Below are 57,671 nucleotides of genomic sequence, written 5' to 3'. Positions count from 1 at the left end.
GTACGCGGACCAGGGTCGAAGAGCGACAGCTCACCCACCATGTCCGACGGCCCCATCACCGCGATCAGGTTCTGCCGGCCGTCCGCCGCGCGGCGACCAACCTTGATCTTCCCGGACAGCAGGATATAGAGACTGTCGCCGGGCTCGCCCTCATTGAAGACGATCTCGCCCTTGCGGACCTCGATCGTCTCCATCTCCTTGGCGAGCGCCTCGGCAGCTTCCGGGTCGACACCCTGGAAGATCCCGCTGCGGGCCAGTACCTCGTCCATCGCGCACCTCCGGTTGCGCGTGCCGTCCGTCGGCCCGGGGTCGCCGTCCGCTGATCCCCTCGCGCGCCGCCAAGTCTAGGCGCACATGAGCATGAATCAGAGGTCGCCCCTGGAATCTTGATCGGTGGGCGTAACCTGCCCGACGTGCTGAGCGAGCCGACTCTGACCAGCCGCGCCGAGGACGGGCGGGACATCCCACTGCTCTTCTGGCGCGCCGCCGCACCCCTGCGGACCGTCAGCAGCGGTCCGCTGGGCGGTGGCATCGGGGTCCGGCGCTGGGTGCTGAACGCGACCGTACCCATGTCGTACGACCGTGGTGACCCCGCCGCGCACCTGGCGGCGCTCGCCGCCGACCTGGCCCTCGACGGACCCGGGGTCGGCCTGCTCACCGGGGTGCACGTCGGCGAGGTGGTCGCGCGAACCGACACCGGGGTCCGGGCCTGGGCGACGGTCGGGCTCGGCACGCCGGTGCCCGCGGCCGCGCCCACGCCGGCCGGGCTCGCCCAGCGGGTCGGCACGGTCAACATCGTGGTGTACGTGCCGGCCCGGCTCGCCGACTCGGCGCTCGTCAACGCGGTGGCCACCGCGACCGAGGCGAAGACCCAGGCGATCAGCGAGCTGGGACTCCCCGGGACCGGCACCCCGACCGACGCGGTCACCGTGCTCTGCCCGGTGGACGGCCCGGAGGCGGCGTACGGGGGGCCGCGCTCCAGTTGGGGTGCCCCGCTGGCCCGAGCGGTGCACGCGGCGGTGCTCGCCGGAGGCTCTCGGGCGGTAGTGCCCTGGTCAGAGCAGCTCAGCGACTGAAGATTCGACCGATCGGCTGTCGTCGGCGCGTTTATGGCCCGGTAGGGTCGCGGGCGATGTATGCTCCCGCCCCTCTCGCGTCCTCCCGCCCGCGTCGCCGCGTCGCTCTCGGCCTCGCCGCGCTCCTGGCCGCCCTGCTGGTCGCCGGCTGCTCCGACGCGGGTGGCGAGGCTCCGGTCTGGCAGCCCGGTGCCGGCGGCGGTGGCACCGGCGCTCCGGTGGCCACCGCCGAACCGGGCGCCACCGGGTCCGCGGCCTCCGGTGCGGGCGGCGCGATCTCGCTCTCCGCCACCGGCGACATCATCATGGGCAACGCACCGAGCCGGCTGCCCGCCGGCGGCGGGAAGGGCTTCTTCACCTCGGTCACCGAGGCGCTCAAGGCCGACCTGGTGATGGGCAACCTTGAGGAGCCGTTGACGGTGGACACCGGCACCGGCAAGTGCGGGGCCGACTCCACCCGTTGCTTCCAGTTCCGCGCCCCGCCGGAGTACGCCGCGCACCTCCGCGACGCCGGTTTCGACGTGCTCAACCAGGCCAACAACCACGGGTACGACTACGGGCCGAAGGGCTACCAGAACACCCAGAAGGCGTTGGAGAAGTACGACCTGAAGCACACCGGCGCCCCGGACCAGATCACCGTCGTCGACGTCAAGGGCGTGAACGTGGCGATCGCCGGCTTTTCGTCGTACGTCTGGTCCAACAGCCTGGTCGACATCGCCAAGGCGAAGACGGTCGTCGCCAAGGCCGCCACCATGGCCGACCTGGTCGTGGTGCAGGTGCACATGGGCGGTGAGGGAGCGGAGAAGACCCGGGTGAAGCCGGGCACCGAGATGTTCCTGGGCGAGAACCGGGGCGACCCGGTCAAGTTCTCCCACGCCATGATCGACGCCGGCGCCGACCTGATCGTCGGGCACGGGCCGCACGTGCTGCGCGGGATGGAGTTCTACCAGGGCCGTCTGATCGCGTACAGCCTGGGCAACTTCGCCGGCGGCGGGAACTCCCTGAACAACGACGGACGCCTCGGATGGGGCGGGGTGCTGAAGGTGTCGCTGAAGCCGGACGGCAGTTGGGCCGGCGGCTCGTTCACCTCGACGTACATGAACGACGCCGGCAAGCCGACGATGGACTCGAACAAACGGGGCCTGGGCCTGGTCACCGAATTGAGCCGTACGGACTTCCCGAAGGGCGGCGCCCGGTTCGACGGGCAGGGCAAGATCTCGCCGCCGACCGCCGGTTGACCCCGTCGGGAACGTCCGGGGCGCGACGTAGGCTGACCGTCGTGACCAGTAGTCCTCCCGCCGCCAGCGAGACCGACCTCGGGCGCACACGTCGTGCCCGCAAGATCGGCCGGGTGCTGACCGAGACACACCCCGACGCACATTGTGAGCTGGACCACTCCAATCCCCTGGAGTTGGCCGTCGCCACCATCCTCTCCGCGCAGTGCACGGACAAGAAGGTCAACGAGGTCACCCCCAAGCTCTTCGCCCGCTACCCGAGCGCCGCCGCCTACGCCGGCGCCGACCGGGGCGAGATGGAGGAGCTGATCCGGCCCACCGGCTTCTACCGCAACAAGACCGACTCCTTGCTCAAACTCGGTCAGGCCCTCGTCGACAGGTACGACGGGCAGGTCCCCGGTCGGCTCGTCGACCTGGTGACGTTGCCCGGCATCGGCCGCAAGACCGCCAACGTCATCCTCGGCAACGCCTTCGACGTCCCGGGCATCACCGTCGACACGCACTTCCAGCGGCTGGTGCACAGGTGGCGGCTGACCACCGAGACCGACCCGGTGAAGATCGAGCACGCGGTCGGGGCGCTGTACCCCAAGCGCGACTGGACCATGCTGTCGCACCGGATCATCTTCCACGGGCGACGGGTCTGCCACGCCCGCAAGCCGGCCTGTGGGGCGTGCACGCTCGCGAAGCTCTGCCCCTCGTACGGCACCGGGCCGACCGAGCCGGCCGCCGCCGCCAAGCTGCTCAAGGGTCCCCGGGCACGCGACCTCGCGGTGGCCGCCGGGGTCGACCCGGATCTGGTGCCCGCCCAGGCGGTCGCCGCGGAGGTGCCGTGAACCGCCGCCTCGCCCTGCTCGTCGTGCCGCTGCTGCTGGCCGCCGCGGGCTGCACCAGCGGCCCCGCCGACGAGGAGCCGGCCCCCCGACCCGCCGCCGCCGAGCGACCGTCACCGTTTCGGGACTGCGCCACGCTGGGCACGGCGCCCACGGCCGCGGCCCCCGGTTCCGGCACGGTGGCCCCCGGTTCCGGCACGGCGGCCCCCGGTTCCGGCACGGCGACCCTCGGCACGTCCGGTTCCGGCACGGCGGCCCCCGGCTCCGGGGCGCAGGCGCTGCCGGAGCTGACGCTGTCCTGCTTCACCGGCGGGGCTCCGATCGCGCTCCGGTCCGTCGCCGGGCCGGCGGTGATCAACGTCTGGGCGTCCTGGTGTCCGCCGTGCCGCAAGGAGCTACCCGCCTTCCAGCGGCTCAGCGAGCGGGCCGCCGGTCGGCTCCAGGTCGTCGGGGTCAACAGTCGGGACAGCCGCAGCGGCGCGCAGTCCATCGGTGAGGACTTCGGCGTCCGGTTCCCGATCCTGGTGGACCAGGGCGAGGCGTTGCAAAGGGAGCTGCAGCGCAACGCCATCCCGCTGACCCTCTTCGTCGACGCCGACGGCCGGATCCGGCACGTCGACGCCACCGGCGCGCTCGACGACGCCCAGCTCGTCAAGCTGGTCCGCCAGCACCTCGGCCTGACGGTGCCCGCGTGACCCGTCGACCACCGGAATGGATCGACCCGCTGCTGACCCGGCTGGGCACCGCCCGCGCCGAGGACTTCACCCGGTTGACCACCCCGGCCGAGGGTGGCCGGGAGAGCGCCGTGCTGGTGCTGCTCGGTGAGCAGCCCGACACCGGCCCCGACGTGCTGGTCCTGCAACGGGCCGCCACCCTGCGTACCCACGCCGGTCAGCCGGCCTTCCCCGGAGGTGCGGCCGACCCGGAGGACGCCGACGTGCGCGCCACCGCGCTGCGCGAGGCGAACGAGGAGGTCGGCCTCGACCCGGCCAGCGTGACAGTGCTCGCCGAGCTGCCGAAACTGTGGATCCCGGTCAGCGACTTCGTGGTCACCCCGGTGCTGGCCTGGTGGCACGACCCGCACCCGGTGTACCCCTGCGAGCCGGCCGAGGTGGCCCACGTCGCCCGGTTGCCGGTCAGCGAGCTGGTCGACCCGGCCAACCGGATGCGGGTCCGCCACCCGAGCGGCTGGATCGGCCCGGCGTTCTCGGCACGCGGGATGCTCGTCTGGGGCTTCACCGCCGGGGTGCTGGCCACCCTGTTGGAGATGGGCGGTTGGGCGCGTCCGTGGCCGCGGGACCGGGTGGTCGACCTGCCGCCGAGCGGGGCCACCCCGGCGCCGTCGGCGGGCACCGACCAGGCTGACGAGACAGCCCTACGTTGACCGCACGGTCACCTTCGGCAAGCGATGGTCATCTGGCGGGCGCACTGCCCGTACGCTTGACCCGTGTCCGTCGTGGATCTCGTCCTGCTGCTGCTCATGCTCGTGTTCGCGATCAGCGGATACCGCCAGGGTTTCGTCATCGGCATCACCTCGCTGTCCGGCTTCTTCCTCGGTCTGCTGCTGGGCCTCCAGCTCGGGCCGCTGTTCGCCAGACAGTTCGTGGACGCCGGCACCCGTGTGCTGATCTCGCTCGTGGCGATCTTCGGGCTGGCCGTGGTCGGGCAGGCGCTCGCCGGATGGCTCGGCTCGCACCTGCGTAAGACGATCACCAGCGACGTGGGCAAGCGGATCGACGACGTGGGTGGGGCACTGGTCTCGTTGCTCGCGGTGCTGCTGCTCGCCTGGCTGGTCGCGGTGCCGCTCGGCTCGTCCTCGGTGCCCTGGCTCGCCGCGTCGGTACGCAACAGCGCGTTGATCACCGTGGTCAACCGGATCGTGCCGGAACAGGCCCACCGGTTGTCCACCGCGCTGGAGGACACCGTCGACACCGACGGGTTCCCGGACGTCTTCGGTGACCTCGCGCCCACCCGGGCCCGGCAGGTCGACCCGCCCGACCCGGCGCTGGCGGGCTCGCAGGTGGTGGTCAACGGCCAACGGTCGGTCGTCAAGGTGCTCGGCTCGGCGCCCGGCTGCTCGCGCCGCATCGAGGGCTCCGGCTTCGTGTACGCCGACGACCGGGTGATGACGAACGCGCACGTCGTGGCCGGCACCCGCTCGGTCGCCGTGGAGTTGGGCGGTGAACGGTACGACGGCAAGGTGGTGGTCTACGACCCGGACCGGGACCTGGCGGTGCTGCTGGTGCCCGGGCTGCCCGGTCCGTCCCTGCGGTTCGCCGCCGGCAACGCGGGCAGCGGCTCGGACGCCATCGTGCTGGGCTTCCCACTGGACGGCCCCTACAACGCGCAGTCGGCGCGGATCCGCGACGTCGACAAGATCAAGGGGCCGGACATCTACTCCTCCGGTGACGTCACGCGGGAGATCTACACCATCCGGGCGCTGGTGCGCAGCGGCAACTCCGGCGGTCCGCTGCTGTCCGCCAACGGCCTCGTGCTCGGCGTGATCTTCGCGGCTGCTGCCGACGACCCGAACACCGGTTTCGCGGTGACCGCGGCCGAGGCGCGCCCGGTGGCGTTGGCCGGCGCCGAACGCAACCGGCAGGTGGCCACCGGCGAGTGCACCTGAGCGGCGCGCGGGTCAACTCCCGGCCGGCACCGCCGGTCGACGCCCGGTCGGCAGCGTCGCCCGGCCCCACCGCAGCCCTCGGTCCAGCACGGCACGAGCCATGATCGCCACACAGGTGCCGCCGTTGAGGAAGGACGCCACGACGTCGCTCGGGTGGTGCATCCCCCGGTACATGCGGGTCAGCGCCACCCCGAGCGGCACCATCAGCAGCAGCGTCCACCAGGCGACCTTCGCCCCGGTGCTGCGCGCCCGCAGCGCCATCAGCACGGCGATACCGACGTAGAGCGCCACCGCCGCCGAGGTGTGCCCGGACGGGAAGCTCGACGTGGGTGGCGAGACGTCCATGTGCTCCACCGCCGGCCGCCGCCGGTCGATCGCCAGCGTGGTCAGCAGGAACACCAGGGCCTGGGCGGTCACCGCCGCGCACAGGAACAGCGGCTCCCGCCAGCGCTTCAGCCAGAGCCGTAGCACCAGCGCCACCAACACGGTGACCACGACGATCATCTGGGTGCTGGCCAGCGTGCTGAACACCAGCGAGACGCTGTTCCAGCCGTCGGTACGGTCGGCTGCCAACTCCCGGTTCACCGCGTCCTCCACGGTGAACGGCCAGGTCCGGGCGAACACCCGGGTGACCAGCACCCCGAGCAGCACCATGAGGCCGAGGAGAAGGGACACCGGCAGCAGAACCCGCCGGACGATCAGGACCACGGTGTCGGACATGGGTCGGCCAGTACCCGGCCGACGTCGACGGCACGCCTCAGGCCGCTCCGGGGTGCCGCTCGACCTCGGGGGCCACGCCGTCGCGGGTGGGCCGGACCGGCTGGAGGCCCTGGTGCGCCCGCCAACTGGTGAACGCGGCGGTGGTCGCCGCCACCACCGCCACGCCGAGCAGCCAGCCACCCAGCACGTCGCTGGTGAAGTGCACGCCGAGCGCCACCCGGCTCAGCCCGGTGAGCACGGTGAGCAGCACCGCCGCGACCCAGAGCGCGACCCGCGCCGCCCCCCGCCGCGCGTACGGCAGCAGCACCAGCAGCAGCACCCCCGCCGCCAGGGTGGCGTTCAGCGCGTGCCCCGAGGGGAAGGAGTAGCCGGCGGCCCGTGCCACCGGATCCAGCAACTCCGGCCGGTCGCGACCGACGAGCAGTTTGAGCAGCGGGCCGACCGAGCCGCCGACGACCATGGTGGTGGTCGCCCAGAGGGCCAGCCGGCGAGCCCTCCGGCGCAGCAGCCAGACCACCAGGAGCAGGGCGACGGCGCGCAGCGGCATCGGCGCGAACACCTCGGTCCAGATCCGCATCAGCACGACCCAGCCCGGGTGGTCCTGGGCGTAGCCGTGCAGGGCGTCGGTGACCGTCGTGTCCAGCCGGTGCAGCGGCGCCCACGCACCGAGGACCAGCAGCGTAAGCAGCGCGAAGGGCACCAGCACCAGGAACGCCGCCACCGAGGCCAGGGTCAGCCGCAGCCCCAGAGCATGGTCCGGGTCGAGTCGGCGGTGCCGCCAGGACGACTGGTCGGCGGGGGCGATAGTGGGCGGCGGCTGCGTACTCATCCGTCGGTTCTACCCGACCGGGCGGACGGTCAGACCTCCCGGTCGCTCGCGGTCAGCGAGCCCGGTGCCGGAACCGGCGGATCATCAGGGCGGCGCTGCCGAGCAGGGCGACGAGGAGCACGAGACCGATCCACAGTCGCTCCGGCGCGGACGGATCCTGGCCGCCGGCGGCCCGGGCCGTCCACCGGGTCTGCTGGTGGGGTGCGGTGAGGCCGAGCGGATCGCTGCCGGCACCGGCCACCGGGTCGTCGTCGGCCGAGCCGGGCGCCGGACCGAAACCGGTCACACCAGGCGACGTGTGGTCGTCCAGCGGGTTGACGGTCACCGGCGGCACCTCGGCGGTCAGCGCGGCCACCGGGTCGACCACGCCGTACCCGAAGCGGTCGTCCCGCCCGGTCGGCCCGATGTCCCGGGCGGTGGCCAGTAACCGGTTGACCACCTCACCGGCGGGCATCTGCGGATAGCGGGACCGCACCAGCGCGGCGGTGGCCGTCACCAGTGGTGCGGCGAAGCTCGTGCCCTGCACCCGCCAGTACCCGTCGGGGGACTTCGCGCCGACCAGCCCGCTGGCGGGAGCGGTGAGCACCGTCGCCCGCCCGGTGATCGAACCGGACCACAGGTTGTCGCTGCCGCGTTCGAGGCCGGCGACCGCGACCACGCCCGGCTCTCGGGCCGGGTACCAGACCTTGGTGCTGGTGGAGGTGGCCAGGTTGCCGGTGCAGGCGATCACGACCACGTCCCGGACGAACGCGTAGTCCAGGGCCGCGGCCAGGGCCGGGCTGTCGCCGCTGCCGCCCAGGGACAGGTTGATCACGCGGGCGCCGTTATCGACCGCCCAGCGGACCCCCTGGGCGACGATCAACGCATCGTCGTAGCGGTTCTGCTCGTCGAGCACCCGGACCGGGAGGATCCGGGCGTCCGGGGCCAGGCCGACGACACCTCGTTTGTCGTCCTTGCGCCCGGCGATCAGGCCGGCGACCGTCGTGCCGTGGCCCACCGGATCCGGACCCGCCCCGCCGCCGGGGCCGACCAGATCCTTGCCGGGCAGCACCTGGCCGACCAGGTCGGGATGGTTGCCGTCCACTCCGGAGTCCACCACGGCGACTGTCACACCCCGACCCGTCGAGGTGCGCCACGCCGTCTCGGCCCGCAACTCGTCGAGCTGCCACTGCTCGTCGCGCACCTGGTCGGTGCGGGCGACGGCATCGCCAGGAGCGAACGCCACCGGCCCGCCGGCGAGCTGGCCCCCCTCGGTGGGAGCGGCGACGGGCACCGCCGCCACGGTCGGGGCCACGACAGCGAACGCCGCGGCGACACCGAGCAGCGCCCGGACGAACGCCCGGCGCGCCGCTGACGGACCGCAGTGCCGAACCCCAGTCACATTCCCAGCCATTCATCCCGACGGAACCATGACGATCGGAGATTACCGGTTTCCCCACCTGTCACGGGAGGAACTGGCGAGTCAGGTCATGATGGCGGAAGTTGTGCCAGCTGGACGAGGCGTACGCCCTCCCGCCGGGTGACCAGTCGACCACGCCCCGGCGGCAGCGGTCCGGGTCGCACCGGCCCGACCAGTGCGCCCTCGTCCGGGCTGCCCGCCATCACCAGACCGGCGGTGGACAGTTCCCGCAGCCGCTGCACGATCGGCTCGTACTGGGCGCGGCCCGCGCCACCGGACCGGCGGGCCAACACCAGGTGCAGCCCGACGTCGCGGGCGTGCGGCAGGTGCTCCTCCAACGCCCGCAGGGGGTTCGCCGGGCCGGCCGCCACCAGGTCGTAGTCGTCCACCAGCACGAACAGCTCCGGCCCGGACCACCAGGAGCGGTCCCGCAGTTGTTGCGGGGTGACCTCCGGCCCGGGGGCCCGCCGCTCCAGGTAACCGGCGGCCGACTCGATCAGCTCGGCGGTGTGCGCGGCGGCGGTGCCGTACCCGATCAGGTGCGGCGTCTCGATCGCGCCGAGCAGACTGCGTCGGTAGTCGACCAGGATGACCCGGGCCTGCTCGGGAGTGAACCGCGTGATGATCGACGTGGCCAGCGCCCGCAGGAACGACGACTTGCCGCACTCCGAGTCACCGAAGACCACGAAATGCGGCTCGGTGGCGAAGTCGAGCAGCACCGGGCGTAGGTCCGCCTCCGCGATCCCGATCGGCAGCCGCAGGCCGGTCGTCGCGGCGAGGTCCAGGTCGGCGTACGGGAGCACGGGCGGCAGCAGCCGGACCCGGGGCGCCGGAGGACCCGCCCACCCGTCGGCGGCCCGCTTCACCAGATCCGCCGTGTCCCCGGTGGCGGCGAGTTGTGGCACCGCGGTGAGGAAGTGCAGGCCCTCCGCGGTCACCCCACGGCCGGCGCGCTCCGGAACGTTCGCGGCGGCACGCCTCGCCACCAGCGAGTCGGACGGGTCGCCGAGGCGCAACTCCAGCCGTGAGCCGAACAGGTCCCGGATCGCCGGACGGAAATCCAGCCAGCGCAGCGCGGTGGCGACCACGTGCACCCCGTACGACAGGCCCCGGGTGGCCAGGTCGGTGACCAGCGGCTCCAGGTCGTCGTACTCGCCTCGGACCGTGCTCCACCCGTCGACGACCAGGAACACGTCACCGAACGGATCGACGCCCGGCTGGTTGGTCGCCCCCGCCGCGGCGCGGCGCTGCCGGTACGCGGCCATCGACTCCACGCCCAGCTCCGCGAACCGGCGTTCCCGGTCGGCCAGCAGTGTGGTCATCTCGCCGACGGTGCGCCGTACGGCCGTCGGGTCGGCCCGACCGGCGACCCCGCCCACGTGCGGAAGGTCGCGCAGCGCGGCCAACCCGCCGCCACCGAAGTCCAGGCAGTAGACCTGCACCTCGGCCGGTGTGTGGGTGAGCGCCAGCGCGCAGATCAGCGTGCGCAGCGTCGACGACTTGCCGCTCTGCGGCGCGCCGACCACCGCCACGTGCCCGGCCGCGCCGTCCAGGGCCAGCCAGAGCAGGTCCCGGCGCTGCTCCAACGGTTTGTCCACCACGGCCAGCGGCACACCGAGCGCGCCGTGCAGCTCCGGGTTGCCCACGGTCAGGCCGCGTGCCGGGTCCACCTCCACCGGGCCGAGCAGCTCGTCCAGGGTCGGCGGATCACCGAGCGGCGGGAGCCAGACCTGGTGTGCCGGCGGCCCCTGCCCGACGAGCCGGTCCACCAGCAGGTCGAGCAGTGTCTCCCGGCCCTCCTCCTCGGCCACCACGGGCACGACCGGGGTCGCCGGCTCGGGCACCGGTACGGCGTGCGTGGTGAAGGTGAGCAGCCGGGCACCACCCTCGACGGTGGTGCCGGCCGTCGCGGTCCGCCGACGGACGGCACCGGAGACGTACGCGGCCTTGAACCGGGCCAGCGGGTCGGTGCCGGCGCGCAGGTAACCGTGCCCCGGCGAGCGGGGCAGCTCGTGCGCGTCCGGCACCCCCAGCACGGTGCGGGACTCCAGCGCGGAGAAGGTCCGCAGACCGATCCGGTACGACAGGTGGGTGTCCAGCCCGCGAAGCCGTCCCTCCTCGAGTCGCTGACTGGCGAGCAGCAGGTGCACTCCGAGCGAACGGCCCAGCCTGCCGATCTGCACGAACAGGTCGATGAAGTCGGGCTTGGCGGAGAGCAGTTCGGAGAACTCGTCGCAGATCAGCAGGAGGGACGGCAGCGGGGCCAGCGGCGTGCCGCCCGCCCGGGCCCGTTCGTAGTCACGCACGCTGGCGAAGTTGCCGGCGCGCCGGAGCAGCTCCTGGCGGCGGACCAACTCCCCGTTGATGGCGTCGACCATCCGGTCGACCAGGGGCAACGCGTCGGCCAGGTTGGTGATCACGGCTGCCGTGTGCGGCAACCTGTCGAACGAGGCGAACGTGGCGCCGCCCTTGAAGTCGACGAGCACGAAGTTGAGTTGCTCGGAGCTGTGCGTGGCGGCCAACCCCAGCACCAGCGTGCGGAGCAGCTCGGACTTGCCGGAACCGGTCGCCCCGATGAGGAGGCCGTGCGGTCCCATGCCGTCCTGGGCGGACTCCTTGAGATCCAGCTCGATGGCACCGCCGTCGGTGCCCACCCCGATCGGCACCCGCAGCCGCTCCCGTGGCGAGCGGGGCAGCCAGCCCTGTTCGGCGGTGAAACTCTCCGGGTCGCCGAGGCCGAGCAACTCGGGCAGGCCCAGGTCGGCCTGGAGTGGGGAGTCGGGCCCCCGGGCCGCGCCGGCGAGTCGCAGGGGGGCCAACCGTCGGGCGACCGCCTCGGCGTCGGCGAGGTCGAGCTGGTCGGCGGTCCCGACCTCCGCATGCCCGTCGGACGACCACGAGTGCAGGCGTCGGCCGTGCAACTCCAGCAGCAGCGCGTACCGGTCGAGCAGCCGAGGCGGTGGAGTGTCCAGGTCCAGCACGGTGACCGCGTCGATGCCGCCGTCGCCGGTCAGGTCACTGGCGCCGGTCAGGTCGCCGCCGTCGAGGACGACCACCACGTGCGGGCCGTCGGTGGCCGGGCCGGTCGGGCTGAACCGGGAACGGCTGGCCAGCACGTCGGCCAGCAGCCCCTCCAACTCGGCGGCGGAGCTGGTCACCAGTCGCAGCGGGCCGAGCGCGTCGGTGCGGCTGGGGTGGTGGGCGTGCGGCAGCCACTTCACCCACTCCCAGCAGGCCCGGCGTTCCGGTCCGGCGCAGACCGCGACGAGCAGCTCGTCGGGGGCGTGGAAGACCGCCAGTTGGGTCAGCACGGCCCGGACCAACGCCTGCGCCGCCGGGTCGCCGGTGGGCGGACCGGCGGTGGTGGTCGGGGTGCCGCCCCCGGCGCGGCCGACGGGCCGGACGTGCACCCGGGCGAAGCTGCGCAGCGACAGGGCCACCGGCAGGTCCGGCACCACGGAGTACGCGTCCAGGAAGCGGCGCAGCGCCCCGGCGGTCATCGGCTCCAGCTCCTCCAGTGGCCGGGTGACCGGTGCGACGAGCGGGGTCGCCAGGGTCTGCGGCCCGACGGCGACGCGTACCACGGCGAAGTCCGGGTCGCCGGGTCGCCGCTCCCAGACCCGGTGGCTGTCCACCGTCGACCAGAGTCGCCCCGGGTCGGGGTGCCGGTAGAAGAGCCCGGCCCGCTGCTGGCCGGCGGTCCGCCGCACCCGCCGCCGCAACGTGGCCAGGTGCCGCAGGTACTCCCGGCGGGCGGCCATCATCTCGGACTTCTTCGGGGTGCCGGAGGCGCTGCCCCAGGAGGTCACCAACATCGCCAACGAGGACAGGCCGAACATCCCGCCCACCACGTACGAGTAGGCGCCGCCACCCCGGCCGAACATCATCGCCATCGCGACCGTGCCGCCGAGCATCGGCAGCAGCATGAGCATCTGCTGCCACCGCCCACCGACCACCACCGGAATCTCCGGAGGCGCCTCGACCGGCAGCTCACCGGCCGGGATCTCCGGCGCCGGTCGGCGCGGCGGACGCTTGATGACGACAGTGGACACTCGGCCTCCTGACTGCGCTGGGTAACCCGAGCCGGACTCATGGTAGGTAAAGTCCTGTCGTCCGCGCAGCCTCCGATCCCCCTCGATATGGAGACAAGTCGATGACTACCGGGCTGGCCCGCGTCACCATCAGCGCGCCGCAACGACGGGTGGACGTCGCCCTGCCGGAGCAGGTGCCCCTGGCCGAACTGCTGCCCGACGTGCTCCGGCACGCCGGCGTCGGGTTGGCCGACGACGGCGAGCAGCACGGCGGCTGGGTCCTGCGCCGCACCGACGGCGCGGTGCTGGCGACCGCCCAGGCGCTGCTGCCGCAGGGCGTCCGCGACGGCGAGGTGTTGCACCTGGTGCCGGCCCGCGCGCACTGGCCCGAGCTGGAGTACGACGACGTGGTCGAGGCGATCGCCGACGGCGCTCGCCGCCGAGGCGGCGCCTGGTCACCCACCGCCACCCGGGTCGCGGGCCTGGCCGGTGCCGCCGTCCCGCTCGCCGTCGGTCTGCTCGCGCTGTTCACCGCCGGCCCGACGCAACGGACCGGCTGGCTGGTCGCCGCCACTGTCGCTCTGGTGCTCACCGTGGCCGGCGCGGTGGCGTCCCGCGCCAACGGTGACGGGACGACCGGGGCGACGCTCGGCGGCTACGCGTTGCCGTACGCGTTCACGGCCGGCGCCCTCGCGGTCGGCTCCGGCGACCCGCTCGTGCCGTTCGGACCGGCCCGCTGGGTGGGCGCCCCCGAACTGCTGGCCGGCTCGGTGGCGCTGCTGCTGGTGGCGTTGATCGGCCTGCTCGGAGTGGCCAGCCGGCTCCGGGTCTTCGTCGCCGGTGTCACGGTCGGCCTGGCCGGTGCCGGGGCCGCGCTCGGTGGGCTGCTGCTGACCTCGGCGGGTACGGCGGCAGTGCTGCTCGGCGCGCTGGTCTTCGCCGTCGGCGTGATCCCGCTGCTGGCCATCCGGCTGGGCAAGCTGCCCCTGCCGCCGATCACCCTGCCCACCTCGACGACCGGGGACGAGCCGGCGCGGGTCCGCGATCTGCCGGACCGGAGCCGGGTGCACGCCGCGGTGATCCGCACCGAGGAGATGCTCACCGGCATGTTGATCGGGCACGCCGTGTCGGCCGTGGGCGCGGCCCTCGTACTCGCTGTGGTCGGTGGAACCGCCGGCCGGATTCTCGTGGCCGTCACCTCAGCCGTGCTGCTGCTGCGCTCGCGACTGTTCGTGGCGCTGCGGCACCGCGTCCCGACGGTCCTCGCCGGGTTGGCCGGCTACGCGCTGCTCGGCGCCGTACTGGTCGGCCGGGTGGACGAGCCGGGACGGCTCGCGCTGGTCCTGGGCGGTGCGGTGCTGGCCCTGGTGACCGTCGCCGCCGGCACCGGGTACGCGCGCCGGCCGGTCTCGCCGTACGTCGGAAGGGCCGCCGACCTCACCGACGCGGCCCTGGTGGTCGCCGTGGTGCCGGTCGTCTGCGCGGTGCTCGACCTGTACGACCGGGCCCGGGGGTTGCTCGGTTGAGCGGCCCCCGGGCCCGGTGCGTCAGGCTGTGTCAGTGGATGGTCTCGCCACGCGCCTCGGCGTCCCTGGCCCGCTGGTAGGAGGCCTGGATCTCGGCCTCGGCCTCGGTGCGGCCGACCCAGGTCGCGCCCTCCACCGACTTGCCGGGCTCCAGGTCCTTGTAAACCTCGAAGAAGTGCTGGATCTCCAGCCGGTCGAACTCGCCGAGGTGGTGGATGTCGCGCAGGTGCTCCTGGCGAGGGTCCTCGTAGGGCACGCAGAGGACCTTGTCGTCCCCGCCCTTCTCGTCCGTCATCCGGAACATGCCGATGGTGCGGCAGCGGATCAGGCAGCCCGGGAAGGTCGGCTCGGGGACCAGCACCAGGGCGTCCAGCGGGTCGCCGTCCTCGCCCAGCGTGCCCTCGATGAACCCGTAGTCGGCCGGGTACTGAGTCGAGGTGAAGAGGGTGCGGTCCAACCGGATTCGGCCGGTCTTGTGGTCCACCTCGTACTTGTTCCGGTGACCCTTGGGGATCTCAACCGTAACGTCGAAATCCATCTGCACGCTCCCTCGTCTGCCCACGCTGGCTAACGGAACCACTGGCGCCCTCCGGACAGGTGAATGCCCACCCGCCGACTCCGGCCGCCGCATAGTCTTCGGACCGAAGTAGTGTCACCCAAGCCGATTTTCGCTGGGGGAGGAGGGGGTCGTGGGGAGGGAAGATTCACACTACCGCCCGGACGGGGGCTCCGCGCACGGTACCGGACGATCCGGGTCCGGTGGTGCGACGGGCCGTGTCCCGGTGCCCGAGGCCCACCTTCCCCGGACGCCCGAGCCGGTGAACCAGGTGCCGGAGGCGTCCCCCGAGCGGCCCCCGCCGCTACCCTGGCGCCCGCCGGGCGGATCGCCACCCCCCGGCCCGAACAACGGCCGCTTCCCGGTGCTCGGCGGTGACCGACCGGCGAGCGGGAACGCCTCGGTCCCGGTCAGCCCGGCGACGGGCGGTTCGCCACGGGGCAGTGCCTCGGTGCCGGTCAGCCCCGCCTCCGGCGGTTCGCCACGCGGCAGTGCCTCGGTGCCGGTCAGCCCCGCGCCGGTCAGCCCGGCGTCCGGCCACGCCCGGAACGGCCCGGGCGGAGCCCCGCCGCTGGGTCCGCCGATCTCCGCGCTGCCCGCGCCCGCCGACGCCGCGCCGGCACCCGCACCTGTCCCGCCGAAGCGTCGTCGGCGCCTACCCGTGGTGCTGGCCGTCGTGTTGCTGCTCGTGCTCGCCGGCGTCGGAGTCGTCATCACCCGACCCGGCCCGGTCGCCGGCTGGCTTGGCGACGACGCCGGAGCCCGCCCCACGGCTGCCAGGGTGAACCCGGATCCCGATCCGTCGGACGTTTTGGCCGGCCCGGACCAGAATGCGCCGTTGCCCACCGCCGACGGGGTTCGTGCCGTGCTCGACCCGCTGGTCGGCGTCGCCGCCCTCGGCAGCCGGGTGAACGTCTCGGTGGCCGACGTGATCTCCGGCCAGACGCTGTTCGCCAAGGGGGCGGACGACGGCACGGTCCCCGCCTCGGTGACCAAGCTGGCGACCGGGGTGACGGCGCTGGCCGCCCGTGGGCCCGGCTACCGGATACCCACCCGCGCGGTGGCCGGTGCGAAGGCCGGCGAAGTGGTGATCATCGGGGGCGGCGATCCCACCCTGGCGATCGACAAGAAGGGCTACTACCCGGGGGCGGCGCGCCTTGACGACCTGGCTGCCCAGGTGCGTACCGCGCTCGGCGGGGCCACCCCGACCAGCGTGACGGTCGACGGCTCGGTCTACTCCGGCCCGGTCTACGGCCCGGGCTGGGACGACGACATCCCCACCGGCGGGTCCGGTGGCGCGGTGACCGCTCTGATGACCGACGGGGCACGCAGGGATCCGGGGGTCGACCACGGGGCGGCCGAGCGGTTCGCCGAACCGGACCTGGCCGCGGGCAAGGCGTTCGCCCGGCTGCTCGGGGTGCCGACCGACGCCGTGAAGCGCGGCACGGCGCCGGCTCCTGCCCAGGCCGCAGCCGGTGGCACTCCGGCACCCGGTGCTGAGCTGGGGGTGGTGCAGTCCCCGCCGATGATCCGGCTGGTCGACATCATGATCAGCGAGAGTGACAACCTGGTGGCCGAGGCGTTGGCCCGCCAGGTCGCGTTGGCCCGCAACCAGCCGGCCTCGTTCGACGGTGGCGCCGCCGCGATGGACGCGCAGGTGGCCGAGCTGGGCCTGCCCGCCGACGAGATCACCCTCTCCGACGGCAGCGGGTTGTCCCGCCGCAACCGGATCAGCCCCTCGCTACTGACCGACCTGGTCCGGCTGGCGGCCAGCCCGGACCATCCGGAGTTGGCGGGTGTGTTCGGCGGTCTGCCGGTGGGCGGCTGGTCCGGGACTCTGGACGAGCGCTACCGGAACACCCCCGGCACCGCCGCCGGGGCGGGCAGCGTCCGCGCCAAGACCGGCACGCTGACCGCCGTGCACTCCATCGCGGGTCTGGTCACCACCGCCGACGGTCGGCTGCTCACCTTCGCCGTGCTCACCGACCGGGTGCCGGGCGGGAAGGAGACCGCCCAACCGGCGTTGGACCGGATCACCGCCGCGCTGGCCGGCTGTGGCTGCGGCTGACCCGGGTCGTCCGGCCGAAGCCGTCATCGGCGTCGATCGAGGACGCGAGGCCGGGCCGGGGTGTCGCGGCGCGGGTACGGTGGGTTCATGGCGCAGTTCGTGGACTGGGATCTGGCCGCCGCCACCGCGGGGGCGCTGAGCAAGTCGGGCCCTCGGGTGTCGTACGCCGAGGCCACCGACGTGGTCGGCGACCTGCGCCGGCTGACCGACGAGGCGGCCGGGCACGTGGCCGACTACACCGGGTTGACGGCGCAGGTGTCGCACCCGCCGGTGCGGGTGGTCGACCGCCGCGACTGGGCCGCGACCAACATCGCCGGCCTCCGTGAGGTGATCACCCCGCTGGTGAGCCGGCTCTCCGGTGACAAGCAGCCGGGCGCGTTGACCGAGGCGATCGGGTCCAGGTTGACCGGGGTGCAGGCCGGGACGGTGCTGGCCTACCTCTCCGGCCGGGTGCTCGGCCAGTACGAGGTCTTCTCTGCCGACCCGGGCCAACTGCTCCTGGTCGCGCCGAACATCGTCGAGGTGGAGCGCAAGCTCGGTGCCGACCCTCGGGACTTCCGTCTCTGGGTCTGCCTGCACGAGGTGACCCACCGGACCCAGTTCACCGCCGTTCCGTGGATGCGGGCCTACTTCCTGAGCGAGGTGCAGGCGTTCGTCGACGCCTCGTCCAGCGGGAGCGAGCACCTGGTCGAGCGGTTGCGGCGCGGGGTGGCCACCCTGTCCGAGGCGGTTCGTGACCAGGACAGCCGCACCAGCGTGCTGGACATCGTGCAGACCCCGGCGCAGCGGGCCGTGCTGGACCGGCTCACCGCGTTGATGACCCTGCTGGAGGGGCACGCCGAGTTCGTCATGGACGGCGTCGGCCCGCAGGTGATCCCCAGCGTGGAGCGGATCCGGGCGTCGTTCAACCGACGCCGGGAGGCCGGCAACCCGTTGGAGAAGGCGATCCGCCGGCTGCTCGGGGTGGACGTCAAGATGCGCCAGTACGCCGAGGGGCGCAAGTTCGTGCACGGTGTGGTGGAACGGGTCGGCATGGAAGGGTTCAACTCGATCTTCAACTCGCCGCTCACCCTGCCGCGACTGTCGGAGTTGGGTGACCCGGACGCCTGGGTCGCCCGGGTGCACGGCCCGGCCGGCACCATCCCGGCCGCTGGCTGACCACCCGCCGGTGGCCGCGCTCGCCCCGCCGGTGGCCGCGATCCGGGTGGCGGTCCGCCGTGCTCTGACCGGCCTGCCCCCGGACGGGCCGGTCCTCGTCGCCTGTTCGGGCGGTGCCGACTCGCTCGCCCTCGCGGCGGCAACCGTGTTCGTCGCACCCCGGCTGGGTCGCACCACGGTGCTCGTCACCGTCGACCACGGCCTGCAGAACGGGTCCGCGCAGCGGGCCGAGGCGGTGGCCGCCTGGGCCCGTGGGGCCGGTTTCACCGCCGCGTCGGTCGCCCGGGTGGAGGTGGCGGGGCGTCCTGGTGGGCCGGAGGCGGCTGCCCGGGAGGCCCGGTACGAGGCGCTGACCGAAGCCGCCCGGCAGCACGACGCGGTCGCGGTGCTCACCGGGCACACGCGTGACGACCAGGCCGAGACGGTGCTGCTGGCGCTCGCCCGGGGCGCCGGCCCACGCGGGCTGGCCGGGATGCCGGCCCGGCGGGAGCTGGAGGGGGTGCCGCTGTTGCGTCCGCTCCTGGAGATCGGTCGGGACCAGACGCGGGCCGCCTGCGCGGTGCTCGGGTTGAGCCCGTGGCAGGACCCGCACAACACCGACCCGTCGTACGCCCGCTCCCGGGTGCGGGCCGACCTGCTCCCGGCGTTGGTGCGGGCGCTCGGGCCCGGCGTGGTGGACAACCTCGCGCGTACCGCCCGGTTGGTGGCGGCCGACAACGCCGCCCTCGACGAGGTGGCGGAGGCGGCGCTGGCGGCGGCTCGACACCCCGACGGAGGGCTCTCCGCGCCGACGCTGCTCGCCCTGGCCCCCGCGGTACGCGGCCGGGTGCTGCACTCCTGGGCCCGTGAGCTCGGTGCCCTACCGGGTGCCTTGTCGCACCGGCACGTGAGTGCCCTGGACGCCCTGGTCACCGCCTGGCGCGGGCAGGGCCCGGCCGACCTGCCCGGCGGCGTCCGGGTGCTCCGCCGAGCCGACCGGTTGTCCGTCGTCCCGCCCGGCTGAGCGGCCCGGTCAGCCGCTGTGGGCTCGGTCCCGGAAGGTGGTCCGGTAGCTGTGTGGGGTGGCACCGACGCGGCGGCTGAAGTGGTGACGCAGTGCCGCCGCGTCGCCGAAGCCGGCCTGGTCGGCGACCGCCTCCACGCTCAACGGGGTCTCCTCCAGCAGCCGTCGGGCCAGCAGCACCCGCTGGTTGGTGAGCCAGTCGTGCGGGGTGGTGCCGGTCTCGGCGCGGAACCGGCGGGCGAACGTACGCGGTGCCATGCCGGCACGCGCGGCCAGCTCCTCCACGGTGATCGTCCGGTCCAGGTGACCCATCAGCCACTCCAACACCGGTTCCAGAGTGGGTGCCTCGGGTGCCTTCGGGATGGGCGCCTCGACGTACTGGGACTGCCCGCCGTCACGGTGCGGCGGGACCACCATCCGTCGGGCCAGCCGGGTCGCCGTGGCCGAGCCGTGCTCCTGGCGGATCAGGTGCAGGCAGGCGTCGATGCCGGCCGCCGTGCCGGCGCTGGTGAGCAGCCGACCGTCCTGGACGTAGAGCGAGTTGCACCGTACGCGGGCGCGCGGGTGGCGGGCCTGCAACTCGTCCACGTGCCGCCAGTGGGTCGTGCACTCCCGGTCGTCGAGCAGCCCGGCCTCGCCGAGCAGGAAGGCCCCGGAGCAGACGCTGAACAGGTACGCGCCACGCGCGTCGGCGCGGCGTAGCGCGTCGAGCACCGGGCCGGGGACGGTGGTGGTGCCCTGGCTGTGCGCGGGGACGGCGACCAGGTCGGCCTCGTCGACCGGGCCGAGGTCGGCGTGCGGGGTGAGGTGGAAGCCGGACGAGGTACGCACCGGAGCGCCGTCCGGGCTGCACACCTGGAAGCGGTAGCCGGGGAAGCCGTCGGCGGTGCGGTCGGTGCCGAACACCTCGGCGAGCACGCCGAGCTCGAACGGGGCGACCTGGTCCAGGGCGAGAACGGCGACGGATCGGAGCATGTGACGAGGGTAACCCGACCGGTGGCAGTAAATCGATGGTCAATGGCATTCCTGCCACTGTCCGGGTGATTCGAGGAGGCGCAGACTGGTCTCAGTCCGGTGCGCACCGGCGGCGAAACCGACAGCAACCATGCGAAAGTGAGCGCCGCCATGGAGTTCCTGTTCCTTCTCCTGTTCCTCGTCCTGCTCGCCGCCGCCTCGGCGGCCGGACTCACCGCGGACAGCCACGATTCGGCCGACTGGAAGCCGAGCGATGGCGGTCGTCGATGGCGTTCCCGCACCAACTGATGTGATTAGCGAGATTTGCGCAGAAAATCCTGGGCGGGACCGCGCCAAAAGGTGCGGCCCCGCCGACGGAGGTCAACCGACGTACGGCAGGCTAGGAGTCATGGCTGACGGCTCCTGGTACGACGCCGACATCGACCACGTGATCATTTCCGAGGCGCAGATCCGCGAGAAGACGGCGGAGCTGGCCAAGCAGGTCTCCGCCGACTACGCCCACGTGGGCGACGGGCTGCTGCTGGTGTGCGTACTCAAGGGTGCGGTGATGTTCATGGCGGACTTCGCGCGGGCGTTGGGCCGCAACGGCCCGCCGGCCGAACTGGACTTCATGGCCATCTCCTCCTACGGCCAGGGCACCACCTCGTCCGGGGTCGTCCGCATCCTCAAGGACCTGGACCGGGACATCGCCGGTCGGCACGTGGTGGTCGTCGAGGACATCGTCGACTCCGGGCTCACCCTCTCCTGGCTGCTGCGCTACCTGGAGTCGCGCTCCGCGGCGAGCGTCGAGGTGGTCGCGTTGTTCCGCAAGCCGGACGCGGTCAAGGTGCCGGTGCCGGTGAAGTACGTCGGCTTCGACATCCCCACCGAGTTCGTGGTCGGCTACGGGCTGGACTTCGGCGAGCGCTACCGGGAGCTGCCGTACGTCGGCGTGCTCAAGCCCGAGGTCTACGCCCGCTCCTGACACCCGCTGCGGGCCGCCGAGCCGCCCCGGGCGGCCCGGAGACGGAGTGAGACCGACTCGCATCGGCATCCATCAAGCCGACGTTCAGCGCGCTCTCAGGTGTTGCGGTTACCGTGGACCACGGTGGCCCGGAGGTTACTCCGCGCCCGACCCCCTCGACCGCGTGACCGGGCGTTCGGGTGGCCGGGCCGGACTCCCCGCCACGCCGGTTCCGATCCGGACCCGCCGCAGGTTCGTTGCGGGGCTGGTGGGCCTGCCCACGGTGCGTGCCGTCGATACCGAAGGTGCGCCGGTGCGGGGCTCGCCAGCTCGCTCCTCACGTGCGCGGGGCGGTTCGATGGTGCACGACTGCGGGGCTCGCAAGCTCACTCCTCGCGTACACGGTGTACCGTCGAATGACCGCGGCGCGGCAGTTTTCGCGCCTCGGGGTCGAGCCGGCCCGCACGGCGGCTCCGGCCGCCGCTCACGCGGCGACACCATCAGACGGTCAGGACGTCGATCAGGAGGATGCGGGCGCCCCGGCGCTCGACAACAGTATGGAACGTACGCGTTTCTTCCGCCGACCGGTGGTCTGGATCATCCTGGTCATCCTCGGCGCCGTTGTGCTCAGTCAACTGTTCACCGCTGGTCCCAGCTACCACCGCGTGGACACTTCCGTTGCGCTCGATCAGCTGCACACCGCCAAGATCAATAAGGTCGTCTTCCAGGACAAGGAGCAGACGGTCCAACTGGACCTCGCTCAGAAGACCAAGTTCGGCAAGACCGAGACCGACCGGATCGAGGCCCAGTTCCCGTACCAGGCTGGTGACCAGATCTGGAACGAGGTGCTGGACGCCAAGGCGGCCAACCGCGTCACCGGCCCGGCCGACGTCAAGGTCTCCTCGGACAGCATCTGGGTGAGCCTGCTGGTCAACCTGCTGCCGATCGCGCTGCTCGTCCTTCTGCTGCTGTTCTTCATGTCGCAGATGCAGGGCGGCGGCTCCCGGGTGCTCAACTTCGGCAAGTCCAAGGCGAAGATGATCACCAAGGACACCCCGAAGACGACCTTCGCGGACGTCGCGGGTGCCGAGGAGGCCGTCGAGGAACTGCACGAGATCAAGGACTTCCTGCAGAACCCCGCGAAGTACCAGGCTCTGGGCGCCAAGATCCCGAAGGGCGTGCTGCTGTTCGGCCCGCCCGGCACCGGCAAGACCCTGCTGGCCCGCGCGGTCGCTGGCGAGGCCGGGGTGCCCTTCTACTCCATCTCCGGCTCCGACTTCGTGGAGATGTTCGTCGGTGTCGGCGCCAGCCGGGTCCGTGACCTCTTCGAGCAGGCCAAGGCGAACGCCCCGGCGATCGTCTTCGTCGACGAGATCGACGCCGTCGGTCGGCACCGTGGCGCCGGCATGGGCGGCGGTCACGACGAGCGCGAGCAGACGCTCAACCAGCTCCTCGTCGAGATGGACGGCTTCGACACCAAGGGCGGGGTCATCCTGATCGCCGCCACCAACCGGCCGGACATCCTCGACCCGGCGCTGCTGCGCCCGGGCCGTTTCGACAGGCAGATCCCGGTGGACGCCCCCGACATGGAGGGCCGCAAGGCCATCCTGCGGGTGCACGCCAAGGGTAAGCCGTTCACCCCCGACGTCGACCTCGACTCGGTGGCACGGCGCACCCCGGGCTTCAGCGGCGCCGACCTGGCCAACGTGATCAACGAGTCGGCCCTGCTCACCGCCCGCAAGGACCAGCGCGCGATCACCAACGACTCGCTGGAAGAGTCGATCGACCGGGTGATCGCAGGTCCGCAGCGGCGCACCCGCGTGATGAGCGACCAGGAAAAGAAGATCACCGCGTACCACGAGGGTGGGCACGCGCTGGTCGCCTGGGCGCTGCCGCACGCCGCGCCGGTGCACAAGGTGACGATCCTGTCGCGTGGCCGTTCGCTGGGCCACACCCTGGTACTCCCCACCGAGGACAAGTACACCCAGACGCGCGCCGAAATGATCGACACCCTGGCGTACGCGCTGGGTGGTCGGGCCGCCGAGGAGCTGGTCTTCCACGAGCCGACCACCGGTGCCGGCAACGACATCGAGAAGGCCACCCAGTTGGCCCGCGCGATGATCACCCAGTACGGCATGAGCTCCAAGCTCGGCGCGATCAAGTACGGCACCAGCGGAGACGAGCCGTTCCTCGGCCGCAACATGGGCCACGAGCGGGACTACTCGGACTCGGTGGCCGCCGAGATCGACGGCGAGATGCGGGCACTCGTCGAGCTGGCGCACGACGAGGCCTGGGAGATCCTGGTGGAATACCGGGACGTCCTGGACAACATCGTGCTGGAGCTGATGGAGAAGGAGACCCTCTCCACGGCCGATATGGCGCGGATCTGCGCCCGGGTGGTGAAGCGCCCGCCGCTGGCCCCGTACAACGGCTTCGGCAAGCGCCAGCCCTCCACCGAGCCGCCCGTGCTCACCCCGGCGGAGAAGGACAAGCTCAAGGCGCAGGCCCAGGCTGACGGCGCGCAGGCGTCGGTCGGCGGTGGGGCGCCGTCGAACAACTCGGACGGCACGCACTGAGCAACGACCCGACGGCCAGCTCCCCTCACCGGGAGCTGGCCGTCTCCGCGACCGAACCCGACGGCGACGACGAGCTGGACTACGTCGCCGCTCGGCTGATCAGCGGCAAGCTGACCGGCCGCCCCGTCGAGGACGCCGTCGACCTGGGCCGGATCGAGAAGGCCGTCCGCGAGATCCTGATCGCGGTCGGCGAGGACCCGGACCGCGACGGCCTCCAACAGACCCCGGCCCGGGTCGCCCGCGCGTACGCCGAACTCTTCGCCGGGCTGCGCGTCGACCCGGCGCAGGTGCTCAGCACCACCTTCGAGGCCAACCACGAAGAGCTGGTGATCGTCCGGGACATCGACGTGATGAGCCTCTGCGAGCACCACCTGCTGCCGTTCCGGGGCAGCGCGCACATCGGCTACATCCCCGGCCCGGACGGGCGGATCACCGGCCTGTCCAAGCTCGCCCGACTGGTCGAGGTCTTCGCCCGTCGACCCCAGGTGCAGGAGCGGCTCACCTCGCAGGTCGCCGACCTGCTGATGAGCAGACTCGCACCACGCGGGGTCGTCGTCGTGCTCGAATGCGAGCACATGTGCATGGCGATGCGCGGCATCCAGAAATCCGGTGCCAAGACCATCACCTCAGCGGTACGCGGCATCCTGCAGACGGACTCGAAGTCGCGGGCCGAGGCGATGGCGCTGATCATCCCCCGCTGACACCCCGACCGACACCGGCCGGCCGATCCCTTTCCGGGGCGGCCGGCCGGTTCCGTTCCTGCCCCAACCGCGCCAGGCGAAGCCCTCGCCCGGTCAGCCGGCGAGCACGGCCAGCAGCAGACCCGCCGTGACCAGCACCGCCGGCACCAGGCACACCAGCGCGCCGAAGCGGACCGTGCGGTCCAGCCGCTCCGCCGGGCCGACGCGGAACAGCCGCCCGATGCCCAGCCAACCGGCGACGAACGCGACCGCCGGCATCGGCAGCCCACAGATCAGCGCGGCCACGGTGGCCGGCCCGATGCCCGTCGCCGCGTACACCGCGACCTGGATCAGCGGCACCAGCAGCGCCAACGGCCCGTACACCAGGAGGTTGCGCGCCCGGACCGACCACGACCCCGGCCGGAACCGACGGCGCGTGCCCAGCGCCGCGTCCGCCGCCTCGGCCCGGCCCCGCGCGGCGCGCAACGCCGCCAACACCGCGGCCGGGCCACCCGCCATCGACCGGGCCGCCTCGGTCAGCTCCGGCGGCGACGGCACCAGCGAGATCGCCGGTACGCCCAACTCCCGCAGCCGCTCCTGCTGACTCGCCAGCCCGGTCCGCACCACGGTCAACTCCTCCCGGGCGGCCTCCGCCGACCGGGCCTGCTCACCGGCTGCGGCAGCCGCGCTGCGGCGTACCCCGTCGAGCTGACGCGCCGCGGCCAGGTACTCCGCCCAGACCGTGCTCGGCTCGACCGCCGTCGGCGTGACGTCTCCGCTCGCCGATGCGGCGCGCTGACGTCCCGGCCCGGTCACCGTCGCGTTCGGACCCACCTCGACACCTCCCGCTCGCGCCATCGCGTCAGCCGGTCTCGTCCGCGAACGGCACCAGGACCCGACCCCGCTCGTCGGGGCCGTCCCACAGCACCGCCCGGTCGGGGCGGACCCGCCACTCCACCGGCCGCCCGAAGACGGCGGTGAGCTGCGGGATCGGCACGTCCAGCACGACCACGGCGGCCAGCTTGTCGACCTCGCCCGCCGGCTCGACCAACGCGGCGAACGGCGGCACCGCACGCCACCAGCCCAGCAGGTGCCTCCCCGCCGGCGGGCCGTCCCGCAGCAACGCCCGGAGCCGGTCCACCGGCAACTCCCGGGGACCCGGCCGGTCCAGACCGAAGACCACCAGGTACGTCGGCAACTCGTCGGCCGGGTCCGCCAGCAGCGTCGACAGATCCACCATCTCGGCCGAATGCCGGGTGGCCAACTCGGCGGTCAACGCCTCCGCCAGCGCCCGCGAACTCGGATCCGGTGCCGCCACCAGGAAACGAGCGCTCCCCGGAGGGTGATGGTCGGCGGTGCTCCGGGCCGCCGTCGCCAGCAGCCCACCTGCCGCGGCACCCGAACCCAACACCGCCAGGTTGCGCCCGGCCGCCGGCCCCAACGGCACGGCGACAGTCGAACGGGCCACATCCACCGCGCGGCCCAGCAGGGCGGCTGGGCCGTGCGCCTGCCCCGCCAACGCCGCCCGGTGGCGCGGGTCGTTGCTCAGCAGAGGCCGGGCGTAACCGGCGAAGACCACCGGAGGCGCCGACCCGGCCGGGCGGGCCGCCCACAACTCGTGCCGAAGCTCCTCCACCACCTCCGGGTGGTCCTGCGGGTCCGGATAGCGGATCAACCGTTCGTGACCCCGGATCGCACCCCGAGGCCCGCCGAGCCCACCGGCGGTGTTGACCACCGCGCTGCCTACCGGCAGACCGGCCGCCGAATCGTTCGTCGGCTCCAGCACCGGGCTGCCGCCCGGCAACGCCACCCGCACCGGAAACTGCCCGAGCACCGAATCCCGGTGGCCGGCGTCCGCGCGGACACTCAGCCCCAGCTCGCCCGCCCCGGCCAACACCAGGTGTACGCCGAACGCCCGACCGGCCCGGGCCAACCCGTCCAACTGGGCCGCCACCTCGGCGGCCAGCCGGTCCCGCTCGGCGAAGAGCAGCGGCACATTCTCCAACACGCACACGATCCGCGGCAGCGACTGATGCTGACGCAGCTCCGCGAACCGTTGCCCACCAGCCCGCGTCGCCGCCTCCGCCCGCCGCCGCACCTCGGCCGTCAACTCGTCGAGCAGATCCCGCACGTACTCCCGGTCGGCGGCCATCGCCGCAGCGCGCACCTGCGGAATCCACGACCGGTCGCGCTCGGTCTGCAGGAACTCCACGAAGGACTCACCTTCGCCCAGATCCGCCAGGTAGAGCGACAGCTCGTCCGGGCCGTACCGAGCGGCCAGGCCCAGCAGCGCGGTGGTCAGGAACGCGGCACGACCCCCCGCGGAACGGCCACTCACCAACCAGTGCGGCGTCAGCTCGGTGAAACCCAGGGGCACCGACCGGCCCCCGGCGTCACCGACCGTGGTCGTCATCCCGTCCACGGAGTCCGACTCCCACAGGTGCTCGCCCGTCGGTGGCAGCAGAGCCGCCAACGCCAACCGCGAACCCGCCTCCACCTGCTCGGCCAGCCGTCGACAGACCGCGCCCACCAACTCGGCCGGCGGATCCGACTCCACGAAGACCGGTGAGTTCAACCCGCCCGGCGGATCCGCGCCCGGCCCGGCGAAGGATGCCCCCGGCGGGTCACCGAGCAGCGCGTACGCGTTGCGCAACGCCACCGCCGTGGTGCGCGGCAGCGGCGCCCGGACGGCGTACGGACCGGCCGGCGGCCAGCCGGCCACCACCAGGTGCAACCCCGCTGCCGGCCCCTGCTCGGCCAGCGCCTCAAGCCGCGCCAGATCACTCGGACCAGTCGACTCCGGCAACGCCGCGACCACCAACAGCAACGTACGGTCGTGGCGACGCCGGCCACTCGCACCCGGCGTCACCCACTGCTCCGCCTCGGTCAACACCGCGCGCAGGCCGGTCACGTCCACCGCAGGCGGCGGCAACAGACCGGCGTCGGCGAGCGGACCGAACGACGTCAGCACGACACCGGTGGCGTCCACCGCGCGAACCAACAAGGCACCCGCCGGTGTCGCACCCAACAACCGCAGGAGTACGGCCCGGAGCAACCCCGCCACCCGCGGCTCCCGGGCATCCGCGTCCACGCTCAGATGACCGGTGCCCACCAACGGCACCAACGCGGGAAAACGGGCATCATCCAGCGGCGCCGCCGTGCCGACCCGCACGAACGGCGGCGGACCGTCACCCGCCGCGGTGTCCACCGTCAGCGAATTCAATGCCGCACCCGACCAGCCCGGAGCCAGCCGTGCGGCAACCTCCCGCAGACGATCGGCCACCTCGTACTGGCGGCGCTGATCGGCCGGGGCCGGTCGCGTCTCGTCCAGGATCCCCGCGGCAGCGGTAGCGACTGCCGCCGCCCGACGGTGCAGAGCTGCGGCGCGGTTCGTACGTGCCTTCGGACCGGCCACCGCGTCCACCCCCTCTGCCCGAGGTTGGCAACCCCTCCCGAGCAGAGACGGTATCCCAGCCGGGTCCCCTCCTCCGGGAGGTGCCTCGGCGGTGCGCCAGGGATGTCGTTGATCTCACCGGTGGGGAGGGGTCCGTCACGATCCGCTGGATCTGAGGCATTGGCTCCGGGGCGTCCAGCCGATAACTTCAGGAGGTGGAATCAGTGCAGCCCCCCGCCGGTTCCCAGGTCTCCCGCGTACCGGCCCAACGGGCACCGTCCGAGCAACTGCCGCCGGCTGCGGCACCACCGGCGCCGCAGCCGCCGCGCCGCCGAATGCGGACCGTGCTCACGGTCGTCGGCGGTGTTCTCGCGTTGCTCTGTCTGGGCGGGGCCATCACGGGCTACGTGCTGTACAACCGCGCGGCAGCCCCCGACCGCAGCACGCCCGACGTTGCAGTAGTCAACTACCTCCAGGCGACGCTCGTCTCCCGCGATTTGAATCGGGCAAAGCTGTTTTCCTGCAATGGCGGGGTTCCCGCGGTCAATGAATTCGCTGCTCAAGTAGCCGGGCGTGAACAGGAATTGGGCGTGGCCTTCTCGATCAATATCGAGAATGTTGTGGTTTCCAAGACCGCCGTATCTGACGCGGTTGTAACCGCCGTAATCCGCCGAAGCGCATCGATCGATGGTGTTCACCAAAGCCTGGCGGACACATGGCGGTTCGATGTGAAGGACAAGGAGGGGTGGCGCGTTTGCGCTGGCAATAGAGTGAGCTGACGTTACTCGATCCACAACAGATGGACCGGTACCTCCAGGGTGGTGGGTGCCTGGCCGCGCCAGGCCCAGCGGTACCACTCCACCTCCGGCGTGATCCGGACGCAGATGTCTCCCTCGGCACCCGAGTAGGTCTCGGTGACCGCCCGCAGGTCGCGGTGCTCAACGCCGTCCTCGACGTGCACGACCCTTCGACCGGTGACCGCGTCCGCCTCGAAGACGGGTGTGGGGTTCCGGTGCGCGGGTCCGTCCAGGGAGACCAACCGGATGCCGGTCTCCCGATCTCCCTCCGCGACCGGGCGGCTGCCGACCGTCTCCGCCCAGACCCGCTCCACCGGCACCAGCGGGGCGAAGACCTCCACCTGCTCGGCCTCGGCCCGGTACCACTCGTGCTCGGGGATCACCGGCACGTAGGTCCGGGCGTTCTGCACCACCCGGTCGTCCGCGCGCAGGTCGCCCCGCCAACCCAGCCCCGGCAGCCCGACCAGCACCCGCCGCCCACGTAGTTCCACCCGGTCGGTGGCGGGCACGACAGCCAGTGGCCGGGGCGGCCGGGGTGCCCAGTCCGGCTGGTCGGCGAACGGGTCCGGCAACGGTCCGGTCATGCCAGTGGTGACCTCACTCGGCGGCGCGCAGCGGGGCACCCCGCTCGCGCATGAACGGAACCGGGTCGATGGCTCCGGAGCTCTTCCGGTTGTTGCGCTCGTGCACCTCGAAGTGCAGATGCGGGCCGGAGGAATTGCCGCTGCTGCCGACCTGCCCGATCACGTCGCCCGCCGAAACGATCTGATGCACCTTGACGCGTGGCTGGACCACCATGTGGCAGTAGCGGGTGATGTAACCACCGGCGTGCAGCAGGTCGACGAACCAACCGCAGCCGCCCTTGTCCGGGTACCCGTCCACGTCACAGTCCCGCCGATTCCGGTTGTCCGGATCGCACTGGGCGACCAGCACCCGACCGGATGCCGCAGCGCGGATCTCGGTGCCCTTCGCCGCGCCGATGTCCACCCCGTGATGGCTGGGTCGGCTGGCGGTGCGGAAGCCGGAGCCGACGTCGCCGGGGATCGGTGCGGTCCAGCCGGAGGCGGCGATCTCGCCGCGCTCGGCCGCGTCGCACACCGCCTTGCCGTTGATCTCGACGGTGCGGGCCGCGCCGCCGGCCAGCGCGTTCACAAGCTTGCTGGCCAACTCCTCGTGCTTGGCGTAGGCGTCCGGATAGGCGCTGACCTGGACCTGCTGTGCCACCACAGTCAGCGGTCGGCGCTGCCAACTGCGGACCTTGACGAGCTTCTCGTAGAACTTCCGAGCTGCGTACGAGGGAGTCATCCGTTCGGCGACCGACCCCCAACCGGGCCGCTGCTGGAACAGCCCCAGCGAGTCGTGGTCGGCCCCGACGCCCTCGTTCGGCAGGCTGAGGGATTCGGGCTCGGCTCTGTTGGCCAGGTTGCGCAGATTTGACTCCTGCATGGCGGTCGCCAGGGCGATGACCCAACCCCGCGACGGCACACCCAGGTCTTGGCCGACCTTGATGATGATCGCAGCGTTGCGAACCTGTGCGTCGCCGTACTCGGTGAACCGGGGCAGCTCGCCCACGATGTCCACCGGACGGACCGGTCCGCAACCCCAGCCGGCCAGGTTGTCCCCGTCCTCCGCGTCGCCGCCGAGCCCACTCAGGAAGAACGCCGCGGTCCCGCCGGTGCAGCAGAGCAGAAGCAGCACACCGGTGAGCATCGTGGCGATCACGCCGACCCGCACCGGTCGGCGGAGGGCGGAACCCCTGCCGGCGCTCACGGCCGCTCCCAATCCACCACGTCGACCATCCACCCCTTGTCGGAGGTGACGAGTTCCAGCCTCAGCCGGCCGTTGTCCAGCGGAAGTAGCAACTCGACGAACGTCTCGGTGCGCTCCCGCATGGTCGGCGGCCCGGTGACCTGCTCGGCGGGCACAGTCTCGGGTTCGGCACCGGCCAGCTTCTCGGTCAGGGCAGGCGTGGAGAGCGGCCGGAGGCCGGTCTGCCACTCCTCCGTGGTCATCCCGGGGCGGCCCAGCCACGCCTTGGTGAATCGGTCCGCGGTCTGTTCGGGCGTCCGGGCACCCGGCGATGTCACCGGTGACGGCGGAGCCTCGTCGGAGAGCACCCCATCGTCGCCGGTCGTCGGGTCCACTGTGGTGATCGGCTGGTTCGGGCGGCTGCTCAAACCGTCGGCCGGATCGAGGGGACCAGACATCAAGCGAGCCGCGCCGAGCACACCGAAGACGAGTACCGCGATGACGAGCGCCACGCCCAGCCGGGACCGCAGCGCCCGGGTGAAGAGAAACTCAAGCGCCCGTCGCATCCCCGTCACCGTGCCTCTGAGCGCACCCGAGGTCCGGAACGGTCCGGCGTGCGCTCCGTCGACCCGGGCCGGTAGACGACGAACGACGGGTTCTCGGCCGGCACGTCCGGCTCGGTCCACGTTGCCGGCTGACGGCGACGTGGCTGGGGGGCGACGGGACGGCCCCGGCCTCTGGTCTCGGCCGCCGGTGTCTCATCGGGGCGTTCCCGGCCGTCGGGGCGCCCGCTGTCGCGCTGGCCCGCGCCGGCAGCCGACGGCGTCGAGACCGGATCCTCCCGGCGGGCCTCCGGGCGCAGTCGGGTCTGTTCCACGTCGGGCGACCGTCGACGCCCGCCCACCGGCTCGGCTGTGCCGCCCGGCTCCGCCACGTCCAGTCGGGCGGCGGTCCGCATGTCCCGGAAGAACCGGCGGTGCCAGGAGCCGGCCGAACTCACCGCCTCGCTGCTGTCCTTGCCGCCGAGTTGGGTGATCCGTCGGTACGGCCGCAGCAACAGCCAGCCGACCACCCCGCAGAGCCAGACCAGCACCACCTGGAGCCAACCTGCCAGGGTTGGCGTGCTCATGATCAGGTCGACGGCGAACAGGTAGATCGCGGCCCCGGTGCCGAAGATGGCGATGTTGAACACCGCCGCGACCACGGCGTTCGCCAACCTCCGTAGGCCGGCGCTGGCCGGCCGGAGCAGGCCGATGGTGCCCAGGATGGGTGCCGCGATCACCGCCCACCGGAAGATGAGGAAGCCCAGCAGGACCAGCAACGACGCGGTCAGGTCGAACATCGCGAAGAGCAACGCGGCCAGCACCGCGATGAACCCAGCACCGACGCGGTCCATGTCGCGCACGCCCTGGAGGTATTCGTACGCCTCCGGGTCCTCGGTCTGGATCTGCTGGGCCACCCGTGCCCACTGCTGCTGCTTGGCCTTGATCGTCGCCTCTCGGGTAGCCGGGTTGGCGCGCATGGATTGGGCCTCGCCCCATGTCAGAGACCGTGCGTCGTACAAGGCCGGGCCGTACTTACGGGCGGTCTCGCTGTCCGCCGAGCCCAGCACTCCGCGGAGCCAGTTCCGGTAGAGCATGGTCTCGGTAGCGGTGTCGCTGGCTCGGACGGCGGGCGTGCGGAGGTCCTTACAGCGGTTCGGGTCGGGGTCGATGCACCGCCCTGGGTCCGGCTCCTTCGCCTGCGGACCGACCGCGTCGTGGACGACCCCAAGGCTTGTGACAAGTGCACCGTCGGCGACATTGGCCGACTTGACCGGCCAGGCGGCGAGGGCGGTGACCGCGACCATCACCAGCAGTGCCCACCCCGCGGTGGTCATCGCGTTGCTCATGTCTGACTGGCGGGATCGCCAGAGTAGATAGAGCCCCACCACGCAGAGGGTGATGATGCCGAAGACGCTGAACACCTTCTCGTACACGGCCTTGGTGGCCTGCTCGACCAGCGGGTCCGCCCAGCCCCACATCGAGCCGGGGTCCCAGGCACGCTCACGAAGTGCGTTGGACGCACCGATGATTGCCGTAGCGGCCATGAATTCGCCATTGGCGATCGTAGTGGTGAACTTGTAGTCCGGATGCAGCACGCTGGACGCGCAGCCACCCTCGATGTCATAGGTGTTGTAGCTGTAGCCACCGTAGCCGTAGAGGCTGTACCGGCCAGCCACCCCGTTCGCTGCTTCCGTTGGCGGCGCTGCGGCGAACCAGCCGGCGAGGCCCGAGTCCGGTGTGCCGGGCGTCGGAGCGTTACGGCACTTGACCTCGTCCTCGCTGACTGTCTGGAGCTTCTGCACGCAGGCCCGGAAGTCGGCCTGCCATTCGGCTGTCGTGCAGAGGTCGGCGCGGGCCTGGGCGACGGGTGGGGCCGCCGCTGCGGCCTCCGCCCCGATCAGCGGCCAGGTGAGGGTCGCCCCGGCCAGGACGCCGAGGGCGAGCAGGAACGACGTGATCCTTGCCCGGGCCCCGGGGCTTGGGGCCCGGCCCTTCGCCTCGGCTCGACCGAGGACCTTGACCCAGGCCCTAGCCATGTCACGCCTCCAGATCCGGAAGGGGGATGCTCGGCAGGACTCCAGCCGCCGCGGCGATCGCGGCGGGCGTCGTATCGAGGTGATCCAGCAGCCCTTCGACGTACGAGACGTCGACGCGGACCTTCTGCACCCTGCCGTCGACGTCGCGCATCACGAACTCTCGGAAGCCGAGGCGGGAGGCCGAGTTGGTGTCGGCGGCGGAGAGCGAGGCGAGAGTGGCCTCGTACCCGTCGTTGACCGGCACCCGCAGCAGCCGCAGCGCTTCGGAGGCGATCTCGGTGTCCTCGGCGATGCGGCCGACGAAGACGGTGGAGACGAGGTTCTGCACGTCGAGGCCGAGGATGTCGCGGGGGTTCTGCGAGGCGACGAGCGCGGCGAGGTTCCACTTGCGGGAGTCGCGGGCGAGTCGGACCAGGAACGAACGCCCGGACCGCCAGCCCTCCATGAAGTGCGCCTCGTCCAGGCCGACCAGTTTGCGCGACGACATCGAGCCGCCGTAGCAGCGCCGAACGGCGAGCCGGTGCGCGGTGTGCAGCATCGGCAGGGCCAGCGCCTCCTCGGCCGACCAGTACTCGCGTTCGATCTTGAGGTCGGGCAGCCGCAGCCCGGCCATGGTGATCACCGTGAGTGCGGCGTCGGCGCCGAGCAGCCCCTCCGGGGGACGGCCGAAGAAGAGCATGGCCAGGGGCATCTCGGCGGTGTCCAGCAGGAGGTTGGCCAGTTCCTTGCCGGCGTCGTCGTCGAGGCGCCCGAGGCAGCTCACGACGTCGTCCAGGGTGGACGTCTCCTCGGCGGGAACCTGACGGACGGCGTGCCGGAACAGGGTGGCGGTGGACGCCTCCCTGGCCACCTGCGGCGGGACCAGCATCATGCAGATGTCCTGGACCAGCATCCGCCGCTCGGCCCGCGCGTTGGAGACCGCGATCTCGAACTCGCGGTCACCGGCGGCCCCGGTGCCGAACTCGGTGCGCAGGGGCGTCGGGATGAGCGAGTAGGGCGCCAGGGTGCCGTGCTCCGAGCCGGTCAGGTTCAACACCCGGGAGTACGGCCGCAGCTCGGGCATCGCGCAGAGGCGGGCCAGCGGCCCGGACGGGTCGAGCAGGGTCACCTGGACACCCCGGCGGGCGGCCAGGTAGCCCAGTGCGCCGAGCAGGGTCGACTTGCCGCCACCCGGTTCGGCGACGAAGACCGCGAGCCCGGAGCGTTCCCGGACCTCCATGGGGAAGTGCAGGTCGAGGAAGACCGGGCGGCGGCAGGTGCCGGCGGTCCGGCCGATCAGGTCGCCCCGACGGTCGCCCACGTTCGACGCGGCCTGGGGGAGTGCGGCCGCGAGCAACGGCACCGGCATGCGCCGGACGTAGCCGGTGTTGGCGATCGGCTCCCCGGGGATGAACTCGCGGGCCAACCAGTCCTGGTTCTTCGGGTGTTGCAGCGAGATGCGCAGTTCCCGGGAGTAGAGCTGGATGAGCCGGCGGGCCCGCTCCAGGCATTCCTCCCTGGTCCGGCCGCCGACCGCGATCCGGTGCCAGCCGTGCGCACGGGCCGAGTCGACCGGCAGGCCGGTGGTCATCTCGTCGCCGATCACCAGCGCCCGCTTGGCGAGTCGTTCCAGCTCCGGGGGTGCGTCGATGCCGTGCTCGGCGTAGTCGAGCTGTTGGGAGCGGATCATCCGTAGCCGGTGTTCGAGGTTACGGAAGGAGTCGCCGGAGCCGAGGATGTCGACGCGGGTGGAGATCTCCATCGGCCAGGGCAGCCGCTCGTGGAAGTGCAGCCAGGGCTCGTGCCGTTCCGGGATCTCCAGCGGCTCCATCCGGCCGACCGCGAGCACTGCCACGTGCCGCTCCTCGCCGGTCATCCGGTTGACCAGCTTGACCGTCGAGCCGTACGGGGTGCGGTAGCGCTCCACCTGCTCGGTCAGGGCGAGCAGGTCACCGCGTTCCCAGCGCCCGTCGGTCACCGGCGAGAGCGTGCCGGGGGGTGCCATGCACAGCGCCACCGACCGGTAGAGGAGCCACTCCAACTCCTGTGCGGTGACCCGTCGACCCCGCATGCCGAACGCGCCGAGCACCTCGTCGAACTGTTCGACGGTGCGGCCCAGCTTGCGGCGTTCGCCCTCGGCGGTGCCCCGACCGAAGGTGCGCAGCATCCGCTCGGTGAGGGAGTCGCCGAGGGAGCGGCGGGCGAAGGTGACACCCAGGTAGGTCTGGCCCTCGGCGTGGTTGACCGCCATCAGGTGTCGTTGGGCGGCGACCAGGTGATCTGCCCAGCCGGTGGTGCCGGGAACGTCGGCGAGCGGCGCGGCGGTGTGGGCGTCGATGGTGCGCGCCCACTCGTCGGCGGGGAACGGCCGGGTGGTGCGGCGCAGGTGCAGCCGGAAGCCGGCCAGGCCCGCGTACTGCTCGGAGATCGCCGACAGGAGTGCTTCGCGTTCGGCGTCCGGCCGGAATGCCCAACGGACCTCGGGCAGCCAATACCAGGCGGTGACCGTGTTGGGGGTGAAGGTGAGGTGACCGGCGATCTCGGTGATGGCCAGTTCGACCGACGGGTCCCGATCACCGAACTTGATCTTCGGTGCGCGGATCCGGGTCGGCTTCGTCGGTCGGTCCTGGCGACCGGCGGCGCGGCCTCGGGGCGGGGCGACCTCCTTGCCGACACCCTTGGCTCGATCCGAGCCGGCGGCGCGGCGTTGGGGCCGTTCCAGGGCCGGCCGGTCGGTCGGAGCGGCGTTGGCCGGACGCTCGACAGGAGCGGTCGACCGCTCCACGGGCTGGGTGTGGGCCGGGGCTCGTTCCACGGGTGCCGTGGGTCGACCGGACGCCGCGGTCGGCCGTGCGGGTGACGTGGTGTCGGGTGGGCGGGTCGCCGGGCCCTGGGCCCTCGAGACGGACGTGCCCTCGGTGACCGGCTCGGGCTCTGCGGTCGGCCGGAGGATCGGCAACCGGTCGCCGGCCTGATGCGGCACCCGCGACTCGTTGCCCGGGTGGCCGCCGACGTGTCGTGGCTCGACGCGTCGGCCCCCGTTGCCGGGCTGGTCCTCGGGGGTCCACGGTGGCTCCAGGTCGGGAACGGGTGGAGCTGGTGTCGGACCGGCCGTGGGCGGCTGTTGCTGCGGGATCGCCGGTTGCTCCCGGGTGGTCGGGCCTGCCGAAACGGCTCGTGGGCCGGGCCGGGCTCCGCCGAAGAGGTCGAGGAAGGGCGAGTCGATGTCGGCGTTGTCCCCGGCCGAGACCGCGCTCGGCTCGGCGGGTGCCGGCCGACGAGAGACCGGGCGGGGTGCCTGGAACACGCCGACCGCGCCGTGGCCGGGCGAAGTCACCAGTGCGGGGTCGAGCGCCACCTCGTCCTCGTCTTCGGTGTAGTCGAATGAGTGCGCACGGTGACCTGCCGGCACGGCCGGGCGGCCGGCCGGAGAACCCGGCGTGGACGAGCGACTCATGCGACCGCCTTAGCGACTGTCGACAGACTGTTACCCGCGTCCTGCGACGCACCGATCGGCGTACGCCCGGTCATGCCAGCTCCTCCCGGATCCTGATCCGACTGCCGACCAGACGCGGATCGCGCTGTTCGACCGCCGGCTCCCGGGTGCGTCGCCAGTCGGTCAACGCGGTGCGGATGACCACCCGCGCCGGCCGATCGGGGTCGACGTGCCGGAAGATGAACGACGTGGTCACGATGGCGAGCGCGATCTCCCAGGCCGGGAAGAGCTCGACCGTCAACGTGAACAGCCAGTGGATGAACATGTAGAGGGGGACCAGCAGCATGAAGAGCCCGTACTGGGCGTAGGGCAGGTGGACCGGAAGGGTGTAGCCGGGCGGCCCGAGGTAGACCAGGCGGGCCCGGTAGATGTCGTCGTCGGTGCGCAGCCGCATGTGGGAACGCGCCTATTCGAAGATCAGGTCGATCAGGTAATCGCCGACGAAGAAGAGCGTTGCCGCGCCAGCGATGAAGGCGAGGCCGACGATGGCGATCGCGGAGCTGGTCAGCACCTTGGAGATCTCGCCCCGGCTGGCACGACCGATGAAGATGACGCCGAGGACGGCGAGCAGGATCGGCGCGATCTTGCTGGCGAAGAAGGTGACGACACCGTTGGTGTCGATCCCCTTCGGTGCCGGCTCGGCGAGCGGAGCCGACGCCAGGGTGGAGAGCGCGTGGGCGACGCCGGACGACGCCGTCTCCATGAGCTCGAAGGCGATCACTGGAACCTCCCCATAGCGCGGCCGGCGGTGCCGCGGCGGTGCAATAGGCGAACCTGGCGGGAAAAGTGCTCCACAGGGCGCAGCGTTCTTGACCCTGTGTTCGTTACTCACCACAGAGCGTGGCGAGGTTTGGGCGGTTTTCCCCCGCTTCGGCCCTCCCTCCAAGCTTCGCCATCTCGATGCTGGCCGATTCCAAAGCGTACGGCCCGCCCCGGATTGCGACAAGCTGCGAAGGGACTGCCCGACGCTGCCCGAATGACCTATCGTACACCTGTTCTAACCAGCACGTCAGGGGTGGTGGTGCGAGGCTGACCCGGGGCGGTGGGCACCGCCGTGGCGACCGGTACCGTCTAGTCGTGACCGATCTGGTGCGGGCTCCGGGCCCGGTGGTGATGGGCGTCCTCAACGTCACGCCGGACTCCTTCTCCGACGGCGGACGGTACGCCGACCTCGACGCCGCCGTCGGACACGGCGTCCGTCTGCGCGACGCCGGCGCGCACCTGGTGGACATCGGCGGCGAGTCGACTCGCCCGGGCGCCGAGCGGATCGACGCCACGACCGAGGTCGAGCGGGTGTTGCCGGTCATCCGCGAGCTGACCGCCGCCGGCGTGCTGGTCAGCATCGACACCAGCCGGGCGCGGGTGGCGGAGGCCGCCCTGGCGGCCGGTGCGGCGGTGGTCAACGACGTGTCCGGCGGGCTCGCCGACCCGGACATGGCCCGTGTGGTCCGCGACGCGGACTGCCCCTGGGTGTTGATGCACTGGCGGGGTCACTCCCGTGAGATGCGTGAACTGGCCACCTACACCGACGTGGTGGCCGACGTGCGGGCCGAGTTGACCCAACGCGTCGACGCGGCGCTGGCCGCCGGGGTGGCCGCCGAACGCCTCATCGTCGACCCCGGCCTCGGCTTCGCCAAGACGGCGGCGCACAACTGGGAGCTCAGCACCCGACTGCCGGAGCTGCTGGACCTCGGTTACCCGCTGCTCTTCGGCGCCAGCCGCAAGTCGTACCTCGGCCGACTGCTCGCCGCCCCGGACGGAACACCACGGCCGACCGCCCAGCGGGAGGCGGCGACAGTGGCCACCAGCGTGCTGGCGGTCGCCGCCGGTGCCTGGGGCGTCCGCGTGCACGACGTGCGGGCCACCACCGACGCGCTCGCCGTCTGGGCCGCGACCGGCAGCCCGCGCCTGACCAGCGCGCGCCACGGCCACGCAAACGAGGGCCGCGCGCACCAGGACCACGCGCAGGACGGCCGCGCGCACGAGGGCCAGGCGCAAGAGGACCGGGTACACCAGGGCCACGCGCAGGATGGCCGCGCGCACGAGGGCCACGCGCAGGATGGCCACGCGCACCAGGACCGAGCGCAGGGAGCGCGGCGATGAGGACGGACCGGATCGAGCTGACCGGCCTGCGGGCCCGTGGCCGGCACGGGGTGTACGACTTCGAGCGGGCGCAGGGGCAGGACTTCGTCGTCGACGCCGTCCTGGAGATGGACCTGGCGCCGGCCGCCGCCAGCGACGATGTCACCGACACCGTCCACTACGGCGAGTTGGCCGAACGCCTGGTCGCGGTGGTGACCGGTGAGCCGGTCAACCTGATCGAGACTCTCGCGGACCGGCTCCTCGCCGTCTGCCTGGCCGACGAGCGGGTCGCCGCCGCCACGGTCACCGTGCACAAGCCGGAGGCCCCGGTGCCGCACACCTTCACCGACGTGGCCGTCACCATGACCCGGACGCGGGCCCGATGACCCGGGCCGTGTTGTCGCTCGGCAGCAACCTGGGCGACCGTCTGGAGCACCTGCGCACCGCTGTCGCCACGCTCGGAGACGCCGTACTCGTCGTGTCCGGGGTGTACGAGACTCCACCGTGGGGCGACGCCGACCAGCCCGCGTACCTCAACGCGGTCGTGCTGGTCCAGGACGGGACCGCGACCCCGCGCGACTGGCTGGAGCGGGCCCGCGACGCGGAGCGCGCGGCCAGGCGGGTTCGTGACCCGCAGCGGCGGTTCGGGCCGCGCACCCTCGACGTGGACGTGATCGCGGTGTGGGGCGACGACGACGAGCCGGTGCTCAGCGACGACCCGGAGCTGACCCTGCCGCATCCGCGGGCGCACCTGCGCGCGTTCGTTCTGCGACCGTGGATCGACATCCAGCCGTACGGTCGGCTGCCCGGTCACGGCTGGCTGACCGACCTGCTGACCACCGGTCCGGTGGCGGACGAGGCGCTGGAACTGCGTCCCCGGCCGGAGTTGGCGTTAGAGTCGACGGCATGACCGAGCGGAGCCGGCCGGCATGACGCAGGCGAAGTCCCCACCACCGGGCGGGTCCGGCCCGGATCGGTCCCGGATGGGCCCCACCCGGATCTCGACTCTCGTCGTGGCCGCCCTGGCCGCCGCGGCGGTGGCCTGGCTGCTGATCAGCACGCTCTACTACAGCGGCATTCCGCGACTGCCCTGGCTGCCGGTGGTGACGCTGGCCGGGCTGGCCGTGCTCGAGGCGTACGCGGCGATCAACACCCGGGGCCGCATCGAGCGCAAGCCCGGCCGGGACCCGGTCAACCCGCTGCTGGTCGCCCGTTTCGTGGTGCTGGCCAAAGCGTCGGCTCTGGCTGCGGCGATCTTCGCCGGCTTCTACGCGGGGCTCACCGGTTGGCTCTTCGTGGAGACCACCCGCGCCGCCCTGGACGATCGTCCGGCGGCGGGTGGGGGGCTGCTCGCCTCGCTGGCTCTGGTCGGTGCCGCGTTGTGGCTGGAGCGCTCCTGCCGGGTGCCGGAGCGTCCGGACGACGACCGCGAGCAGGACCCACGGGACAGCCGCCCCGGCCAGCGCTGAGCAGGGGGTTACGCCCGGCTGCGGGCGCGGGTACGGTGCCTGCGATCGGGTGCAAGGGCCACCCACGGTTCGTCCGCGCGCCGGACCGGAGGCGGCCGGCCACTGGGGAGGCGGCGTCATGGGGTACGAAGAAGTGGGCCGGGAACGGTCGGCGGAAGCCTCGTCCGGGGTGCCCGCCGCCGTTCTGGAGAACGTCTTCGACGACCCCACCCACGGTGAACCCGGCCGGGACCGGATCGGCGTACATCTGGGGTGGGAGTTCCTGCTGCTGGCCGGGCTGGCCGCGCTGGGCTGGCTGCTCTGGCAGGACGACCCGTCCGCCCTGCGCGGCGGCAACCTGCGGACGTTGCTGGTGGCCGCGGTCGGGTTGGGTTTGCTCGCGCTGGCCGCCGGGCTGAGCCTGCGCACGGCGGCGCCGAACCTGGCCGTGGGGCCGATCGCGGTCGCCGCCGCCCTGCACTACGCCGAGCAGGGCGATCGGGGTCTGCCGGCGTCGGTCGGGCCGGCCGTGGCGGTCGCCGCGCTGGGCGGGCTCGCGTTGGCGCTGGTCGTGGTGGTGCTGCACGTGCCGGGCTGGGCGGCCAGCCTGGCCGGCGCGGCGGGCGTGGTGGTGTACATCGAACGGCGTTCCGCGCCGGTGCTGGTGCAGGGCGACTACGACCCGGGGCGCAGCGCCGGTTACCTGTTCGCCGGCTTCGCCGCGGTGGCCGTCCTCGGTGGGTTGTTCGGTGCCGTCCGGGCCATCCGGCGGCTGGTCGGCAGGTACCGGCCGGTCGCCGACCCGGCCCGACGTCGGGGTGTGCTGGCCGCGGTGGTCACCGCCGTCGCGTTGGTCGGTTCCAGCGTGCTGGCGGCCCTGGCCGGTGTCCTGCTCGCCGCCAACGGCCCCGAACTCGTCGCGCCCACCTCGGGCCTCGACTGGACGGTGCTGGCGGTGGGGGTGACCCTGCTCGCGGGCACCAGCGCGTACGGCCGTCGGGGCGGTGTGTTCGGCACGCTGCTGGCGGTGGGTGTGGTGACCCTCTTCCAGACGTACGCGCCGGAGCGCGGTTGGACCCTGAGCAACTGGGCGGTCGGTGGGGCCGTGCTCGGCATCGGACTGCTGGTGACCCGGCTGGTCGAGACGTTCGGGCGGCCCCGGCCGGGCAGCGTCGACAAGCCCGAGCCGGTCGGCGACGGCACGATCAGCACGGGGTGGACCATGCCGCAGCCCCAGCCGGTCGACAACTGGCCTCCGACGTTGCCGACTCCCGCCGCGCCCCAACCGGTCGACCCGTGGCGGGATCCGCGGTGGGAGGACGGCCCGCGCCGCTGGGACACCGACGAGCGGTGACCGGTGTCGCGTCGCGTCCGCCGAGCCGGGGCTGATCTCGACGGTTAGGCTCGGCGACATGACCGACACACCTGCCGCCACCCCCGGCGGAACCTCCTTCGAGGAGCTTGACGCGTTGCCCACCGAGGAGCTGCGGGAGCGGGCGTTCGCCCTGGCCCGGGAGCGTCGCGACGTCGGGTTCTACTGGTCGGTGATCCGACACCTGCCGAACGCGGACGAGGCCACGGTCCTGGACGGCGCACCGAACTCGATCGGCCCGACGATCGACGAGGCCAACGCGTTGTGGCGGGAGTTGACGGGTCACGGCTACGAGGAGTCCGCGCCGTTGCTGCGGGCGGCCTTCATCGACTACCTGATGAAGCACTGAGCCGCTCGGGGCAGTCCAGGTCCGCCCGAGCGACCGGTTCGGGGCCTGGGCGTATCGCGTCGCTCCTGCACCGTTCCGGCCCGGTCGGCCGTTACGGCACGGCGGCCGGGACCGGCGCGCTCGCCGTGTTGCTGCTGGTCGGCATCGCCGGCAGCCCGGCGTTCACCGGCTGGGCCGCCACGCAGACCGACCCGGAGTCCGCCGCCGCGTACTACGTGCGCCTGCTCGCCTGGCCGGCCTGGCGACTCGACGCGGACGGGCAGGCCGGCGGGTTGTTCGCCGCCGACCTGCGAGCCGTGCTGCTGGTCGTCCTCGCGGTGGGCTTGCTCTACCTGCTGCCCGCCGCCCAGGTGGCCCGGGTGCCCGGATCGGTCAGCCAGTTCTTCTCCGGCTGGGCCGCGTACGTGTTGGCCGGCGGGCTCGCCGCCGTGCTCGCGGCGCTGCTCGGCCCTACCCCGTCGCTGTTGAGCGCTCTCCAGGACGCGAGCACCGGTGCCGGTTACGGCTTCCTCACCGGGTGGATCATCGGCACCGCCAGCCTCGGCGGACGCGCCTGACCCGGGGCCGGCCGGAAACCGGATCGGCCCCGGGCGGGATCGGTCGACCCCGGGTCAGTTCGTCGGACGGCCGAGGTCGAGCAGTCGCTGTCGGGTGAGCGTCCCCACCGGTCGGCCGGCGTCGGTCACCACGAGCTGGTCCTGACCCGAGGTGAGCAGCACCGCCAACGCGTCGTACGCGGAGCCGTCCAGTGCGACGGTGGGCAGGTCCGCGGCGGCGTCGCCGGGCACCGGCTCCAGTGCCTCCCGGTCGAGTGGGGTGACCGCCAATCGGCGGATGCCCCGGTCGGCGCCGACGAACTCGCGGACGAACGGGGTGGCGGGAGTGCCGAGCAACGCGGCCGGCGTGTCGTACTGCTCCAGGTGCCCGCCCGAGGAGAGCACCGCGATGCGGTCGCCGAGCCGTACGGCCTCGTCGAGGTCGTGGGTGACCAGCACGATCGTCTTGCGGACCTCGGCCTGGAGGCGGAGGAACTCCTCCTGGAGGCGGGCCCGCACGATCGGGTCGACGGCCGAGAACGGCTCGTCCATCAGCAGCACCACCGGGTCGGCGGCGAGCGCCCGCGCCACCCCGACCCGCTGCCGCTGGCCGCCGGACAGCTCGTTCGGGTAGCGACCGCCGAACTGGGCCGGGTCCAACCCGACCAGGTCGAGCAGTTCGTCGACCCGCGCCCTGGTCCGGCCCTTGGGCCAGCGGAGCAGATTCGGCACGGTGGCCACGTTGGCCCGGACCGTCTGGTGTGGAAAGAGGCCGACGTTCTGGATCACGTAGCCGATCCGGCGGCGGAGCCGCACCGGGTCGACGTCGGTGACGTCCTCGTCGCCGAGCATGATCCGGCCGGCGGTCGGCTCGATCAGACGGTTGATCATGCGCAGCACCGTCGACTTGCCGCAGCCGGACGGCCCGATCAGCACCACCAGCTCCCCGGCCCGGACGTCCAGGCTGAGATCCCGGACGGCCTCGGTGCCGTTCGGATAGCGCTTCTGGATGCCCTGCAGGGAGATCGACGCCGCACGAGGGGATTCGGTCACGTCGGCAGCCTCCGGGGTAACGTCCACGTATGTCCTTCCGCCTGAGCTACCGGGCCGACCCGGGTAACCCCTGGTTCTCCTGGCAGTACGTGCGGGACAACTCTGACACGATCCTCGCCGCGGTGCGCGAACACGCCTCCCTCACCGGGCGCGCGGTGTTGATCGCGGTGCTGATCGCCCTGCCGCTGTCCGTCCTGGCGTACTGGTTCCGTCCGCTCGCCGGTCCGATCCTCGCGGTCAGCGGGGTGGTGTACACCATCCCGTCGTTGGCGCTCTTCGCGTTCATCGCCCCCTACCTGGGCACCGGCGCGACCACGGTGCTGGTCGGGCTCGTCCTGTACGCGCTGCTGCTGATCGTGCGTAACGTGGTGGCCGGGCTCAACCAGGTGCCTCCGGAGGTCGGCGAGGCCGCCGAGGGCATGGGTTACGGCCGGTGGGGGCGGTTGTTCCGGATCGACCTGCCGCTGGCCATCCCGGGCATCGTGACCGGCGTACGGCTGGCGACCGTCTCGACGGTGGCGTTGGTCACGGTCGGGGTGCTGGTCGGGCACGGCGGCCTCGGTCAGTTGATCTTCGCGGGCTTCCAGAACAACCTCTACAAGGCCGAGATCATGACCGCCGCGCTGCTCTGCGTGGCGCTCGCGGTCGTGCTGGACCTGCTCCTCGTCCTGGTCGCCCGGCTGGTGACCCCCTGGTCCAACCGGAGGGCACGGTGACCGTCGCGGCGAACCCGATCAGCCAGGCCATCGTCTGGATCAACGACCCGCTGAACTGGACCAACCCCGGCGGGATGCTGGACCGGCTCGGCGAGCACCTGACGATCTCCGCGCTGGCGGTGGCGCTCGGCTGCCTGGTGGCCTGGCCGCTCGGGCTCTGGCTGGGGCACGTCGGTCGGGGCGGTGGCCTGGTGGTGCTGGTGTCCAACGCCACCCTGGCGATCCCCACCCTGGCGCTGCTGACCATCCTGCCGGTGGTGTTCGCCAGCGGCTTCGGAAAGACGCCGGTCGTGGTGGCGCTGGCCGTCTTCGCCGTACCGCCGCTGCTCGCCAACGCGTACACCGGGGTGCGGCAGGTGGACCCGGAGGCCCGTGACGCGGCCCGGGGGATGGGCCTGTCCGGCGGGCAACTGCTGCGGCGCGTCGAGCTGCCGCTCGCGGTGCCCTACCTGGCGGCCGGGTTCCGGACGGCCGCGGTCCAGGTGATCGCGACCGCGGCGCTGGCGTCGTTCGTGAACGGTGGTGGCCTCGGCCAGATCATCCGGACCGGCTTCGGCATCGGTATCGCGGCCGGCGGCGGGCAGATCGTCGCCGGCGGTGTGCTGGTGGCCGGGCTGGCGCTGCTGGCCGAGGTCGTCCTCGGTGGCGTCGAACGGCTGGTCACCCCCCGTCCACTGCGGCGCGGCCGGCGGGGCGTGGCCCGGCCCCGGCCCGCCGACGCCACCGGGAGCGCCTGACCCGCTGACTCGTACGGGTGAGCTCCGCGTCGAGCCGGCGGCCGGCGGTGGGCCGATCGGTGACGATGCGGTGACGAAGTCCACCTCAAGTTGTCGGTCGCTTCCGGACCATGTTGGGTGGATATTCGCGGGCGGCCGACAGTCAGGACGCCCGTCGGACACGCGGCCGGCCCGGAACGGGTCGCGCCGGGACACGGAAGGCGGGCACATGCGCGCACGCACACGTCTGGCCATCGGCGCGGTCAGCGCCATCGCCGGGGCGGCACTCCTCACCGGCTGCGGTGACGCCGGCTCGTCCGGCACCGACGCACCCCAGACCAGCGCCTCCGGCGCCGGTTGCGCCCCGGTCGCCGGTCAGCAGCTCATCGCTCTGCAGGACGACAAGAAGCTCCAGAACTCCGACAACGTCATCCCGGCGGTCAACAGCAAGGCCGCCAACCCGCAGCTGATCGCGGCACTCGACAAGGTCTCCGCGGCGCTGGACACCCCGAAGCTGATCCAGCTCAACAAGGCCGTCAACGACGACCGGAAGACCCCCAAGGTGGCGGCCGAGGAGTTCGCCGCCGCCAACAACCTCACCGCGGGCATCGCCAAGGGCCCGGGTGGTCAGATCACCGTGGGCGCCGGCAACTTCGCCGAGAGCCAGACGCTGGGCGAGCTGTACCGGATCGCGCTCACCGCCGCCGGCTACCAGGTCAAGGTGCAGCAGATCGGCAACCGGGAGCTGTACGAGCCGGCGCTGGAGAAGGGCGAGATCCAGGTCGTCCCGGAGTACGCGGCGACCATGGCCGAGTTCCTCAACACCAAGGCGAAGGGTGGCACTCCTCCGCCGATCTCCTCGCCGGACATCAACACGACGGTGACCGCGCTCAAGGCCGAGGGCGACAAGGTGGGCATCACCTTCGGTGCCCCGGCTGCCGCGCAGGACCAGAACGCCTTCGCGGTGACCCAGGCATTCGCCGACAAGTACGGCGTGCGGACCCTGTCCGAGCTGGCCGCGAAGTGCTCCGGCAGCGCTACCGTGCTGGGCGGCCCGCCGGAGTGCGAGCAGCGCCCGTTCTGCAAGCCGGGCCTGGAGAAGACGTACGGGCTGTCGGTGGGCAAGTTCTCCTCGCTGGACCAGGGCGGGCCGCTGACCAAGAGCGGGCTGCGTGACGGCTCGATCAGCGTCGGCCTGATCTTCTCGTCGGACGGCGCTTTCGCCACCAGTTGAGCCCTCTCCCGAGATGCTGAGGACGCCCCCGCCCGGATCGGCCGGGGGCGTCCGCGCGTCCGGGACCCCGTTCCCTCCGGCGAATCTCGTCGGTAGGCTGCACAGCCATGCCAGCCCCGGTCACCTCTGACGCCCGGCGTCAACCACCGCTGCTGACGTTGCTCTTCTGGGCGGGCGTCGCCCTCGCGCCGGTGGCGGCACTGATCCTGCTGGTCGCCGACGGCAACGGCCCGCTGCGCTTCGCCGCGGTGCTCGCCATCGTCGCGGTGGTGCTGATCGGCCTCTCCATCGCGCTGCGCCCCGACTCGGACGGCGCCTCGGCGCGGGCCGACGAGCTGATGGACGAGATCGAGGAACTCCGCCGGGAGTTGCGTACCGAGATCGTGGCCGCCGCGCAGCGCGGCAACCAGGCGCTCGACCAGGCGCAACGGGCGCAGGAGGGAATCGCCGCGGTCCGCCGCCGTCTCGACGCCAGCGGGGCCGCCCTCGCCGGTGCCGTCCCCGCCGGCGAGGCGATGGGTGCCGGGCGGGCTCGGGTGCCGGTCGGTGAGCCGCCGATGGACGAGGTGCCGGTGGCCCGTAGCCGGGTTCAGGCGCCGGGTGACGCGTCGGCGGGCCGCGCCCGGGTCTCCGGCCCGGACGACGTACCCCGACGGGGTCGCTCCGAACGATCGGTCGACGACGAGTCGGTGTACCCCCGGGAGGCCGCCGAACCGCCGGCCGCCGGGGTGTACGGCGGGGAACGGTCGGCGGGCACCGCCTACGGCTCGGCCCGGCCTCGGGAGCACGACCGTCCGGAACCGGGACCCCGGCCGCCCGGTGTCGTCCGGCACACCGAGACTGTGCACGTCACCACCCGGCACACGGTGGTGGACGGCGGGCACCCGGAACCCGCCGGGCGCTACGGCGGTGGGTACGCCGGCCAGTGGAACCCGCCGGCGCAGGAGTGGAGCCGGGGTCCCGAGCGGCACGCGCCGGACTTCGAGGAGGGTGAGCCGGGCTGGACGGGCCGCCCGGACGAGCCGGAGTGGACCGATCCGCGCGACGCGTACGCCCGAGCGGACGAGCCGGGCCCGGCCCGGTCGCACCGCACGCCGGAAAGGCCCGCGACGCGCTCCTGGGACAGCCCGGATGATCGCGGTTGGTCGGAGCAGCGTGACCGGGCGGCCGCCGCCGCCCCGGAGCCCGGGCCACCGTTGCGGGCCGACGACACCGGGGAGTACTGGTCGCAGTTGCGGGCCGGTGACCGGTGGGCCGCCGTCCGCGACGACGAGAACGGTCGTGAGCTGCGGGTCGGCGAACGCAGGGCCGAGGTGCACGCCGATGCCACCGGCACCGAGTACCGGATGGCCGACCGCTGGGCCACCGTCCGCCACGAGGAGCCCCGCCGTTACGACGAGCCCCGCGGTTACGACGAGCCGCGCGGTTACGACGAGCCGCGCGGTTACGACGAGCCCCGCCGTCACGGGGAGCCCGAGGCGTACCACCGGGACGAGCCGGCGCGCCGGCACGACCGCGACGGTGGCCGGCGGGGCGAGCCGGAGGACCGGCGGTCGCTGCCGGTGGGCGGTGTCCCGGTGCCGGACGAGTGGCGTCCACCGCGCCAGCGCGGCCACCAGGCGGAACCCGCCCCGGAGCGGCCCGGCCGCCGCCGGGTGGACGAGCGTTACGGCTACCCGCCGCAGGACGACGTACCGCGTGCCGGCGGCGCCCAGCCCGGTGACCGCTGGCGCTGACCGGTCAGGCGGTTCGGGTCACTTGTCGATGTCGCCGACGACGAAGAACATCGACCCGAGAATCGCGATCAGATCCGGGACCAGGCAGCCGGGGAGCAGTGTGGCCAACGCCTGCACGTTCGCGTACGAGGCGGTGCGCAACTTCAGCCGCCACGGCGTCTTCTCACCCCGCGACACCAGGTAGTAGCCGTTGATGCCGAGCGGGTTCTCCGTCCAGGCGTAGGTGTGCCCCTCCGGCGCCTTGAGCACCTTCGGCAGTCGGGTGTTGATCGGCCCGGTCAGCCGGTCCACCCGGTCCAGGCACTGCTCGGCGAGGTCCAGCGACGCGTACACCTGGTCGAGCAGCACCTCGAAGCGGGCGTGGCAGTCCCCGGCCGTGCGGGTGACCACCGGCACGTCCAGCTCGTCGTAGGCCAGGTAGGGGTCGTCGCGGCGCAGGTCCAGGTCGAGCCCGGAGGCGCGGGCCACCGGCCCGGACGCCCCGAACGCGGCGGCGTCCGCGGCGGTGAGCACGCCCACGCCCACGGTCCGGGCCAGGAAGATCTCGTTACGCCGGATCAGGTGGTCCAGGTCGGGCAGCCGCCGACGGACCTCGCCGATCGCCGCGCGGGCCCGGCCGGTCCACCCGTAGGGCACCTCCTCCTTGAGGCCGCCCACCCGGTTGAACATGTAGTGGATCCGGCCGCCGGAGACCTCCTCCATGACCGCCTGGATGGTCTCCCGTTCCCGGAAGGCGTAGAAGATCGGCGTGATCGCCCCGATCTCCAACGGGTACGAACCGAGGAACATCAGGTGGTTGAGCACCCGGTTCAGCTCCGCGAGGGCCATCCGCAGCCAGGTGGCCCGCTCCGGCACCTCCATGCCCATCAGGCGTTCCACAGCGAGCACCACACCCAGCTCGTTGGAGAACGCCGACAGCCAGTCGTGCCGGTTGGCCAACACGATGATCTGCCGGTAGTCGCGCACCTCGAACAGCTTCTCCGCGCCCCGGTGCATGTAGCCGACGATCGGTTCGCAGGCGACCACCCGCTCGCCGTCGAGCACCAGCTTCAGCCGCAGCACACCGTGCGTCGAGGGGTGCTGCGGGCCGATGTTGAGCACCATGTCGGTGCCGAGCTGCTGATCATCGGTGCCGGCGACCAGGCCGGCCCCGGTGCCGACGGTCAGTTCACGGAGGTCCCCGGCGTCGGTGGTCATGCCCGTCATCGTGCCACGGCCGGGCCGAGCGGGATGCCGACCGGTTGGCGCAGCCACAGGTGCCCGCCGAGCCCGGCCGGGTCGGTCAGCTCGGCCACCGCCGACGCGGCGGCCAACGCCCGCAGGTAACCGGCCGGGTCGGAACCGGCCAGACTCAGCGGCGGTCGGCCGCCGTCGGCCCCGAGCGCCCGCAGCGCCTCCCGCTGCGAGACCAGGGAGTACGCGCACCGGGCGACCTCCGCACCGGCGGAGGCGACCGAGTCCATGGCCACGTGCGCTGTCACATCAGCCGAACCGTCCGGAACCGGCGGCACCTGCCGCCCACCCCGGTACCCGGTCAACGTCCCGTCGACCGGCCTGTTGTCCCGCAGGTGCCCGTAGTCGACCGCGACGGCCATGCCTCGGCTGACTTGTCGTATCGCGTGGGCCCAGGCTTCGTCTCTGGTCCGGCCTATCTCCGCTCTCCGGCAGCGGTGTGGTGTTTCGCGTGTCACGTCGGGCGAGGTCAGACCGTTGGCCGCCGCGGGTGCGTTCGTCGGGATGGGCTCCCATCTGTTGAGCCAGTCGAGGTCGTCCGGGCTGACCGGTCCACCGATCGACTCGGTGCCACTGGCGGGGTCGACCAGCACGTACCGCCAGCCGTCTTCGGTGTGGACCGCCACGTCGAGGGGGACGTTGTCCAGCCACTCGGTGGCGATCAACAGTCCGGTGATGCCCCGGGGGATCTCGGACACCCAGTTGATCTCTTCAGGCAGGTTCTCCGGGCGAGGTGCGTACTCGACTGCTGTGAAGCGCACGCGTTCGGCGAGCGACGGACGGACGGCGACCGACGAAGGCCCGTGGGGTGCCGGACGGGCGGGCTCCCCGGAAACCCCCACCGCAAGCCCGGCGAGTGTGCGCAGCAGCTCACCGCGGCCCGCGCCCACGTCGACCACGTCCAGCCGTGGCGGGTGACCGAGGGTCGCGTCGACCTGCGTGAGCACGCGCAGCAGCGCGGTGGCGAAGGCCGGGGAGGCGTGCACGCTGGTGCGGAAGTGGTCGGCCGGCCCGCTGCCGCTGACGAAGAAGCCGCCCGGCCCGTAGAGGGCCCGGCTCATCGCGTCCCGCCAGGTGATCGACATCGTGTCAACTCCGAGTCCACGCCGTGCACGGTGATCAGGTGATGAAAAGTAGGTGAGAAACGAGGGTGACGCCTACTTTTCATCAGTTGATCGAGCAGGGGGTCTCTGGGGCTTCGGCCAGTGGTGAAGGTTTTCACACATGCTTGTCCTGGTTCGGCGGGCCGGGCGCATACTTGCCATCGACCGGTACCCCTTCTCGAGGACTGGATCATCGTCATGAGCGCACCGTTGCGCCCGCGTCCGGCCGCCCCGCACGGGCCCGCCGCATCGCGGGATCGCGCCGTTCCCGGCGCGTCAGTCGCCCCCCGCCTGCTCACCGTCGGTGTCATCGGCGCCGGTCGGGTCGGAGCCGTGCTGGGTGCCGCACTCGCCGCCGCCGGGCACCGGGTGGTCGCCGTCGCCGGCGGCTCCGGAGCGAGCCGTGCCCGACTGGCTCTGCTGCTGCCCGAGGTGCCGCGACGCCCGGTCGCCGCCGTGGCACACGCCGCCGTCGACCTGCTGCTGATCGCGGTGCCGGACGACGCCTTGGCCGCCGTGGTGGCCGACCTCGCCGATCGGGGTGCGCTGCGCCCCGGCCAGGTGGTCGCGCACACCTCCGGTGCGCACGGCCTGGCCGTCCTGGCACCGGCCAGCGAGGTGGGTGCCCGTCCGCTCGCCCTGCACCCCGCGATGACCTTCACCGGTACACCTGACGACCTGGCCCGGCTGGCCGGTATCTCGTACGGGGTGACCGCCCCGGCCCCGCTGCGTCCCCTGGCCGCCCGGCTGGTCGCCGATTTGGGCGGGGTGCCCGAGTGGGTGGCCGAGTCGGACCGTCCGCTGTACCACGCCGCTCTGGCGCACGGCGCGAACCACCTGGTGACCCTCGTGAACGAGGCGACCGACCGGCTGCGTGACGCCGGGGTGGACCGGCCGGAGAAGGTGCTCGCCCCGCTGCTGCGGGCCGCCCTGGAGAACGCCCTGCGGCTCGGCGACGACGCCCTGACCGGGCCGGTCTCCCGGGGCGACGCGGGCACCGTCGAGCGGCACCTGGCGCGGCTGGCGGCCACCGCCCCGGAGTCCGTCCCCGCGTACCTGGCGTTGGCCCGGCGTACCGCCGACCGGGCGATCGCCGCCGGACGGCTGCGTCCGGTGGACGCGCAGTCGCTGCTCGGCGTGCTGGCCGACAGCAGTCGGGAGGTGTCGCTGTGAGCGCGAGGAGTGAGCCGGTGTTGCGAGCCCCGCAGTCGCGAACCGAGGTGTCGCTGTGAGCGCGAGGAGTGAGCCGGTGTTGCGAGCCCCGCAGTCGCGAACCGAGGTGTCGCTGTGAGCGCGAGGAGTGAGCCGGTGTTGCGAGCCCCGCAGTCGCGAACCGAGGTGTCGCCATGACGGAGGTCGTGCACACGCGTGCCGAGTTGGCCGAGGCCCGGGCCGCCCTGAAGGGCACGGTCGGGGTCGTGATGACCATGGGCGCGCTGCACTCCGGGCACGAGACGTTGCTGCGCGCGGCCCGGGAACAAGCCGACCACGTGCTGGTGACGATCTTCGTGAACCCGTTGCAGTTCGGGCCGAACGAGGACTTCGACAGGTACCCGCGCACTCTCGACGCGGACCTGGAGGTGTGCCGGCGGGCCGGTGCCGACCTGGTCTTCGCGCCGTCGGTGGCCGACATGTATCCGGACGGCCAGCCCCGCGTCAGCCTCGATCCGGGTCCACTGGGCGCGGAGTTGGAGGGCGCGAGTCGTCCCGGCTTCTTCCACGGCGTCCTCACCGTGGTGTTGAAGCTGCTCCAGCTCACCCAGCCTGACCTGGCGTTCTTCGGCGAGAAGGACTACCAGCAGTTGACCCTGGTCCGGCGGATGACCCGGGACCTGGACGTGCCGGTCGAGGTGGTCGGTGTGCCGACCGTCCGGGAGCCGGACGGGTTGGCGCTCTCCAGCCGTAACCGCTACCTGAGTGAGCCGGAGCGGGCCGCCGCGCTGAGCCTGTCCGCCGCGCTGCGGGCCGGTGCGCGGGCGGCCGACGAGGGCCGTGACGCGGGGGCGGTGTTGACCGCCGCGCACGCCGCGTTCGGTGCCGGTACGCCCGGCGCCCGCCTGGACTACCTGGTGCTGACCGACCCCGAGTTGGAGCCGGGGCCGGTGTCCGGGCCGGCCCGGCTGGTGATCGCCGCCTGGGTGGGCGCCACCCGGTTGATCGACAACGCGGCCATCCACCTCGCCCCGCGTCCCTGACCGGCCGCACCGACCTCCACCAACCTTGTGAAAGGCCACCCCGATGTTGCGGACCATGCTCAAGTCGAAGATCCACCGGGCCACGGTGACCCAGGCCGACCTGCACTATGTCGGCTCTGTGACAGTTGACGAGGATCTGCTCGACGCTGCCGACCTGCTCCCCGGCGAGCAGGTGGCGATCGTGGACATCACCAACGGCGCCCGACTGGAGACGTACGTGATCCCGGGCGAGCGAGGCAGCGGCGTGATCGGCATCAACGGTGCCGCCGCGCACCTGGTGCACCCCGGTGACCTGGTCATCCTCATCTCGTACGGGCAGATGGACGACGCCGAGGCTCGGGCGTACCGGCCTCGGGTGGTGCACGTGGACGCCGACAACCGGGTGATCGAGTTGGGTGCTGACGCGGCTGCGGTGGCACCCGGCATGGTCGGTGACCCGGTGCCGAGCCCGCTGGCCGTGTCCGCTGTCTGAACCTCTGCGAGGCGATTCCGGTCTGTCACCGGAAGGTCATTTGCGGTTACCCTGGGGTACTGGCGTAAGCCGGTCGGTGGCTGGGGGAGGCCGCGATGCGCCGTGCCATCACGACAGTGCTCGCCGCTGCCGGGGCAGCGTTGTTGCTGGTCGGCTGCGCCGGTTCCGGTGGCCTGGACGGTGACCTGACCGACGACTGGAAGGCGCTGCCGCCGCCGTCGGCGTTCACCCCGTCCGCCGGTGTGTGTCACGCCGCCGACTTCACCGAGGTCGTCACCCTGGCCGGCTACGAGCCGGTGGACTGCGCCGGTCCGCACCGGGTGGAGACAGTGCACGTGGGGGCGTTCCCCGTCGAGCGGGCGAGTGCCCCGGCGGGCGGCTCACCGGAGTTGCGGGGCGCGTTCGCCGAGTGTGACACCCGGGCGACCGGCTACGTGGGCGACGACTGGCGGGCGGGTCGGTTGCGGCTGTCCGTGGCGTTGCCCTCCGGGGCGGGCTGGAGTGTGGGTTCCCGCTGGTTCCGGTGTGATCTGACCGAGTTGAGCACGACCGAGGCGGGCGCCACCGTGGTCGTCCGGTCCGGCAGCCTGCGGGACGCGTTGAAGGGGCCCTCCGGGCTGCGCCTCGGTTGTCAGCAGACCCGGATGGGAGCCGGCCGGAGTGTGCAGACGCTGGTGCCGGTGGAATGCGGTCGACAGCACGACGCCGAGTTCGTCGGGGTGTGGCGCGCGCCGGACACGGCGTACCCGACGCAGGACACCGACTGGGCTCCGCTCTACAACGGTTGTCGCACCGCCCTCAGCCGGTACGTGGGCGTGCCCGACGACGCCGACCTGCGCTTTCGCAGTGGGGTGGTGGTCCGTCCACCGGGTGCGGGGCGTTGGAGGGTCGGTGACCGGGGTGTGCGCTGCTACCTGTGGCTCAGCGACCGTACGGTGACCGCCTCGCTGAAGGGCGCGGGCCCGGCCGGCCTTCCGGTCCGGACGAAGTGACAGCGAGCCCCCGGCCGGCGCGACGCGGACGGTGGCGGACGGGGTAGCCGAAAACACTCGTCCCGCCCCCGCCGCCCCGGGCGAGGATCGTTCGGGTTGACTGGGAGGATGGACGTTCCGACCGTCGACCTGCCAGCCCTGCCCGCGTTGCTGGCCGCGCCAGCGCCCGGCTGGGTGGAGACCACCGACGTGATCGTGGTCGGTTCCGGGGTGGCCGGGCTGACGGCGGCGCTGCACCTGCGCGAGGCGGGCCTGCACGTCACGGTGGTCACCAAGGTCAACATCGATGACGGCTCGACGAGGTGGGCGCAGGGCGGCATCGCCGCGGTGCTCGACCCGGCGGACACCCCGGCGGCGCATGCCCGGGACACCGAGATCGCCGGTGTCGGGCTCTGCGATCCGGCGGCGGTCCGGGTGCTGGTCGAGGAGGGCCCGACCCGGCTCCGCGAACTGATCCGCATCGGTGCCGAGTTCGACCGCCACCCGGACGGCTCCCTCATGCTGACCCGTGAGGGCGGGCACCGGGCGGACCGCATCGTGCACGCGGGTGGGGACGCGACCGGTGCGGAGGTGCAGCGGGCCCTGCACGCCGCTGTGCAGCGCGACCCGTGGATTCGGCTGTTCGAGCACGCCCTGGTGCTGGACCTGCTGCGCGCGCCCGGAGACGGCCCGGACGGGCTCGGCCCGGCCTGCGGGATCACCCTGCACGTGCTCGGCGAGGGCAGCGAGGACGGCGTCGGCGCGTTGCTGGCCCGGGCGGTGGTGCTCGCCACCGGGGGAATGGGGCAGGTCTTCTCGGCCACCACCAACCCGGCGGTCTCCACCGGGGACGGGGTGGCACTCGCGATGCGGGCCGGCGCCGCGGTGACCGACGTGGAGTTCGTCCAGTTCCACCCGACCGCCCTGATCACTCCGTCCGCCGCGGGGGTGCCCGGCGGCGGGCACGCCCAGCAGCCGTTGGTCTCCGAGGCGCTGCGTGGCGAGGGCGCGTACCTGGTGGACTCAGACGGCAAGCGGTTCATGGTCGGCCAGCACGAGTTGGCCGAGCTGGCACCCCGGGACGTGGTGGCCAAGGGCATCCACCGGGTGTTGCTGGCGTCCGGCGCGGACCACGTGTTCCTCGACGCGCGGCACCTGGGCGGGGACTTCCTGGCCGGACGGTTCCCCACCATCGTGGCGTCCTGCCTGGCGATCGGCGTGGACCCGGCGACCGACCTGATCCCGGTGGCGCCCGCCGCGCACTACGCCTCCGGGGGTGTCCGCACCGACCTGCGCGGCCGGACCTCCATCCCCGGCCTGTACGCGTGCGGCGAGGTGGCCTGCACCGGCGTGCACGGCGCGAATCGGCTGGCCAGCAACTCGCTGCTGGAGGGCCTGGTCTTCTCCCGGCGGATCGCCGAGGACATCGCGGCCGGCCTGCCCGAGCAGGTTCAGCCGGCCGACACCGGTGCCTGGCGCGGCGGTGTGGGTTGGGTGCTGCCGGCCGAGGTGACGCCGACCCTGCAACGGTCGATGACCCGGGGCGCCGGGGTGCTCCGGTCCGCGACGACGCTGGCCGGGACGGCCGGAACACTCACCGAGCTGGGCGCTGCGCGGGGCCGACCGCGGACCGCCGACTGGGAGGCGACGAACCTGCTCACCGTGGCGTCGACGCTCGTGGCTGCCGCGTACGCCCGCGGTGAGACCCGGGGTTGCCACTGGCGGGAGGACTTCCCGACGGCCGACGAGCGGTGGCTGGGCCACCTCGTCGGGTCGGTCGGGGCGCAGGGCCGGGTGACGCAGCAATGGGAGGGGACGGCACAGTGAGCGCGAGGAGTGAGCCGGTGTTGCGAGCCCCGCAGTCGCGAACGGAGATGGCCCGGTGAGCGCGAGGAGTGAGCCGGTGTTGCGAGCCCCGCAGTCGCGAACGGAGATGGCCCGGTGAGCGCGAGGAGTGAGCCGGTGTTGCGAGCCCCGCAGTCGCGAACGGAGATGGCATTGACGGAGTCGACTGAGACGGCGTTGCGTGCGGCCGGACTGGACCCGGCGCAGGTGCGGCGGGTGATCGAGACCGCACTGGTCGAGGATCTGGGTCCGGATTTCCTGGACGTCACCAGCGTGGCCACCATCCCGGCGGAGCAGACCGACACCGCCGACCTGGTGGCCCGCGCGGACGGCGTGCTGGCCGGGGTGGCCGTGGCCGCAGCCGTGTTCGAGCTGGTGGGCGAGGTGACGGGCTTCGGTCGTACCGTCGAGGTGTCGGTCCTGGTCCGCGACGGCGAGCGGGTGGCCCGCGGTGACGTGCTGGCGACGGTGACCGGCCCGACCCGTTTGCTGCTGACCGCCGAGCGGACGGCGCTCAACCTGCTCTGCCGGATGTCCGGGGTGGCCACCCACACCCGCGCCTGGGCGGACGCCCTGGCCGGCACGAAGGCGATGGTGCTGGACACCCGTAAGACGACGCCGGGCCTGCGGGCGCTGGAGAAGTACGCGGTGCGGGCCGGTGGCGGCACCAACAAGCGCATGGGCCTCTACGACGTCGCCATGATCAAGGACAACCACAAGCTGGCGGCCGGGAGCATCACGGCGGCGTACCGGCGGGTCCGGGAGGCGTTCCCGGAGGTGCCGGTGCAGGTCGAGGTGACCACTGTCGACGAGGCGGTGGAGGCCGTGGAGGCCGGGGCGGATTTCCTGCTCTGCGACAACATGACGCCCGAGGTGTTGGCCGAGGCGGTGGCCGCGGTGGGTGACCGGGCGGAGTTGGAGGCGACCGGCGGCCTGACCCTGGAGGTGGCGGGCCGGTACGCGGCGACCGGTGTCGACTTCCTCTCGGTGGGAGCCCTGACCCACTCGTCGCCGATCCTGGACATCGCGCTGGACCTGCGTACGGAGTAGTTGTCTAGGCTGCGTGGGTGCTGCTCTGCATCGACATCGGAAACACCAACACCGTGCTGGCGACCTTCGACGGCGACAAGCTCGTGCACTCCTGGCGGATCAAGACCGATGCCCGCTCGACCGCTGACGAACTGGGCCTGATGTTCCGGGGCCTGCTCGCCGGGGACAACGTCGAGATCACCGGGGTGGCCGCCTGCTCCACGGTGCCGGCGGCGCTGCGGTCGCTGCGCACGATGCTGAGCCGCTACTACGCCGACCTGCCGAGCGTCGTGGTCGAGCCCGGGGTGCGCACCGGGGTGCAGTTGGCGATCGACAATCCGAAGGAGGTGGGCTCGGACCGGGTGGTGAACACCCTGGCCGCCTACACCCTCTACGGGGGGCCGTCGATCGTCGTCGATTTCGGCACCACCACCAACTTCGACGTGATCAGCGAGCGGGGTGAGTTCCTCGGCGGCGCGTTCGCCCCGGGCATCGAGATCTCGTTCGACGCGTTGGCCGCCCGCGCGGCGCAGCTGCGGAAGGTCGAGGCCACCAAGCCCCGATCGGTGATCGGCAAGAACACCGTGGAATGCCTCCAGGCCGGCCTGTACTTCGGCTTCGCGGGCCAGGTGGACCGGATCGTCGAGCGGATGACCGAGGAGTTGGGCGAGGTGCGGGCGGTGATCGCCACGGGCGGCCTCGCCTCCTTGGTGATCAACGAGTGCCGCAGCATCACCCACCACGAGCCGATGATCACGCTCATCGGCCTACGCATGGTCTACGAACGCAACCTGTGACCCGGCCGCCACCGGAGTCGGTGACCGCGCGGGGTGTCAGCGCCGGGCCCGGTCAACGCCGCCGGGCCTCCGCCGTGGCCGCGCTTCGGACCGGGGGGTCAGCGCCGCCGGGCCCGCAGGACGATCGTGCGGTACGGCAGTTCGACGGTCTCCCGGCCGGTCAGGTCGGGGTGGGTGGCCAGGAGGTCCCGGATCTCCTGGTCGACTCTCGCCCGCCGTTCGGCCGGGGCGGTGAGCCAGTACGAGCGGGTGTGCAGCATGGCGACGATGTCGTCCGGCGTGAGCGTGGTGTGGTGGGGGAACTCGCCCGTCTCGATCGGCTCGAACGCGGGGCCGAAGTCGGCGTACTTCCCGGTCACGTCGCCGGCGTTGTCGCCCAGGTGCGCGATCCGTCCCAGCTCGGCGACCCAGCTCACCCGATCGTCCCGGATGTTCCAGATCGGGGCGAACGTCCCGCCGGGCCGCAACACCCGCGCGATCTCGGCGTGCGCCGGCTCCCGGTCGAACCAGTGGTACGCCTGCCCCACCACCACCGCGTCGGCGGCTTGGTCGGGCAG

Annotated in this window: 52 protein-coding genes and 1 pseudogene (2 of these 53 only partly in view); 33 read left to right on the top strand and 20 right to left on the bottom strand. The window is 72.5% G+C overall.

The annotated features are described in order from the left end of the window. On the bottom strand, positions 1-269 hold the start of the coding sequence (locus O7616_RS03775; protein WP_007466162.1) for a Crp/Fnr family transcriptional regulator. It extends 409 nt beyond the left edge of the window; 269 of the gene's 678 nt are visible here — the first part of the coding sequence; it begins with the start codon at positions 267-269; its stop codon lies beyond the left edge, outside the window. 144 nt (positions 270-413) lie between these two features. On the opposite strand from O7616_RS03775, the gene O7616_RS03770 reads away from it, so the two are divergent. From O7616_RS03770 to O7616_RS03745, 6 genes are all read left to right on the top strand, one after another. Next, on the top strand, positions 414-1,076 hold the full coding sequence (locus tag O7616_RS03770) for an adenosylcobinamide amidohydrolase (protein WP_282305626.1): 663 nt from the start codon (positions 414-416) through the stop codon (positions 1,074-1,076). Between the two features lie 56 nt (positions 1,077-1,132). Beyond that, positions 1,133-2,314: a CapA family protein gene (locus O7616_RS03765; protein ID WP_282305625.1), complete on the top strand. Its 1,182-nt coding sequence runs from the start codon at positions 1,133-1,135 to the stop codon at positions 2,312-2,314. Between the two features lie 41 nt (positions 2,315-2,355). Next, the gene (gene nth, locus O7616_RS03760; protein ID WP_348773852.1) at positions 2,356-3,144 is read left to right on the top strand and encodes an endonuclease III; all 789 of its coding nucleotides are present in this window, start codon (positions 2,356-2,358) and stop codon (positions 3,142-3,144) included. Then, positions 3,141-3,836: a redoxin domain-containing protein gene (locus tag O7616_RS03755; RefSeq protein ID WP_282305624.1), complete on the top strand. Its 696-nt coding sequence runs from the start codon at positions 3,141-3,143 to the stop codon at positions 3,834-3,836. Before nth ends, O7616_RS03755 begins: the two co-directional genes overlap by 4 nt. After that, positions 3,833-4,525 carry a CoA pyrophosphatase gene (locus O7616_RS03750; RefSeq protein WP_282305623.1) on the top strand — a complete coding sequence of 231 codons (693 nt, stop codon included), beginning with the start codon at positions 3,833-3,835 and terminating at the stop codon, positions 4,523-4,525. The genes O7616_RS03755 and O7616_RS03750 overlap by 4 nt, the downstream gene beginning before the upstream one ends. Positions 4,526-4,588: 63 nt before the next feature. Then, on the top strand, positions 4,589-5,767 hold the full coding sequence (locus tag O7616_RS03745) for a MarP family serine protease (protein WP_282264001.1): 1,179 nt from the start codon (positions 4,589-4,591) through the stop codon (positions 5,765-5,767). 12 nt (positions 5,768-5,779) lie between these two features. Here O7616_RS03745 and O7616_RS03740 read toward each other — a convergent pair whose 3' ends face one another. The 4 genes from O7616_RS03740 to eccCa all read right to left on the bottom strand — a co-directional run bounded on the left by O7616_RS03740 (position 5,780) and on the right by eccCa (position 12,767). Continuing rightward, complete coding sequence (locus O7616_RS03740; protein WP_282305622.1) at positions 5,780-6,487, bottom strand: phosphatase PAP2 family protein; 708 nt, start codon at positions 6,485-6,487, stop codon at positions 5,780-5,782. A 37-nt stretch (positions 6,488-6,524) separates the two neighbouring features. Continuing rightward, the gene (locus O7616_RS03735) at positions 6,525-7,316 is read right to left on the bottom strand and encodes a phosphatase PAP2 family protein (protein WP_282305621.1); all 792 of its coding nucleotides are present in this window, start codon (positions 7,314-7,316) and stop codon (positions 6,525-6,527) included. Between the two features lie 52 nt (positions 7,317-7,368). Further along, positions 7,369-8,709 carry a type VII secretion-associated serine protease mycosin gene (gene mycP, locus O7616_RS03730; protein WP_282305620.1) on the bottom strand — a complete coding sequence of 447 codons (1,341 nt, stop codon included), beginning with the start codon at positions 8,707-8,709 and terminating at the stop codon, positions 7,369-7,371. Positions 8,710-8,783: 74 nt separating this feature from the next. Then, positions 8,784-12,767: a type VII secretion protein EccCa gene (gene eccCa, locus O7616_RS03725; RefSeq protein WP_282305619.1), complete on the bottom strand. Its 3,984-nt coding sequence runs from the start codon at positions 12,765-12,767 to the stop codon at positions 8,784-8,786. A 101-nt stretch (positions 12,768-12,868) separates the two neighbouring features. Between eccCa and eccD the strand changes: the two genes are divergently transcribed. Beyond that, positions 12,869-14,272 carry a type VII secretion integral membrane protein EccD gene (gene eccD, locus O7616_RS03720; protein ID WP_282305618.1) on the top strand — a complete coding sequence of 468 codons (1,404 nt, stop codon included), beginning with the start codon at positions 12,869-12,871 and terminating at the stop codon, positions 14,270-14,272. 31 nt (positions 14,273-14,303) lie between these two features. Here eccD and O7616_RS03715 read toward each other — a convergent pair whose 3' ends face one another. Beyond that, the gene (locus O7616_RS03715; RefSeq protein WP_282264012.1) at positions 14,304-14,810 is read right to left on the bottom strand and encodes an inorganic diphosphatase; all 507 of its coding nucleotides are present in this window, start codon (positions 14,808-14,810) and stop codon (positions 14,304-14,306) included. Positions 14,811-15,420: 610 nt separating this feature from the next. Here O7616_RS03715 and dacB point away from each other — a divergent pair. From dacB to tilS, 3 genes are all read left to right on the top strand, one after another. Then, positions 15,421-16,896 carry a D-alanyl-D-alanine carboxypeptidase/D-alanyl-D-alanine-endopeptidase gene (dacB, locus tag O7616_RS03710; protein WP_348773870.1) on the top strand — a complete coding sequence of 492 codons (1,476 nt, stop codon included), beginning with the start codon at positions 15,421-15,423 and terminating at the stop codon, positions 16,894-16,896. A gap of 87 nt (positions 16,897-16,983) precedes the next feature. Then, entirely contained in the window at positions 16,984-18,054 is a 1,071-nt protein-coding gene (locus O7616_RS03705; RefSeq protein ID WP_088991339.1) for a zinc-dependent metalloprotease, read from the top strand. 10 nt (positions 18,055-18,064) lie between these two features. After that, the gene (gene tilS, locus O7616_RS03700) at positions 18,065-19,057 is read left to right on the top strand and encodes a tRNA lysidine(34) synthetase TilS (RefSeq protein ID WP_282305616.1); all 993 of its coding nucleotides are present in this window, start codon (positions 18,065-18,067) and stop codon (positions 19,055-19,057) included. A gap of 9 nt (positions 19,058-19,066) precedes the next feature. On the opposite strand, the gene O7616_RS03695 is transcribed toward tilS, so the two are convergent. Continuing rightward, the gene (locus tag O7616_RS03695; protein WP_282264018.1) at positions 19,067-20,032 is read right to left on the bottom strand and encodes a helix-turn-helix domain-containing protein; all 966 of its coding nucleotides are present in this window, start codon (positions 20,030-20,032) and stop codon (positions 19,067-19,069) included. A gap of 138 nt (positions 20,033-20,170) precedes the next feature. On the opposite strand from O7616_RS03695, the gene O7616_RS03690 reads away from it, so the two are divergent. The 4 genes from O7616_RS03690 (at position 20,171) to folE (ending at position 24,252) form a co-directional block, all read left to right on the top strand. Further along, a complete protein-coding gene (locus tag O7616_RS03690; RefSeq protein ID WP_282264947.1) occupies positions 20,171-20,320 on the top strand; it encodes a hypothetical protein in 150 nt (49 codons plus the stop codon). 100 nt (positions 20,321-20,420) lie between these two features. Continuing rightward, entirely contained in the window at positions 20,421-20,996 is a 576-nt protein-coding gene (gene hpt / locus O7616_RS03685; protein ID WP_030328005.1) for a hypoxanthine phosphoribosyltransferase, read from the top strand. Between the two features lie 536 nt (positions 20,997-21,532). Beyond that, positions 21,533-23,551, top strand: coding sequence for an ATP-dependent zinc metalloprotease FtsH (gene ftsH / locus O7616_RS03680; protein ID WP_282264020.1), 2,019 nt, complete (start codon positions 21,533-21,535; stop codon positions 23,549-23,551). A gap of 35 nt (positions 23,552-23,586) precedes the next feature. Further along, positions 23,587-24,252 carry a GTP cyclohydrolase I FolE gene (folE, locus tag O7616_RS03675; RefSeq protein ID WP_282264734.1) on the top strand — a complete coding sequence of 222 codons (666 nt, stop codon included), beginning with the start codon at positions 23,587-23,589 and terminating at the stop codon, positions 24,250-24,252. 93 nt (positions 24,253-24,345) lie between these two features. Here folE and O7616_RS03670 read toward each other — a convergent pair whose 3' ends face one another. Together O7616_RS03670 and O7616_RS03665 are read right to left on the bottom strand one after the other, a co-directional pair. Beyond that, positions 24,346-25,065 carry a hypothetical protein gene (locus tag O7616_RS03670; protein WP_282305615.1) on the bottom strand — a complete coding sequence of 240 codons (720 nt, stop codon included), beginning with the start codon at positions 25,063-25,065 and terminating at the stop codon, positions 24,346-24,348. 28 nt (positions 25,066-25,093) lie between these two features. After that, a complete protein-coding gene (locus O7616_RS03665; RefSeq protein WP_282305614.1) occupies positions 25,094-27,655 on the bottom strand; it encodes an FtsK/SpoIIIE domain-containing protein in 2,562 nt (853 codons plus the stop codon). A 314-nt stretch (positions 27,656-27,969) separates the two neighbouring features. On the opposite strand from O7616_RS03665, the gene O7616_RS03660 reads away from it, so the two are divergent. Continuing rightward, a complete protein-coding gene (locus O7616_RS03660; protein WP_282305613.1) occupies positions 27,970-28,404 on the top strand; it encodes a hypothetical protein in 435 nt (144 codons plus the stop codon). 2 nt (positions 28,405-28,406) lie between these two features. Here O7616_RS03660 and O7616_RS03655 read toward each other — a convergent pair whose 3' ends face one another. The 7 genes from O7616_RS03655 to O7616_RS03625 form a co-directional block, all read right to left on the bottom strand. After that, positions 28,407-29,006 carry a hypothetical protein gene (locus tag O7616_RS03655; RefSeq protein WP_282305612.1) on the bottom strand — a complete coding sequence of 200 codons (600 nt, stop codon included), beginning with the start codon at positions 29,004-29,006 and terminating at the stop codon, positions 28,407-28,409. Between the two features lie 13 nt (positions 29,007-29,019). Continuing rightward, positions 29,020-30,132, bottom strand: a complete 1,113-nt coding sequence (locus O7616_RS03650; protein ID WP_282264736.1) for a M23 family metallopeptidase — start codon at positions 30,130-30,132, stop codon at positions 29,020-29,022. Positions 30,133-30,188: 56 nt separating this feature from the next. Further along, positions 30,189-30,746, bottom strand: coding sequence for a hypothetical protein (locus O7616_RS03645; protein ID WP_282305611.1), 558 nt, complete (start codon positions 30,744-30,746; stop codon positions 30,189-30,191). Then, a complete protein-coding gene (locus tag O7616_RS03640; protein WP_282305610.1) occupies positions 30,743-32,752 on the bottom strand; it encodes an MFS transporter in 2,010 nt (669 codons plus the stop codon). The genes O7616_RS03645 and O7616_RS03640 overlap by 4 nt, the downstream gene beginning before the upstream one ends. 1 nt (position 32,753) lies before the next feature. Then, positions 32,754-36,188 carry an ATP-binding protein gene (locus tag O7616_RS03635; protein WP_282264027.1) on the bottom strand — a complete coding sequence of 1,145 codons (3,435 nt, stop codon included), beginning with the start codon at positions 36,186-36,188 and terminating at the stop codon, positions 32,754-32,756. A gap of 70 nt (positions 36,189-36,258) precedes the next feature. Continuing rightward, positions 36,259-36,621, bottom strand: a complete 363-nt coding sequence (locus O7616_RS03630; protein WP_053654782.1) for a hypothetical protein — start codon at positions 36,619-36,621, stop codon at positions 36,259-36,261. Positions 36,622-36,633: 12 nt separating this feature from the next. After that, positions 36,634-36,948 carry a hypothetical protein gene (locus O7616_RS03625; protein WP_053654780.1) on the bottom strand — a complete coding sequence of 105 codons (315 nt, stop codon included), beginning with the start codon at positions 36,946-36,948 and terminating at the stop codon, positions 36,634-36,636. A gap of 356 nt (positions 36,949-37,304) precedes the next feature. On the opposite strand from O7616_RS03625, the pseudogene folP reads away from it, so the two are divergent. The 7 genes and pseudogenes from folP to O7616_RS03590 all read left to right on the top strand — a co-directional run. Next, positions 37,305-38,144: pseudogene (folP, locus tag O7616_RS03620) on the top strand (dihydropteroate synthase); the annotation flags it as partial. A 182-nt stretch (positions 38,145-38,326) separates the two neighbouring features. Next, entirely contained in the window at positions 38,327-38,695 is a 369-nt protein-coding gene (gene folB / locus O7616_RS03615; RefSeq protein ID WP_282264028.1) for a dihydroneopterin aldolase, read from the top strand. After that, the gene (gene folK / locus O7616_RS03610) at positions 38,692-39,219 is read left to right on the top strand and encodes a 2-amino-4-hydroxy-6-hydroxymethyldihydropteridine diphosphokinase (protein ID WP_282305607.1); all 528 of its coding nucleotides are present in this window, start codon (positions 38,692-38,694) and stop codon (positions 39,217-39,219) included. The genes folB and folK overlap by 4 nt, the downstream gene beginning before the upstream one ends. A 19-nt stretch (positions 39,220-39,238) precedes the next feature. After that, entirely contained in the window at positions 39,239-39,778 is a 540-nt protein-coding gene (locus tag O7616_RS03605; RefSeq protein WP_282264031.1) for a DUF3180 domain-containing protein, read from the top strand. A gap of 118 nt (positions 39,779-39,896) precedes the next feature. Beyond that, on the top strand, positions 39,897-41,111 hold the full coding sequence (locus tag O7616_RS03600; protein ID WP_282264032.1) for an ABC transporter permease: 1,215 nt from the start codon (positions 39,897-39,899) through the stop codon (positions 41,109-41,111). Positions 41,112-41,169: 58 nt separating this feature from the next. Then, positions 41,170-41,478, top strand: coding sequence for a hypothetical protein (locus O7616_RS03595; protein WP_088987292.1), 309 nt, complete (start codon positions 41,170-41,172; stop codon positions 41,476-41,478). A 125-nt stretch (positions 41,479-41,603) separates the two neighbouring features. Next, positions 41,604-42,035, top strand: a complete 432-nt coding sequence (locus tag O7616_RS03590) for a hypothetical protein (RefSeq protein WP_348773851.1) — start codon at positions 41,604-41,606, stop codon at positions 42,033-42,035. Positions 42,036-42,089: 54 nt separating this feature from the next. On the opposite strand, the gene O7616_RS03585 is transcribed toward O7616_RS03590, so the two are convergent. After that, complete coding sequence (locus tag O7616_RS03585; RefSeq protein WP_282305606.1) at positions 42,090-43,094, bottom strand: ABC transporter ATP-binding protein; 1,005 nt, start codon at positions 43,092-43,094, stop codon at positions 42,090-42,092. 2 nt (positions 43,095-43,096) lie between these two features. On the opposite strand from O7616_RS03585, the gene O7616_RS03580 reads away from it, so the two are divergent. The 4 genes from O7616_RS03580 to O7616_RS03565 all read left to right on the top strand — a co-directional run bounded on the left by O7616_RS03580 (position 43,097) and on the right by O7616_RS03565 (position 47,469). Beyond that, positions 43,097-43,783, top strand: a complete 687-nt coding sequence (locus O7616_RS03580; RefSeq protein ID WP_282305605.1) for an ABC transporter permease — start codon at positions 43,097-43,099, stop codon at positions 43,781-43,783. Continuing rightward, on the top strand, positions 43,780-44,520 hold the full coding sequence (locus tag O7616_RS03575; protein ID WP_282305604.1) for an ABC transporter permease: 741 nt from the start codon (positions 43,780-43,782) through the stop codon (positions 44,518-44,520). Before O7616_RS03580 ends, O7616_RS03575 begins: the two co-directional genes overlap by 4 nt. A 208-nt stretch (positions 44,521-44,728) precedes the next feature. Then, entirely contained in the window at positions 44,729-45,733 is a 1,005-nt protein-coding gene (locus O7616_RS03570; protein ID WP_282305603.1) for a glycine betaine ABC transporter substrate-binding protein, read from the top strand. 107 nt (positions 45,734-45,840) lie between these two features. After that, positions 45,841-47,469 carry a hypothetical protein gene (locus O7616_RS03565; protein ID WP_282305602.1) on the top strand — a complete coding sequence of 543 codons (1,629 nt, stop codon included), beginning with the start codon at positions 45,841-45,843 and terminating at the stop codon, positions 47,467-47,469. A gap of 18 nt (positions 47,470-47,487) precedes the next feature. Here the strand turns inward: O7616_RS03565 and O7616_RS03560 are convergent, their stop codons facing one another. Continuing rightward, positions 47,488-48,675 (bottom strand): NADH-quinone oxidoreductase subunit D, encoded by a 1,188-nt coding sequence (locus O7616_RS03560; RefSeq protein WP_282305601.1) that lies wholly within the window; start codon positions 48,673-48,675, stop codon positions 47,488-47,490. Then, positions 48,672-49,787 (bottom strand): SAM-dependent methyltransferase, encoded by a 1,116-nt coding sequence (locus tag O7616_RS03555; RefSeq protein WP_282305600.1) that lies wholly within the window; start codon positions 49,785-49,787, stop codon positions 48,672-48,674. Before O7616_RS03555 ends, O7616_RS03560 begins: the two co-directional genes overlap by 4 nt. Before the next feature lie 216 nt (positions 49,788-50,003). On the opposite strand from O7616_RS03555, the gene O7616_RS03550 reads away from it, so the two are divergent. From O7616_RS03550 to O7616_RS03520, 7 genes are all read left to right on the top strand, one after another. Beyond that, positions 50,004-50,978, top strand: coding sequence for a Rossmann-like and DUF2520 domain-containing protein (locus O7616_RS03550; RefSeq protein WP_282305599.1), 975 nt, complete (start codon positions 50,004-50,006; stop codon positions 50,976-50,978). 173 nt (positions 50,979-51,151) lie between these two features. After that, on the top strand, positions 51,152-52,000 hold the full coding sequence (gene panC / locus O7616_RS03545) for a pantoate--beta-alanine ligase (protein WP_282305598.1): 849 nt from the start codon (positions 51,152-51,154) through the stop codon (positions 51,998-52,000). Between the two features lie 43 nt (positions 52,001-52,043). Beyond that, positions 52,044-52,472 carry an aspartate 1-decarboxylase gene (gene panD, locus O7616_RS03540; protein ID WP_282305597.1) on the top strand — a complete coding sequence of 143 codons (429 nt, stop codon included), beginning with the start codon at positions 52,044-52,046 and terminating at the stop codon, positions 52,470-52,472. Positions 52,473-52,567: 95 nt separating this feature from the next. Further along, positions 52,568-53,464, top strand: a complete 897-nt coding sequence (locus O7616_RS03535) for a septum formation family protein (protein WP_282305596.1) — start codon at positions 52,568-52,570, stop codon at positions 53,462-53,464. Between the two features lie 108 nt (positions 53,465-53,572). Next, the gene (locus O7616_RS03530; protein WP_282305595.1) at positions 53,573-55,270 is read left to right on the top strand and encodes an L-aspartate oxidase; all 1,698 of its coding nucleotides are present in this window, start codon (positions 53,573-53,575) and stop codon (positions 55,268-55,270) included. Positions 55,271-55,441: 171 nt separating this feature from the next. Continuing rightward, the gene (gene nadC, locus O7616_RS03525) at positions 55,442-56,338 is read left to right on the top strand and encodes a carboxylating nicotinate-nucleotide diphosphorylase (RefSeq protein ID WP_282305594.1); all 897 of its coding nucleotides are present in this window, start codon (positions 55,442-55,444) and stop codon (positions 56,336-56,338) included. Between the two features lie 17 nt (positions 56,339-56,355). Then, positions 56,356-57,114, top strand: coding sequence for a type III pantothenate kinase (locus tag O7616_RS03520; RefSeq protein WP_282305593.1), 759 nt, complete (start codon positions 56,356-56,358; stop codon positions 57,112-57,114). 98 nt (positions 57,115-57,212) lie between these two features. Here O7616_RS03520 and O7616_RS03515 read toward each other — a convergent pair whose 3' ends face one another. Further along, positions 57,213-57,671, bottom strand: partial view of a class I SAM-dependent methyltransferase gene (locus O7616_RS03515; RefSeq protein ID WP_282305592.1) — the 3' portion only. Its footprint extends 282 nt past the window's final position; only the last 459 of its 741 coding nucleotides appear in the window; its start codon lies beyond the right edge, outside the window; the stop codon is at positions 57,213-57,215.

The organism is Micromonospora sp. WMMD964 (assembly GCF_029581455.1).
Lineage (GTDB): Bacteria > Actinomycetota > Actinomycetes > Mycobacteriales > Micromonosporaceae > Micromonospora.
This window is presented reverse-complemented; position numbering and strand designations above follow the sequence as displayed.

Coding starts and splice junctions, on each gene's coding strand:
- mycP (WP_282305620.1), bottom strand. CDS start 8,709: ATGGCTGGGAATGTGACTGGGGTTCGGCACTGCGGTCCGTCAGCGGCG.
- O7616_RS03650 (WP_282264736.1), bottom strand. CDS start 30,132: ATGCTCACCGGTGTGCTGCTTCTGCTCTGCTGCACCGGCGGGACCGCG.
- eccD (WP_282305618.1), top strand. CDS start 12,869: ATGACTACCGGGCTGGCCCGCGTCACCATCAGCGCGCCGCAACGACGG.
- panD (WP_282305597.1), top strand. CDS start 52,044: ATGTTGCGGACCATGCTCAAGTCGAAGATCCACCGGGCCACGGTGACC.
- O7616_RS03605 (WP_282264031.1), top strand. CDS start 39,239: ATGACGCAGGCGAAGTCCCCACCACCGGGCGGGTCCGGCCCGGATCGG.
- O7616_RS03640 (WP_282305610.1), bottom strand. CDS start 32,752: ATGGCTAGGGCCTGGGTCAAGGTCCTCGGTCGAGCCGAGGCGAAGGGC.
- O7616_RS03535 (WP_282305596.1), top strand. CDS start 52,568: ATGCGCCGTGCCATCACGACAGTGCTCGCCGCTGCCGGGGCAGCGTTG.
- folK (WP_282305607.1), top strand. CDS start 38,692: ATGACCCGGGCCGTGTTGTCGCTCGGCAGCAACCTGGGCGACCGTCTG.
- O7616_RS03595 (WP_088987292.1), top strand. CDS start 41,170: ATGACCGACACACCTGCCGCCACCCCCGGCGGAACCTCCTTCGAGGAG.
- O7616_RS03580 (WP_282305605.1), top strand. CDS start 43,097: ATGTCCTTCCGCCTGAGCTACCGGGCCGACCCGGGTAACCCCTGGTTC.
- O7616_RS03735 (WP_282305621.1), bottom strand. CDS start 7,316: ATGAGTACGCAGCCGCCGCCCACTATCGCCCCCGCCGACCAGTCGTCC.
- O7616_RS03655 (WP_282305612.1), bottom strand. CDS start 29,006: ATGACCGGACCGTTGCCGGACCCGTTCGCCGACCAGCCGGACTGGGCA.
- ftsH (WP_282264020.1), top strand. CDS start 21,533: ATGGAACGTACGCGTTTCTTCCGCCGACCGGTGGTCTGGATCATCCTG.
- O7616_RS03570 (WP_282305603.1), top strand. CDS start 44,729: ATGCGCGCACGCACACGTCTGGCCATCGGCGCGGTCAGCGCCATCGCC.
- O7616_RS03565 (WP_282305602.1), top strand. CDS start 45,841: ATGCCAGCCCCGGTCACCTCTGACGCCCGGCGTCAACCACCGCTGCTG.
- O7616_RS03630 (WP_053654782.1), bottom strand. CDS start 36,621: ATGCGGCTGCGCACCGACGACGACATCTACCGGGCCCGCCTGGTCTAC.
- O7616_RS03560 (WP_282305601.1), bottom strand. CDS start 48,675: ATGACGGGCATGACCACCGACGCCGGGGACCTCCGTGAACTGACCGTC.
- O7616_RS03740 (WP_282305622.1), bottom strand. CDS start 6,487: ATGTCCGACACCGTGGTCCTGATCGTCCGGCGGGTTCTGCTGCCGGTG.
- O7616_RS03715 (WP_282264012.1), bottom strand. CDS start 14,810: ATGGATTTCGACGTTACGGTTGAGATCCCCAAGGGTCACCGGAACAAG.
- O7616_RS03530 (WP_282305595.1), top strand. CDS start 53,573: ATGGACGTTCCGACCGTCGACCTGCCAGCCCTGCCCGCGTTGCTGGCC.
- O7616_RS03765 (WP_282305625.1), top strand. CDS start 1,133: ATGTATGCTCCCGCCCCTCTCGCGTCCTCCCGCCCGCGTCGCCGCGTC.
- O7616_RS03705 (WP_088991339.1), top strand. CDS start 16,984: ATGGCGCAGTTCGTGGACTGGGATCTGGCCGCCGCCACCGCGGGGGCG.
- O7616_RS03555 (WP_282305600.1), bottom strand. CDS start 49,787: ATGTCGATCACCTGGCGGGACGCGATGAGCCGGGCCCTCTACGGGCCG.
- folB (WP_282264028.1), top strand. CDS start 38,327: ATGAGGACGGACCGGATCGAGCTGACCGGCCTGCGGGCCCGTGGCCGG.
- hpt (WP_030328005.1), top strand. CDS start 20,421: ATGGCTGACGGCTCCTGGTACGACGCCGACATCGACCACGTGATCATT.
- O7616_RS03695 (WP_282264018.1), bottom strand. CDS start 20,032: ATGCTCCGATCCGTCGCCGTTCTCGCCCTGGACCAGGTCGCCCCGTTC.
- O7616_RS03550 (WP_282305599.1), top strand. CDS start 50,004: ATGAGCGCACCGTTGCGCCCGCGTCCGGCCGCCCCGCACGGGCCCGCC.
- O7616_RS03635 (WP_282264027.1), bottom strand. CDS start 36,188: ATGAGTCGCTCGTCCACGCCGGGTTCTCCGGCCGGCCGCCCGGCCGTG.
- O7616_RS03600 (WP_282264032.1), top strand. CDS start 39,897: ATGGGGTACGAAGAAGTGGGCCGGGAACGGTCGGCGGAAGCCTCGTCC.
- panC (WP_282305598.1), top strand. CDS start 51,152: ATGACGGAGGTCGTGCACACGCGTGCCGAGTTGGCCGAGGCCCGGGCC.